The following is a 55,701-nucleotide window of genomic DNA, read 5'->3' as shown; positions in this document are numbered from 1 at the left end:
GGAGGACCGACAGCAGCCCGAGCCGGTCACCGCGCACCGTGACCGGTCGGTGGGTCAGCACCGCCCCGTCGTCGCCGACCTCCTCCAGCACCGGCCGCTGCGCGGAGAACGCCCGCCCCGGCGTGCCGCTGCGGGCCGGCACCGTCAGCTCGGGGTCGGGCTCGGGGCCGTCGCCGACCGCCTGGAGGACGGCGGCACCGTAGTCCGCGAGCCGCAGCGTGACGTCCTGGGCGCCGACCCGTTCGGCCAGCAGCGAGCGGACGGTTCTCAGCAGGGCGTGCGGCGGCGTGTCGCGCAGGGCGCTCTCCACCGTCGTCCGGGGACGGGCTTCGCTCATCGGATTGTCCTTTCGGGGCCTGCGGTGCCGTTTCCCGGCCGCCGGTGAGACGCGAGCCGTCCGCACGCCCCACCGTAGTCGTCGCTCCGCCGGGACGGAGCGCTGCTCAGCGGCCGAACCAGTCCAGGCACAGCACCAGTGCGTCGGCGTCCGGCGTGGTGATCTCCCGGTGGCCGGCCAGCACCCGCAGCACCGCGCCGGGCATCTCGGCGGCCGACAGCAGCCGCGTGGTGGTGATGGCCCGCGCCAGCGCCCGCAGCCCGTCGCGCTCGGCGTCCGGGGCCGTGGCGTGCACCCCGTCGCTGACGATCACCAGCCGGTCGCCGGGCTCCACGAAGAACTCCTGCGCCGCGTAGTCGGTCTCCTCGAACATCCCCAGCGGCAGCTGCGGTTCGAACTCGACCGGCTCGACCGCCCCGGAGCGCAGCCGCAGCAGCCGCGGCGAACCGGCGTCGACCACCTGCACCCTGCCGGTGCCGAACTCGAACTCCAGCAGCAGCACCGACAGGTGGGCGCGGCCCCGGTAGTGCGCGAAGACCGCCTGGTCGGCCAGCGCCGCCTGGTCGGCCACCCCCAGGCCGGCCCGGCGGGCGTTGCGCAGCGCGCTGATGGTCAGCCCGGTCAGCTGCGCCGCCTCCGCGCCCTCGCCCATGCCGCTGGTCACCGTCACCGTCAGGCGGTCGTCGTCGGCGGACAGGTCGAAGTTGTCGCCGTCGATGGCGTACGCCGGCACCAGGTGGGCGCCCCAGGCGTACTCGCGGTGCACCCGGGAGTTGCCGGGCAGCAGCCGCCACTGCATCTCGGCGGCCAGCGTCAGCCGGCTGCGCCGCCGGGCGCGCAGGTACAGGTCGGTGTCCCGTTCGGCGATCACCACCTCCCGGGCCAGCACCTGCGCCAGGTCGCTCCACTCGGCGACCGCGTCGGGGCCGCACCGGTCGGCCGCCGCGGTCAGCGACAGCACCCCGAGCCGGTCGCCGCGCACCGACACCGGCAGGTGGACCAGGACCCGGCCGTCGCCGGTCTCCTCCAGCAGCGGCTGCTGCGAGGCGAACGCCCGGCCCTGCGGCGTGTTGTGCAGCCCGGTCTCCGCTCCCGGCTCCCGCTCGCCGCCGACCGGACGCAGCACGGTCAGCCCGTAGTCGGCCATCAGCAGGTCGGCGCCCTCCACCGCGTAGGACTCGGTGAGTACGCGGCGTACCTCCTCCACCAGCCGGTGCGGGGCCGCGGTACGCAGGGCGCGTTCCGCCGCCAGGAATCTGTTCACGTTGGTGTTCACGCCATTCTCTGAAGACGAAGGACGACGAAGGACGGGGTGCGCGCCGGTGCCGGACGGGCTCGCGCGGGGGTGCCGGGACCCGGCGGTGCCCTCACGGACCACCGGTGAGCTGACATTCATTGGCGGGGCCTGTCAGAGTGGGACCGTGAATCCTTCCCTTCCACAGCGCCGGCGGGTGTCGGACGAGGTGTCGCGGGTGACCTCCGTAGCCGCGGAACTGCTGGAGGTGCTGTGGGGACGGGCCTCGACCGCGCCGGTGTCGTCCTCCCAGCTGCGGGTGCTGTTCATCCTCGAACACAACGAGGGCATCAACCTGCGCACCCTCGCCGACGCGCTGGGCTCCACACCGCCGTCGGTGAGCCGGCTGTGCGACCGGCTCCAGGCGGTCGGGTTCGTGGAGCGCGCGCCGAGTTCCAGCAGCCGCCGTGAGCTGCAACTGCACCTCAGCGGTCGCGGCAGCGCGTTCCTGCGGGACCTGCGCACTCGCCGGGAGAAGGAGCTGAGCGCGGTGATCGAGCAGATGCCGGCCGCCAAGCGCGCGGCGCTGCTCGACGGGCTGGAGGCGTTCTGCGACACCGCCTTCTCCCGCATGCAGTCACCGTTGCGGCCGTCCGGCACGTCCGAGGCCGAGACCGCCTGACCCGTCCCGCAGCTCCGCCGTACGCCGGCCGCCTGCCGCGCGCGGTACGGCCGCGGCTCCGCGCGCGCCACCGGGTCACCGCCGGCGCAGCCCCATGACGATCCCGCCCATGGGCTCATCCGTCACCCTCCCCAGCGGCAGCCCCCGACAGGGTAAAGATTGTTGCCATCGGGGTACTGTTGTCAAACGGCAACTGTTCGGGCGCGCCGCCCGGCCGGGGGGAGCGGGCGCCCGCGGCGCGGCGGCAGGTCGAACGGCACCGTGGCGGGCGGGTGCGTATGACGGCGACCGCGCGCCCTGCCGAGCCGTCCGGCGGACGGCGCCCTACGTCCCCGGCGACGGCGCGACGTGACGTCCCCGGCGAGGACGCGACGTGACGTTCCCGGGCGATGGCGCAACGTGATATCACCGGCGGGGGCGAACGTTGCGAAATGGCTGATTCCGTGGGATCAGGCACGCTGGAAGGATGAGCAGTCACTCCCGTACCGCCACCGCGACCGGCCCGGCCGCCGCCGAACCGGGCCGCCGCACCGGCGGTGACGACCTCCTGCCGTGGACGCGATGCCTGTGGCGGGCCGTCGACGCCGGTGACGAGCAGGCCGCGCTGGACATCGTCGGAACCGCGCTGAGCGCCGGGATCGATCCGGAGGCGGTGCTGCTCGACGTCGTCGGCGCGGTGCAGCGCCGGGTCGGCGAGGAGTGGGCCGCCAACCGGATGAGCGTCACCCGCGAGCACCTGGCCACCGCCATCAACGACCGGGCGGTCGCCGCGCTGGCCCAGCACCCCGCCGCCCGCCGCCCGGACGGCGCCCCGTCCCCGGGCCGGGCCACGGTGGCCTGCGTGGACGGCGAGTGGCACGCGCTGCCCGCGAGGATGCTGGCCGAGGTGCTGCGGCTGCGCGGCTGGCGGGTGGACTACCTCGGCGCGCAGGTCCCGGCCCGGCACCTCGTCCCGCACCTGCACCTGACCGACCCGGACGTCCTGCTGCTGTCCGGTTCGCTGGCCACCCGGCTGCCCGCCGCGCACGCCACCATCACCGCCTGCCAGGCGGCCGGCGTACCGGTGATGGCCGGCGGCGCCGCCTTCGGCCCCGGGGGCCGGTACGCCCGGCTGCTGGGCGCCGACGCCTGGGCACCGGACGCCCGCTCCGCCGCCGACCGGCTCACGGCCGACCCGCTGCTCCCCATCGGCTCCGACCGGACCGCCCTGGACGACCTGCCGCACCTGGCCGACCACGAGTACGCCCTGGTCACCCAGACCTCGACCACCCTGGTCCGCGAGATGCTGGCCGGCCTGGAGGAGCGGGTCCCCGCCGTACGGGAGTCCACCGCGACGCAGCGGCGGCACACCGCCGAGGACCTCGGCCACCTCGTCGGCTACCTGGCCGCCGCGCTCTACGTCGACGACGACGACCTGTTCGAGGCGTACCTGGCCTGGTCCGCCGACGTCCTCACCGCGCGCCGCGTCGCGGCGGACTCCCTGCCGCTCACCCTGGACCTGCTGGCCGGCCGCCTGAAGGACCTGCCCCGGGCCACCCGGATCATCGCCGCCGGCCGCAGCACGCTGGCCCCCGCTGCGGCGGCCTCCGGCGGCGGAACGCGGGGGTGACTGCCGCGTCGCGTACGTCGGTGTCCACCGCGTCCCGCTGCCGGAATCGCGGCCGGTGCCGGATCGGCGCCCCGGGGCGGCGGGCGGAAGCCCGGTGCGACCGCCGCGTTCCGGGTGCCGGTGGTCAGCCCGGGACGATGACGTCGATGGCGTAGCCGGCCACCGCCAGGCAGGCGGCGAAGCACAGCAGGGCGACGGCCCCGGCGGGGCGTCCCCGCAGGCCCTGGGCCGGTGCGGTGGCGGTGGCCCTGGACCAGGCGGCGACGCCGAGCGAGAAGAGCACGACCACGCCGACGGTGACGCCGAGCGCCGCGACCAGCACGGTACCGAGCGCACCCCAGTGGATGTCCATCGCCGGGCTCCTTCCGTCGGAGGTCGCCGGGGGTGCACCCGGCGGCGGGTATCGCGCGGCCGTCCCGGCGGAGGGCCCCGGCCCGGTCCCGGCCCCGGTCGTCCCCGTTGACCCCTGACGGCCCCGGCCCGGCCCCGTGCCGTGCCGCCCGTCCTGCTCAGGCCGCCGTCCGTTCCACCGGCTCCGGGCGTTCGCCGGGGAGGTGGTTGACGTTGTCGGCGGTGACCGGGCGGCGGCGGGAGAGCGCGTACAGACCGGCCGCGGCGGCCACCGCGACGCCGGCCACCAGGGCCACGCCGAGGTCGCCGCGGTCCGCGACCCAGGCGGCGACCCCGCCGACGGCCGCCGCGGCCGGCAGCGTCAGCAGCCAGGAGACCGCGATCCGGCCGGCGACGCCCCAGCGCACCCGGGCCAGCCGCCTGCCGAGCCCGGCGCCGAGGATGCCGCCGGTGCACACCTGCGTGGTCGACAGCGCGAAGCCCAGGTGGGAGGAGGCGAGGATGACGGCGGCCGAGCCGGTCTCCGCCGCGAAACCCTGCGGTGGCTCGATGTCGGTCAGGCCCCGGCCCATGGTGCGGATGATGCGCCAGCCGCCGACGTAGGTGCCGACCGCGATGGTCAGGCCGGCCGCCAGCACCACCCACCACGGTGGTCCGGAACCGCGGGTCAGCACGCCGCCGGAGATCAGCGCCAGGGTGATGACGCCCATCGTCTTCTGGGCGTCGTTCGTGCCGTGCGCCAGCGCCACCAGGGACGCCGAACCGATCTGCCCGGCGCGGAAACCCTTGCGGGTGGTCCGGCCGGGCAGGCGGCGGGTGAGCGTGTAGGCGAGATAGGTGGCGACCAGCGCCACCAGGCAGGCGATCAACGGTGACGCGAGCGCCGGTATGACGATCTTCTCGACGACCGCGCCGAACCGGACCGCCGAGCCGCCGGCCCCCACCCACACCGCGCCGATCAGCCCGCCGAACAGCGCGTGCGACGAGCTGGACGGCAGCCCCACCAGCCAGGTCACCAGATTCCACAGGATGGCGCCGACCAGGCCGGCGAAGATCATGACCAGCGAGACCCGGCCGTCGTCCACGATGCCGCCGGAGACCGTGCGGGCGACGGCGGTGGACAGGAAGGCGCCGCCCAGGTTGAGCACGCCGGCGATGGCCACCGCCACCCGGGGCGGCAGGGCCCCGGTGGCGATCGAGGTGGCCATCGAGTTGGCCGTGTCGTGGAAACCGTTGGTGAACTCGAAGGCCAGGGCCGTCACGATCACGACCACCATGAGGAAGGAAACGGAGCCCACGTAAGGCCTCCAGCGCCGCCCCGGGGCGGCGCGATACCGCCGCCCCTGCTTTCGTATCGACACACCCGCCAGCAGCGCACCGGTACCGTGGTCACCCCCACGCTAAGAGTGCCCGGCGGCCCGCGCGACCCGGATGCGCCCGGTGGCCGTGGCCGGCGGGGGCGTCAGCCCGCCGCCGGGTCGCTCGCGCTGTCGTGGGCCTTGTCGGAGGCCCTGTCGGAGGCCCCGCTGTCGTCGAACCGGCCCGCGCCGGCCCCGCTGCCGGCCGCCTCCCTCTCGCGGCCCGCGCCGCCCTCGCCCGTCCCGCCGTCGCCGGGTGCGGCCGCCTCGCCGTCGTCCGTCCGGCCCTCGCCGTCGCCGGGTGCGCCCGCGCCGCTTCCGCCGGTGGCGGTCTCAGCGGTGGCGGCGGTGTCCTCGCCGGAGCCGGCGGCCTCCTCGGCCGCCAGTTCGGCGGAGGCCCAGAGGGCCCAGTCGTGGGTGGTCTGCATCATGCGGATGCCGAATTCGACGGCGAGCCGGCCGTGGACGGCGAGTTCGCTGGGGTTGTGGCTGATGCGTTCGCGCAGGGCGATGAGCCGGGTGCGGCTGTCGGCGGCGGCCGTCGCGCGGTTGTCGAGGTAGGCGCGGCCCTCGGCGTTGGACAGGCGGCCGAGGAAGAAGACCCGCAGCAGGGCGTCGTTGCGTCGGGGCTGGTCGGGGGTGACCTCGGTGAGCCAGCGGCGCAGTTCGGTGCCGCCGGCCTCGGTGATCTCGTACTCCTTGCGGCCGCGGGGGCCTTCGGCGGCCACGGTGACCAGGCCGGCGTCGGTGAGCCGGCCGAGTTCGGTGTACAGCTGGCTCTGGGTGGCCGGCCACACGTGGGTCAGCGAGTTGTTGAAGACGCCCAGCAGGTCGTAACCGCTGGCGGGGCCCTGGGCCAGCAGGCCCAGCATCGCGTGCCGAAGACTCATGGCCCGAAGTCTACCTTCCTCAGTTGACATGTCGAAGAGTTACCTTTTAGCTTTGACATGTCAGTAGTGGAACGTGTAGTCGAGGAGGGAGGACCGCTTCGCTTCCGGACCGCACACCTCCGGGCGGCACGCTTCCGGGCTGCGCGCTTCGGGGCCGTACACCTCCGAGCGGCGCGTTGAAGGACCACGCGCCCCCGCCCCCGCCCCGCGCCGCCCTCCGCCGCAGCCCGCTAACGCCCTCGCAGCCCGTGCACGTCCCGCAGCCCGTGCACGCCCCGCGGCCACCCCGCCCCCCGACGGACCGCCCGCCGACCCGAGGAGCACCGCATGACCACCGCACCGCAGCCCCCGCGGACGCCGCCGGCCCCGCAGCCCCCGCACCCCCAGCAGCCGCAGCCGCAGCCGGCCCGGCGGGCGCCCAGCCTGACCGGGCACCTGGCCCCCGTGCCCGACGAGATCGACGGCACCCGGCTCGCCGTCACCGGCACGCTGCCCCCGGAGCTCACCGGCCGCTACCTGCGCAACGGCCCCAACCCGCGTCCGGGCGAGGACGTCCCGCACTGGTTCACCGGGCCCGGCATGCTGCACGGCGTCCGGCTGCGGGACGGCCGCGCCGAGTGGTACCGCAACCGCTGGGTGCGCACCCGCGCGCTGGAGGGCGTGCCGTACCTCGATCCCGCAGGCCGCCCCGACCGTTCGGCGGTCAGCGCCAACACCCACGTCATCGGGCACGCCGACAAGGTGTTCGCGCTGGTCGAGAACGGTTTCCCCTACGAGGTGACGCCCGATCTCGAAACCGTCGGCCCGTGCGACTTCGGCGGCCGGCTGACCACGTCGATGACCGCGCACCCCAAGACCGACCCGGCCACCGGCGAGCTGCTCTTCTTCGGCTACGGCGCCGTGCCGCCGTACCTGACCTACCACCGGCTGTCCGCGGCCGGCGACCTCGTCGAGAGCCGCCAGGTCGAGGTGCCGGGCGGCACGATGACGCACGACTTCGCCATCACCGGGACCTACGCGGTCTGGCTCGACCTGCCGGTGGTCGTCGACCTCGCGCTGCTCGGGCGCGGCATGCCGTACCGCTGGGACGACGGCTACGGCGCCCGGATCGGCCTGATGCGCCGCGACGACCCGCACGCCGCGGTGCGCTGGTTCCCCGTCGACCCCTGCTACGTCTTCCACGTCGGCAACGCCCACGAGGACGCCGCCGGCCGCGTGGTGCTCGACGCGGTCCGCTACACGCCGGAGGTCTTCAACCACTTCTGGGGCGGCATCGGCGGCTTCGTCCCGGGCGGCTTCGTCCCCGGCGGGTTCGGCGCTGCGCCGGGTTCGACCGTGCTGCACCGCTGGACGCTCGACCCGGTGGCCGGCACCGTCACCGGCGAGCAACTCGACGACCGCGACGTGGAGTTCCCCACCCACGACGACGAACGCACCGGCCTGCCGAGCCGTTTCCGCTACGCCGCCGCCCGCGACGCGGTCGTCAAGTACGACCTGGAGCGCGGCACGTCGGCCGGCTACGCCTGCGGCGAGGGGAACGCGCCCGGAGAGGCGGTCTTCGTCCCGGCCCCCGACGCCGGCCGGGACGAGGACGCCGGCTGGCTGCTGAGCATCGTCTCCGACCGGGCCGGCGCCGGCTCCGACCTGCTGGTGCTGGACGCCCACGACATGTCCCGCGTCGCCACCGTCCACCTGCCCCGGCGCGTCCCGGCCGGCTTCCACGGCAGCTGGGTGCCGGACGCGGACTGACGCGCCCCGCCGGACCGGTGGACGAATGCTACCTTTCGCGACATCGCGCGCCGCGCCCCCGGCGGTACCGTGCCCGGCGCGACGCCCACCGGCCCGCGCCGGGGGCGCCCGACGTCCGAAGGAGTCCCCAATGGCCGGCGAGACCACCCGGTGGAACGCGACCGCGCGGCGCTGGGAGACCACCGCCCGCGGTCGCGCCGTCCTCGCCGACCCCCGGCTCAACCGCGGCACCGCCTTCACCGCGGCCGAGCGCCGCGCCCTGGGGCTGACCGGACTGCTGCCCGGCGCCACCCTGCCGCTGGAACGCCAAGTGGTGCGCGCCTACGCCCAGTTCAGCGCCCAGCCGGGCGACCTGGCCAAGAACGTCAACCTCACCGCCCTGCGCGACCGCAACGAGGTGCTCTTCCACCGCCTGGTCGGCGACCACCTCGCGGAGACGCTGCCGATCGTCTACACGCCCACCGTCGGCGTCGCCATCCAGCGCTACAGCAACGAGTACCGGCGCCCGGCCGGGGTCTACCTGTCCGTCGACGCGCCCGAGGACGTGGAGGACGCGCTGCGGGCCGGCGCGCCGGGCGCCGGCGAGGTCGACCTGGTGGTGGCCACCGACGGCGAGGCGATCCTCGGCATCGGCGACTGGGGGGTCGGCGGCATCGACATCGCGGTCGGCAAGCTCGCCGTCTACACCGCCGCGGCCGGCCTCGATCCGGCCCGGGTGCTGCCCGTCATGCTCGACACCGGCACCAACCGCCGCGAACTCCTCGACGACCCGCTCTACCTCGGCAACCGCCACCCGCGCGCCGCCCGCGCGGCCTACGACGCCTTCATCGACACCTACGTCACCACCGCCAGCCGGCTCTTCCCCCGCGCCCTGCTGCACTGGGAGGACCTCGGCGCCGACAACGCCCGCCGGGTGCTGGAGCGTTACCGCGACCGGGTGCTGACGTTCAACGACGACATCCAGGGCACCGGCGCGGTCAACCTGGCCGCCGTACTGGCCGGCGCCCGGGCCACCGGCATCCCGCTGCGCGAGCACCGCGTCGTGGTCCTGGGCGCCGGCAGCGCCGGGGTGGGCATCGCCGACCAGCTGCGCGACGCGATGATCGCCGACGGGCTCGCGGCGGGCGAGGCGACCCGGCGCTGCTGGTGCGTCGACCGGCACGGCCTGCTCACCGACGACCAGCCGGACCTGCGCGACGTCCAGGTCCGCTACGCCCGCCCGGCCGCCGAGACCGCCGACTGGGCCCGTGACCCCGGCCCGGGCGGCGCCGGTCTCGCCGAAGTGGTGCGCCGGGTCCGGCCCCACGTGCTGATCGGCACCTCCGGCCAGGGCGGCGCGTTCACCGAGGAGGTCGTGCGGGCCATGGCGCGGGGGGTGGAGCGGCCGGTGATCCTGCCGATGTCCAACCCGACGCCGCTGGCCGAGGCCGTCCCCGCCGACCTGCTGGCCTGGACCGGCGGCCGGGCGCTGGTGGCCACCGGCAGCCCCTTCCCGCCGGTCGCCCACGACGGCGTCAGCCACCGCATCGGCCAGGCCAACAACGCGCTGGTCTTCCCCGGCCTCGGGCTCGGTGTGGTCGTCGGCGGCGCCACCCGGGTCACCGACTCCATGCTGGTCGCCGCCGCGCACGCGGTGGCCGCCGGGACCGACGCCCGGCTGCCCGGCGAACCCCTGCTCCCGCCGGTCGAACGGCTGCGGGACACCTCCGCCGCCGTCGCGGTGGCCGTGGCCCGCGCCGCCGCCGACGCCGGGGTCGCCGAGCCGGTCGGCGACGACATCGAGGACCGCGTGCGCGCCGCGATGTGGCAGCCGGTCTACGCCCCGATCGCGGCGGTCTGACACCCGGCCGGTCCGCTCGGGGCCGGGGCCGTGCCGTGACCGCCGCAACGACGTTCGGCGATCACGGCCGTACGGCGAACGACATGGTGCCGCACCGGGATAGGTAGGCTGGAAGCCTTGCCATCGGGCGATATGGCGAACTTCATTCGGTGGAGGGGCGGCATGGCCGATCTCGACGAACTGGACAGGGCGCTCCTGCGGGAGCTCCAGCGCGACGCGCGGCGCACCAACCGGGAACTGGCCGCGCTGACCGGTGTCTCGCCCTCCACCTCGCTGGAACGGGTCCGGGCGCTGCGCGAACGCGGGCTGATCCGCGGCTACCAGGTCGACCTCGACCTCGCCAGGATCGGCCGCCCGGTCCAGGCGCTCATCGCGGTCCGCGTCCGCCCGCCGTCCCGCGCCCGGATCGAGGCGTTCCGCGAATGGGCCACCGACCTGCCCGAAACCGTCGGCGTCTTCGTGGTCACCGGTGCCGAGGACTTCCTCATCCACGTCGCCGTCCCCGACAACGAGAGCCTGTACGCCTTCGTCATCGACCGCCTCACCCAGCGGCCCGAGGTCGTCGACGTGCGTACCAGCGTCGTCTACGAGCACATCCGCAGCCCGGTCGTCGAGCCGGCCGGCGCCCCGCAGACCGGCCCGCGCCGGGCCCACCGGCCGGACGCCGACCGGCCCGCGCGGTCCCCGGCCGGCCCCGACCGCGGCTGAACGGGCGCCCGTCGAACGACGAAGCCGCCGGGCGCCCGTGGGCACCCGGCGGCTCGTGGCGGAGTCCTACGCGTCGGCCAGCAGCTGGCGGCGCAGCCGGGCGAGGGTGCGGGTCAGGATGCGCGAGACGTGCATCTGGGAGACGCCCAGCTCGGCGCCGATCGCCGACTGCGTCATGTCGGCGCCGAACCGCATGGACAGGATGGCCCGTTCGCGTTCCGGCAGCCCGGCGATCAGCGGGGCGAGCGCCGTCACGTTCTCCACGCTCTCCAGCGCCGGGTCGGTGAAGCCCAGCCGGTGCGTCCAGGACGGGCCCTCATCGTCGTCGTCCCCACCGATCTGGGCGTCGATGGAGCCGGCGGTGTGGGCGTTGGCGGCGACCTGGGCCTCGATCACCTCCTCCTCCGGGACCTCCAGGCGCGCGGAGAGTTCGGCGACGGTCGGGGCGCGGTCCAGCTCGGCGGCGAGCGCCTCGGTGGTCTTCGCCAGGTCGATGCGCAGCTCCTGAAGGCGGCGCGGCACGTGGACCGCCCAGGAGGTGTCGCGGAAGAACCGCTTCATCTCGCCCAGGATCGTCGGCATGGCGAAGGTGACGAACTCGGTGCCGTAGTCCGGGTCGTAGCGGTCGACCGCCTTGATCAGGCCGATCGTGCCGACCTGGAGGATGTCCTCCATCTGGTCGGCGTGGTTGCTGAAGCGCTTCGCCGCGTACCGCACCAGCGTGGTGTTCAGCTCGATGAGGGTCGAGCGCACGTACTGGTACTCCTCGGTGCCCTCCTCCAGCGTCGCGAGTCTGCGGAACAGCGTCCGCGACATGTCGCGCACATCGGAGACGGACGCGGTACGACCGGTCGGCGCGTCGCCCGCCGCCTGGCGGACGACCCCGGTGACCGCGTGGTCAGTGAGCTGAAGGGACATGCTTCCTCCCGAGGGGCCCGCCGTGAGTGGCTTTCCGGGTATACCCGCCTGACCGGCCTCAAACATCATTGTCCGGCGCGGCCCCCCGCGACGCCACCCCCAGGCCGGATTCCGGCCCCCGCGGGCTCGCGCGCCGGGTGCCGCACGGGCCCCTTCCGGTGCGGTACGCATACGTCTCGGCGCTGTACGCATCCGTCTCCGCCGCCCCCGCACTCGTGCCCGGTGCCGTGCGGACGCCGCCGGTGCCGTACAAAGGCCCTCCGCACTCGCCCCGGCGCCGTGCGGACGCCGGGGGCGCCGCATGGATCGGGGCGGGCGGGACGGCCGGCACCGCGCGGAATTCACCGCCCGGCCCCCCGGCGTCCGGCACCGCGTTTCCGGGTAATCGCCGGAGATTCAGCGTCCCGCCGTGTGGTCGGAATGGCCGTGGGTGCGCCGGGCCGCCTTCATCCGTGCCTCGTGGGAATGCCGTGCGCCGTCCGCGAGCTGTTCGCGCACCTCGCGTTCCGCCCGCACGAACGGCTCCCAATACGTGTCGTCGTACTCCTCGACCAGTTGGAACGTCCAGTGGTCCGGGACGACGTTGCGCCCCACCAGCTCGTGCTCCAGCCGGTCCGCCACCGCGCCGTGCCCGGCGGCGCGCAGCAGTTCGACGGACCGGCCGAGCTGGAGGTCCGCACTGCCGGTGAGCTGGTGGAACGTGTACAGCTGGCCGCGGGCGCGATGCGTGGTCTCCAGTGCCTCCGACAACGCGCCCAGCGCCTCCACCGTGGCGTCGTCGAGGTCGGGCCCGCGGTGGTCCCCGCTGTCGTGCGCGTTCATCGGCCGCTCCCGTTCCCGTGCCGCCCCGGGCCGGCGCGGCCGGTTTCTCTCCGGCGCGCTTTCCCGCGGTGCGATATTCCGTTCACGTGTTCCCGGCATCCGTTGTCCCACGCGCGGAAACGGATTCCGTTTGCCCGCGCCGAAGCCGGGCAGCCGAACCTCGACGGAGAATCCGTGACAGCACGGAACAACATTTCCGGGAAAGAGGTACGGTCATGAGCGGCGAGCAGAAGGCGAAGGCAGCGGCCGAGCAGGCCAAGGGCCGGGTCAAGGAGGCCGCCGGACGTCTGACCGACGACGAGGAGCTGGCCACCGAGGGCCGCACCGACCAGGCCAAGGGCGACCTGCGCTCCGCGAAGGAGAAGGCCAAGGACGCCTTCAAGGACTGACGTCCGCACGGCTTTCCACCCGCCTCACGGATGCCGGGGTCACCGCACGGTGGCCCCGGCATTCTGGTGCGCCCGGGCCCCCGGGCTGCGGAAACGGCGGAACGCGGGCAGTGTGGAGATACGGGCGCCCCTGCGGCAACCGCCGCCGGGCGCCCGTCAGCCGCTCCACCGCCCCCGAGACGCAAGAGGGTCCGCGTGAGCATCTCACTCCTCAAGCCGCCCGGCGTCTACGCGCCGCAGCACGACACCTACCTGCTGGGGGAGGCCCTGCTGGCGGAGGACGTGACCGGAGCCCTGGTGCTGGACGTCGGCGCCGGCACCGGTGCCCTCGCGCTGACTGCCGCCCGGCGCGGCGCCGCCCGGGTCGTCGCGGTGGACCTCTCACGGCGCGCGGTGTGGGCGACCCGGCTCAACGCGCTGGCGGCCGGCCTGCCGGTGCGCGCCTGCCGCGGCGACCTGCTTGCCCCGGTCCGCGGCCACCGCTTCGACCTGGTGCTCGCCAACCCGCCCTACGTCCCGGCCCCCGCGGCCGGCGCGCCCCGCGGCGCCGCCCGCGCCTGGGACGCCGGCCGCGACGGCCGCGCGGTGCTGGACCGGCTGTGCGCCGGCGTGCCGTCGATGCTGCTGCCGGGCGGGGTCGTGCTCGTCGTCCACTCGGAACTGGGCGATCCCGACCGGACGGTGCGCCTGCTGGCGGCGGCCGGACTGCGGGCCGGGGTCTCGCGGCGCCGGGCGGTGCCGTTCGGTCCCGTGGTCCGCGAACGCGCCGCCTGGCTGCGCTCGCGGGGCCTGATCCGGCCGGGGCAGGACAGCGAGGAGCTGGTGGTGATCCGTGCCGAACGCGACGCCTGACGGCCACCGCGACGAACGCCGCGGGCCCGCCCGCCGGGTCTTCATGGAGCCGGGCGGCCCGGTGGTCGTGGAGGGACCGGTGGAGGTGGTGGCCGCCGACGGCACGACGGTGCGGTCCGACCGGCCGATGGTGGCGTTGTGCGCGTGCCGCCGCAGCCGCCGCTACCCGTTCTGCGACACCAGCCACCGCCGCCGTCCCCCGCGCGACCGGTGAGCATCAGCCACCGGTGCCGGCCCTCCGCACGACCGGTGAACGCCCGCTGGCGTCGCCCCCCGCATGCGACCGGTGAGCCGGCGCCGGGACCACCGGCCGTCCGGAGCGCAGCGGTACGCGGACCGTACGCCACGTGAGCCGGCGCTCGCGTCACAGCGGGACGCGGACCGCGGAGTGGCCGGTGCGCCAGGCGGACATCAGGTGGTCGCCGAGCCGGTCCTCCAGCCAGACGGTGGCGTCCAGCCCGAGGACGACGTCCGGTTCCAGGCCGGGTTCCTGCTCCAGCAGTCCGCCGATGACCTCGTGCCGTACGAGCTGCTCGTGCACCGCGTCGGCCTCGACGTGCTCGGTGTAGAAGCCCACCGCGGCCGGTCCCGCGCCGGTGCGCTCCATGGCCTGGGCCAGCCGCCGGGAGCCGGGGGAGGAGGCGATCTCCACCGCGGCGAAGTGGCCGACGAGGCCGCCGCGCAGCCCGCGGTGCAGCCCCAGCAGCGACATCAGGTTGACGGTGGCCAGCACGTCCGCGGTGCCGGACTCCAGGTACCGCCCGTAGTGGGCGTCGAGCCCGAGGTCGGTCATCAGCTCGGCGAACAGCTGTGAATGCGCCCGGTCGGCGTGGCCGGCGCCGAACTCGTCGTACTCCACCGCCACCATGCCCGCCTTGGCCCGGCCGGTCAGCCGGGGCAGCACCCAGGCGTGCGGATCGGCCTCCTTCAGGTGGTACAGCGAGCGCAGTGCGGCGTACTCGCGCAGCTGCCAGTGCTCGCCCTCGTCGCGCAGGTACGCGGAGACGCCGGTGCCGCCGGCCGGTTCGACGAGCAGCTCGGCCAGCGCCGAGGCCACGTCCGGGTGGCGGGGCACGTCACGGCGCAGCGCGGCGAGGAAGCGGCGTTCCAGCGCGGCCCGCGCGTCGAGCAGCCGCGGGTCCCACTCCCAGTCGTCGGCCACCCGGTCGATGCCGCGGTAGTGCAGCTCGTAGCACAGGTACAGCGCCAGCTGGAGGTCCTCACCGTAGGGGTCGGCGCGCCCGGCGGGGCCCATGGGCACCGCCCGCCGGCCGCCCGGCCGGTCGGCGAGCGCGCTGGTCAGCGCCTGCGACAGCGGCCCGCGGGCCTGCGGCATCCTCATCGGCACTTCCTCCGCTCGTCGTGCGCCCGTCGTACGGATCGCGTTCCGCGCGGGTACCGCCTCGCACGGACCGCGCCCCGCGGGGATGCCGCGTCGGGCGGATCCCCGGCCTGCCGCCCGGGTACCCGGGCCGGTGTCCGCCAACCGGCCGCCGCCCGACTGGCGCGCGGGGCCGGTACCGGTTGCGATGGACCGGGAGGTGATGCCCGGTGACCGCACCGCACGACGACGACCCCGAGCGGACCCCGGGGCCGGGACCGCAGGAGGAACTGTCGGTGCGCAGCCCGGCGGGACTGCCGGCCCGCAGCCTGAAGCCGGTGGTCAAACGCACGCTGTCGGAGTTCAAGCAGGACGAACTCACCGACCGGGCGGCCGCACTGACCTACTACGGCGTGCTGGCGGTCTTCCCCGCGCTGCTGGCCCTGGTCTCCGTGCTGGGGCTGCTGGGCCGCGGCGCCATCAAGCCGCTCGTCGACAACCTCGGCTCGCTCGCCCCCGGCGCGGTGCGCGACCTGCTGGTCAGCATGCTGGACCAGCTGGAACGCAACCGCGGCGCGGCGGGCTTCACCCTCGCCGTGGGCATCGTGCTGGCCCTGTGGTCCGCCTCCGGCTACGTGGCCGCCTTCATGCGCTCGGCCAACGTGGTCTACGACATCGGTGAGGGCCGCCCGGTGTGGAAGACGCTGCCGGTGCGGTTCGGCATCACCGCGGTCGTGGTGGTGGTGCTGGCGCTCATCGCGATCGGCGTGGTCTTCACCGGCACCCTGGCCCGCCGCGCCGGCCAGGTCCTGGGCATCGGCGACACCGGACTGACCGTCTGGAACTACGCCAAGTGGCCGGTGATCCTGGTGCTGATCGCCCTGGTCATCGGCCTGCTGTACTGGGCGGCGCCCAACGTCCGGCGCGGTTTTTCCTGGGTGACGCCCGGCGGCCTGCTGGCGGTGTTCATCTGGCTGATCGCCTCCGCGCTGTTCGGCCTGTACGTGGCGAACTTCAGTAGTTACGACAAGACGTACGGCAGCTTCGCGGCGATCATCATCTTTCTCGTCTGGCTGTGGATCTCCAACATCGCGATCCTGCTCGGCCTGGAGTTCAACGCCGAACTGGAACGTGAACGCGCCATCCACGACGGCCACCGCCCCGACGACGAGCCCTACGCGGAACCCCGCGACACCCGCAAGCTGTAGGACCGGCGCTCGGCCGGGGCCGCGGCCACGCGGACGGCGGCCCCGGGGGACCCGGTCGGCGGAACGCCGCTCAGCGGAACCGGGTCAGCCGCTTCCAGCCTCAGCGGAACCGGGTCAGCCCCTTGCGGCCTCAGCGCAACCGGGTCAGCCCCTTCCGGCCTCAGCGGAACCGGGTCAGCCCCTTGCGGCCCGCCCTCGCGCGCAGCGCCGGCAGGTCGTGCTCGGACCGGTCGGCCGCGGCACGGTGCCGGGCGTACAGCACGCCGTGGACGAAGGTGTCGCGTCCGGCGGCGTGGTCGCGTTCGGCCAGGGCGGGCAGCGTGCGAGCGGTGACCACGGCGTCCTGGTGCTCGCCCAGCGCCTGCTGCACCGCCTTCGCGCGCTTCGCCAGCCGTCGGGCCGGGCCGCCCACCACCGGCCGCGCGGTCTCCGCCGCGTACCGCAGCCGTTTCGCCGCCTTGCGGGCGGAGTGCAGCGCCCGGTCGCGTTCCGGCCCCGGGCCGGTCGCCAGCGCCCTGCCGCTGCGCCGGTCCGCCGCGCGCTGCGCCTTGCGCGCCGCGCTGCGCAGTTCGCGCCGCGCGTCACGGTCCGCCTTCGGATCCAGCGGCGGCGCGGCGAGGAAGACGTCGAGCGCGTCGAGCAGCGCGTAGTACCGGGCGCCGTCCAGCTCCCGGCACACCCGCCGCCACGCCTGCCGGTACGCGGCCGCCTCGCCGGCGGCCACCGCACCGGCAGGACCGGCCAGCGCCGGCCCGATCCGGTCGCCGTCGCGCAGTGCGGCGGCGTCGGCCGCCAGCCGCTCCGCCAGCACCTCGTGGTCGCGGGCCTCACCCAGCACCCGGCCCAGCCGGCCCAGCTCCCCGGCCAGCGGGCGGGTGCTCCCCGGCAGGAACAGCCGCCGGTAGGTCTTCAGCGCCGACCGCAGCCGCCGGACCGTCATCCGCATCCGGTGCACCGCGTCCGGTTCGCCGCCGCGTACCGCCGCGTCGGCCGCCAGCAGCTCGGCGGTCTGCGAGCGCAGCCGGGCCAGTACCGCGTCGCCCGCCGTGCCGGACGGCGGTGCGGCCGGGGCGCGCGGGGCCAGGTCGGCGGCGGCCAGCGCGTGTCCGAGCCCGGTGGCGACCGCCGGCCGCAGCCCGGCCTCGCGCAGGCGGTGCCCGGCGGCGGTCAGCAGTTTGCCGCCGCCGTGCTTCAGCTCGATCCCCACCTGCGACCACGCGGTCAGCGTGGTCCCGGTGCCGGCGTCCCGGCCGCCGGAACGCGGCGTGCGCGACGGGCCGGCCCCGGCGGGCGGGGCGGTGCGGCCGGTGCCGAGGACCTGCGCGGAGACGTCGTCGCGGACGACCTCGGCGAGCACCCGGTCGCGCTTGTCGAGCAGCGACCGCCGCTCACGGTGGGTGCGCAGCCGGGCGACCGGTACGACCTCGCGGCCCCGGGCGCGGGCGGCGAGGTGCCGGGCGATGTCCGGCGGCACCTCGTCGGGGCCGCCGGCCGCCGCGGGCCGCCGGACCTCCTGCCGGGGTCCGCCCCCGCCGGCCGGGAGCGTCAGCCGCCAGCCCGCGTCGTGCCCGCCGGACCGCCGGCGCAGCGTGCAGCCGGACGCCAGCAGGGCCAGGCCGTCGGTGTCGTAGTAGACGGTGTCGAGCTCCTCGGCGGGGACGGCCGTCACCCGCGCCACCCCCGGCAGGCCGCCGAGGTCCGGCACCGGGCCCGTGGCGGCGCCCTCGTACGTCTCTTCCCTTTCCAGGTTCTTGTGTGCCATAACGGACGCCTGCCCAGGGTCGGCGCCGGCCACACCACGCGGTCTCAGGCGGCCCCTGCGGTCACGTCCCCGTTGACCGTGCGCAGCGTCATCGTCCGGGGCGAGCCGGCCGCGGCGGTGGGCAGCGTGACGTCGGTGCGGCCGTTGGTGGTGCGGGCACCGACGGCGTAGCCGGGGCCGCCGGGCGGGACGGTGACGCCGACGGACCCGTTCGTGGTGGTCGCGTCGACCGTGCCGGGGGCGGCGGAGCAGCCGAGCACCACGTCGCCGTTGACCGTGACGGCGCCCAGGTGGGCGGCCCGCAGGCCGGTGGCCCGTACCGAACCGTTGCGCGTGGTCAGCCGCACGGTGGCGTGCGCGCTGCCGGCCTTCTCCACCGTGACGTCGCCGTTGACGGTGGTCAGGTCGAGCGAGCCGGTCAGCCCGGCGGCGTCCACCCCGGCGTTGCGCGCCGAGACGGTGACCGAGGTGCCGGCCGGCACCTCGACGGTGGGGGTGCGCGGGCAGCCGGCGCCGGCCGGCGGGTGCGCGGGGCAGGCCAGGTCGAGCACCCAGGTCGAGCCGTGCCGGGTCCAGCGGGACCGCACCGTGCGGTCGGCGGCCGCCCGCCGCCCGTCGGCCGGGCGCAGCACGACCCCGTTGTCGGTGACGATCACCAGGTGGCCGCCGGACGGCAGGGTGCCGGCGGCCGGCGCGGCGGAGGCGGTGTGGCCGCAGCCGGCCAGCAGCAGGGCGCCCGCCAGGGCGAGCGGCGCGGTCAGCGGGCGGCGCGGCCCGGCCGGCGGGGGAGGGCAGACGGTCCGCGGTTCCGCGGGGGGAGCGTTCATGCCGCACCTGTGCCCGGTCGGCGGCCGGGTAGTGCCTGACGTTTTGTCACAACCGGTCGGCAACAGGTTCGTGGCGCGATGGCGCATACGTTCGGATTGGGAGGGCAGGCGGGCTGTCAGCCGCGAACAGCACGAAAAGGACGCGGTACACCGTCAATCGACCGCACACCCCATGGACGACAGCATGGCGACGAGCACAGACAAGGACGACGACCAGGACGGGCGCGTCACGATGGCTCAGGCCATGCGTGCCGCCACCGGACAGCTCTCCGAACTGCTCCGGTGCGAACCGGGCGCAGTGTCCGCGATGAAGTCTACCGATCACGGGTGGGCCGCGGATGTGGAAATCGTGGAGATCGAGCGCGTCCCCGACACCACCAGCGTGATGGCGTCGTACCGGGTGCAGCTCGACGAACGCGGTGAGATCACCGGCTACGAGCGAGTCCGCCGCTACGCGAGGGGCCAGCTGGACCGCTAGGTCCCCGGTCCCTCAGGACGAGCCCGTCCTGCCCGAGCAGGAAAGGATGAATGAACGTGAGTGTGGTACAGCAGTCAAGCGCCTCCACCACGACCAATGGGGGCGGCGGCAACTCCGGCACCCTCTACGACGTCCTCGAACTGATCCTTGACCGCGGTCTGGTCATCGACGCCTTCGTACGGGTGTCGCTGGTCGGCATCGAGATACTCAAGATCGACGTCCGCGTCGTGGTGGCCAGCGTGGACACCTACCTGCGGTTCGCCGAGGCGTGCAACCGCCTCGACCTCGAATCCGGCCGCAAGGCCCCCAGCCAGCTCACCGACCTGGTCGGCGAGGCCACCGAGAGCGGTGCCAAGGGCAAGTCCAAGGGCGCGCTGTCCGGGGCGGTCGAGGCCATCACCGAATCGCTGCACGGCGACTCGGACGACGACGACGACAAGCAGCCGGAACGCAAGTCCTCCTCGTCCTCCTCGTCGAGCGGCAGCCGGCGCACCACGCGCCGCCGGGAGGAATGACCCATGCCGACCTACCTCTACGCCGTCACCGCCGGCGATCACCCGGCCCGGCTCACCGACGTCACCGGCGTCGGTGACCCGGCCGCCCCGGTCCGCGTCCTGTCCGCCGGACCGCTGAAGGCCGTGGTCGGCGACGCGCCCGACGGCCTGCGCGCCAAGCGCCGCGACCTGCTGGCCCACCAGCGGGTGCTGGACCGCCTGATGGAGGACGGGGCGGTACTGCCGATGCGGTTCGGGCTGATCGGCCCGGACGACGAGCGGGTGCGCGCGGTGGTCGAGGACAACGCCGCCGCCTACACCGAGCGGCTCGGCGAGCTCGGCGACTGCCGGGAGTACAACCTGAAGGTCTCCCGCGACGAGGACGACCTGCTGCGGGAGATCATCGCCACCGTCCCGGAGGCACGCCGGCTCAACGACGTGACCCGCGGCGACCCCGGCGCGCACCGCGAACGGCGTGCCCTCGGCGAGATCGTGGCCCGCGAGGTGCAGTCCCGCCAGGACCTGACCGCGCAGGACATGATCGCCCGCCTCGCGCCGAACGCGGTGCGCCAGGCGCTCGCCGAGCCGACCGGCGAGCACTTCCTGAACGTCTCCTTCCTGGTCGCGCGCGACCAGGTCGCGGCGTTCTCCGAGGCGGTGCACCAGGAGGCGGCCGACCGCGGCGACGCCTACACGCTGAGCCTCAACGGTCCGCTGCCGCCGTACAGCTTCGTGTGAGCGCCGGTGCCGCCGTGCTCCGGCGGCCCGCCAGGGAGGAACAACCCATGGGCCTCATCAGCCAGATCCTCACCCTGCCGCTCGCCCCGGTGCGCGGCACGGTGTGGGCGATCGACCAGGTGGTGCGCACCGCCGAGCGGCAGTACTACGACCCCGAGCCGGTCAAGCGTGAACTCGCCGAACTGGAACGGGCGCTGCTCGACGGACGCATCGACGAGGAGGAGTTCGACCAGCGCGAGGACGACCTCCTGGACCGGCTGGAGTGGCTGGAGTCCCAGCGGCGCCGCCTGGACGGGCAGTGCTGAGGGAGCACGGCGGCCCGCGGGCCGGCGCACCGGGCACCGCGCGACGCACGAACACCACGAGGAGAACCACGAGCACGGGGGAGAACGAGGTGCACGACAGATGATGACCAACGCGAAGGTGGGCGCCGCACTTGTCGGCGGCTACCTGCTGGGCCGCACCAAGAAGGCCAAGCTCGCCATCGGCCTGGGCATGTTCCTGGCCGGCAAGAAACTCGACCTCGATCCTCGGGCGATCAAACGTTTCGTCACCGACTCCCCGCTGATCGGCGCCCTGAACACCCAGGTGCGCGACGAACTGGTCGGCGCCACCAAGGCCGCCGCCTCCCGCGCCCTGACCCAGCGGGTCACCGGCATCGCCGACTCCCTCCAGGAGCGCACCCGCGGCCTGAGCGGCGGCTCCGGTGCGGCGGACGAGGCGGACGAGGCGGAGGAAGCCGCCGAGGACCGCGACGACGACGCCGGTGACGACGCCGCCGACGAGCACGACGAGCCGGCCGACGACAGCGGCGACGAGCCCGCGCCGCGCAAGTCCGCCCGCCGCTCCGCCTCCTCCGGCGCCCGGCGCGGTACCGCCACCCGATCCGGTGGTACCCGCAAGACGGCGGCCTCCGGGACGCGCACGGCGAAGAAGACGGCTTCCGGCGCCAAGACGGCGGCCAAGGGCGGCCGGTCCACGACCCGCAAGGCGACCTCCGGCGCCCGCCGGGGAGGCGACGATGCCTGAGTCCGTACTGCGCACCCTGAAGGACGAGGTGCTCGACAGCCCGGCCGCCGACCGCCTCAAGGAGGAGTTGCGCGAATACGTCGAGGCGCGCGCCCGCAAGGCGGTCACCGGCCTCGGCGACCGGCTCGGCCAGAGCATCAGCGGCCTGGCCGGCTCCGGTTCCGGCGCGCTGGCCGGCAGCGTGGCCAAGGGCGGCCAGGCGCTCGCCGAGGGCAAGTCCCCGGGCAAGGCACTGGCCACGGCCGGCGCCTCCCACCTCAAGGAGACGTTGAAGGACACCGTGAAGGACAAGATCAAGGGTCTGTTCGGCAAGGGCCGCAAGGGTGGCGGCGGCAAGTCCAAGAGCGTCACCATCGTGGAGGACATCGACGTCGGCGTCCCGGTGCGCGAGGCCTATGACCAGTGGACGCAGTTCCAGGAGTTCAGCACCTTCGCCAAGGGCGTCGTCAGCGTCGACAAGTCCGACGACACCACCAGCAACTGGAAGGTCAAGGTCGCCAAGTCCACCCGCAGCTGGACGGCGAACGTCACGGAACAGGTCCCGGACGAACGCATCACCTGGACCACCGAGGGCGCCAAGGGCACCGTCAAGGGCGTCGTCACCTTCCACCGGATCACCGAGGACCTGACCCGGGTGCTGCTCGTCCTGGAGTACTTCCCCAAGGGCCTGTTCGAAAAGACCGGCAACATCTGGCGCGCCCAGGGCCGCCGCGCCCGGCTCGACCTCAAGCTCTACCGCAAGTTCATCATGATGCGCGGTGAGGCCACCGACGGCTGGCGCGGCGAGATCCGCGACGGCGAGGTGGTGGTCGACCACCAGGAGGCGATGGAACGCGAGGAACGCGAGGACGCCGCCGCCGAATCCGGTGACGCCGCCGACGGTGACGACGGCGAGTTCGAGGACCGTGACGACGCCGAGGACGCCGAGGACGCCGAAGACGCCGAGGATGGCGACGACGGTGAATTCGCGGACGAGGACGAGGAGTTCGCGGACGACGGCGAATCCGGTGCCGACGACGAATTCGACGACGACCGGGCCGAGGGGGAAATCCACGAGGACGACGCCCCGCTGGACGACGCCGAGGACGGCGAGGCCGCGCGCGACGACCTGCCGGAGGACGAACTCGCCGAGGACGGCGAGGAGTTCGAGGACGACGAGCCGCAGGAAAAGCCGGCGCCGGCCCGCCGCTCGCGTCGCCGCGCCGCAGCCGCCCGCTGAGCCGGCCGCAACCCACGAAGAGGTGACGACACATGTCTGATGCACTGTCCGGCCGTCTGGGGTCGTCGCAGGCGATGTCCCCGTACGGGCAGCAGGAGTCGTCGGCCAACCTGGCCGACATCCTGGAACGCGTCCTCGACAAGGGCGTCGTCATCGCCGGAGACATCCAGATCAATCTGCTCGACATCGAGCTGCTCACGATCAAGCTCCGGCTGCTGGTCGCCTCGGTCGACAAGGCCAAGGAGATGGGCATCGACTGGTGGGAGCACGACCCGTCGCTGTCCTCCGGCGCCCGCCGGCGGGACGGCGACGGGCCCGGCCGGGTCGCCGGGCGCGACGCGGCGCAGGAGGTCGGGCCGGGCGGCGACCCGTCCGACCTCGCGGCGGAGAACGAACGGCTGCGCGCCGAGATCGAGCGGCTGCGCGAGTCCGCGCCGGCCTCCGGAACCGAGGAGGCCGGCCGGTGACCGCCCCGGACCAGGTCAGTTACGTGTACGCGATCGGACGGGCCGCCGAGGTGGCGGCCGCCGGCGCGCTGCCCGCCGGGGTCGGCGGCGCCGAGGTGCTGCCGGTCACCGGCGGCACCCTCGGCGCCCTGGTCTCGCGGGTGCCGGCCGACCGCTTCGGCGAGGCCGGCCTGCGCGAACGGCTCGACGACCTCGCGGGCCTGGAGGCGATGGCCCGCGCCCACCACGAGGTGGTCGCCGCCGCCTACCGGGCCGGCGTCGCCCTGCCGCTGCGGCTGGCCACCGTCTACGCCGACGACGACCGGGTGGCCGCCGTCCTGCGCGACCGGGAGGCCGAACTGCTCGGCCTGCTGGACCGGTTGACCGGCCACGCCGAGTACGGCGTCAAGGTCTACGCCGGCGGTCCGCAGGAGGACGTCGTGCCCGGCGCCGCCGACTCCGCGGCGGCCCCGGCCAGCAGCCCCGGCCGCGCCTACCTGCTGCGCCGGCGTGCCGAACGCGACGGCAGGCGTTCCGCCCAGCGTGCGGCCGGCGCGCTGGCCGACCGGGTCGCCGAGGCGGCCTCGGCCCTGGCCACCGACCGCGTCGTCCACCGGCCGCAGCAGGGCGCCCTCGCCACCGGCCCCGGCGAGAACATCGCCAACCTCGCCTTCCTGGTGCCCGACGACCGGGCCGGTTCGTTCGTCACCGCCGTCCAGGACGCCGGCGTCGCGCGGCCCGGCACCCGCGTCGAGGTCACCGGCCCCTGGGCGCCGTACTCCTTCGCCACCGCGCTGCCGGCCGACGCGCCGCAGCACGGGGGCGGGGCGGCGGACGGGGGCGCCGGCGTGGCGGACGGTGCCGGGCCGGACGGCGCCGTCGGGCGTCCCGGTGGCGAACGTGTCCGGTGAGGCGGGCCCGGTGCCCAGCTGGCCGACCGCCGGCGCCGACCTCGATCCGCTGGCGGACCGCCAGGTGGCCCTGGTCGACCTGCTGGACCGGCTGCTCAACGGCGGCGCCGTGCTGACCGGCGACATCGTGCTGTCGGTGGCCGACGTCGACCTGGTCCACATCAGCCTGCGCGCCGTCATCCGTTCGATCACGCCGGACAGTCCGGCGCCCTGGTGAGGGAAGCGATGCCATGACCGCCGATCAGCGCTGGAACGAGGTCGCCCAGGCGGCGGCCCGCGCCTTCGACCTGACCCCGCCGCCCGCCGGTGAGCCTCAAGCGCCGGGCGAGCAGCGGCAGTTGACCACCCGGCTGGCCACCGACCCGGACACCGTCGAGCGCGACCTGATCAAACTCGTGCTCACCATCGTGGAGTTGCTGCGCCAGCTGATGGAACGTACCGCGCTGCACCGCGTCGACCACGGCGACCTGAGCGAGGACCAGGAGGAGCGGATCGGCATGACGCTCATGGTCCTTCAGGACCGCATGGCCGAACTGTGCGACCGCTACGGCCTCACCATGGCCGACCTGAACCTCGATCTCGGCCCGCTCGGCACGCTGTTGCCGCCCGCCGACCGCTGACGCCGGTTCACCTTCCGTCGCACGGCTGCGAATTCGCGCGCCCGTGCGGCGACAACGCGTCAATTGCGGTAACCGTGCGGTAAGTCGGTGGTGCCGCGTGAAAGAAAATTGTTCGTGTGAACGAAAAACGGAGTTTTGACCGCCCCCGACGGGTTAGGCGAACACCATGAGTGAAGAAAACGCCAATTCGGAGAAGAGCAGCCGCGCTTCGACCCCCACGTCGAAGGCGCGGAAGAAGACCACGACGCGGGCCGCCGCCACCGGCAAGAAGACGCAGAGCGCCGCCCGGACCACCCGGTCGCGTACCGCCAGCTCCGGCCGCACCGCGGCCGCGGCGACCTCCACCGCCGGCAACACGGTGACCGCCACGGTCTCCTCGGCCGCCGACAAGGCCGCCGAGCACACCGGGAAGGCGGGCCGCGCGGCGGTGGACGCGATGGGCGACGGACGGCAGCTCGTCTCCTCCGCGACCCGCAAGGCCGCGCACGGCGCGGTGGCCGCCTGGACCGTGCTGCGCGCCCGCAAGCTGATCGCCGCGGGCGCCGGAGCCGGCGTCGCGGTCGCGGGTGCCTGTTTCGCCGCCGGACGGCTCTCCGCCGCCCGCAACTTCGGCCCGCTGACCCGGGCCACCGGCGGCCGGATCTGATCCGCCGTCGTGCTGTGACACCGGCGTGGTTGAACTCCCCTCCCATCGTGCGAAATCGTTGACCCGTCGCGGTAGGTCCGCACGCGCGCCGGAGACGCGTCGCATCGATGAGGGGGAGTCCGACCGATGGGGTTTTTCGGGCGCAGGCAGGAACACCGGCGTGACGCCGTACGGCCACAGGCCGGCACGGCCGGCCCGCCCGGTCCACCGGACGGCGCGGACGCGCGGCGCACCGGGCCCGCCGCCGAGACGGCCGAGACCGCCGCGTTGCGCGCCGCGGTACGCAACGGCGACCTGCGCGCGGCCGAACGCCTGGGCAAGCTGCTCGCCGCCCGCGGCCCGGCCCAGGAGAGCGCAGCGGACGCCGCAGCCGACACCGCCGCCCGTTCCGCCTCTTCCGCCGCCGAGGACGAACTCGACCGCTACCGGCGCCGGGCGGCCGGCGGTGACCGTGAGGCGGCCCACCGCGCGGCGACCGCGCTGCTGCGGTCGGGTCGGACCGACGAGGCCGAACGGCTCCTGGACCGCGCCGTCCAGGCCGGACACCCCGCGTCCGCCTACCTGCTGGCCCAGTTGCGCCGCGACCGCGGTGAACACGCCCGCGCCGTCGAGCTGATGCGGCTCGCGGACCGCGGCGGCAAGGACGGCGCCGCCCGGCTCGCCGCGCTGTGGCTGCTGGAGGACGGCGACGCCTCCGCCGCCGTGCCATTGCTGCGCAAGGTCATCTCCCGCGGCGACCGCGCCATGATCCCCGCCCTGGTCAGCGCCCTGCTGGCGGTCGGCGACCTGGACGCCGCCGAGGCCGCCGTCCGCCCCGCCGCCGACGCGGGGGACTGGCGGGCGCAGTACGACCTGCTCGCCGTCCGCCAGGAACGCGCCCGCCGCACCGGCGGCGACCTGGCCGACCAGGAGCTGTGGACGCTGCTGAAGACGGCGGCGACCGGCCTGCTGGCGGAGGTCACCCCGCTGGTCAACGACGGACGGCTCGGCGACGCCGAGGAACTGCTGCGCGGCCCCGCCGCCGCCGGCGACCCCGTCGCCATGGAGAACCTCGCCATCGTCATGATGCGCCGGGCCGGCGGCGATCCCGCGATACGCGCCGAGGCCCGCACCCACCTGGAACGCTCCGCCGCCCTCGGCAACATCACCGCCGAGGACTGCTTGACCGAACTGGACGCGATCGAGGCGAAGTTGGCGGCGGCCGAGCAGGGTCCGGGCCCGCGGTCGAAGCCGAGCAGGAGGCGCGGGGCCGCGCGGGCGACGGAGGACCCCGCAGAGACCTCGGCGGGGGCTGCCGGGGCACCGGAGGATGCGACGCCGGAGCGTGCGGCCTCTGAACGTGCGATCTCTGAACGTGCGGGGGCGGAGCGTGAAGTGGCGGAACCCGCGGGGACGGCAGGTGGGCCGGAGATACCGGCACCGGCACGGCGGGACGCCGCACCGGAGCCCCCCGCGCCGGCGCCGCGGACGGTTGCACCGGCGCCGCAGACCACCGCCGCGCCGCAGGCATCCGCACCGCAGGACGCCGCTTCCGCACCGCAGGTTCCGGCATCGGCTCCGCGAGCCGCCGATCCGCAGGTTCTCGCGCAGGCGTCGCCCGCCTCCGCCTCCGAGCCGCGCCCCACCGCACCGCTGGACGCTGCCTCCGCGCCGCAGTCCCCGGCGCCGGGGCGGCAGGTCGACGCCGCCGCACCGCAGCCCACCGGTTCGGCACCGCGAGCCGCCGATCCGCAGGTTCCCGGGCAGGCGTCGCCCGCCTCCGCCTCCGAGCCGCGCCCCACCGGTTCAGTGCCGCAGCCCGCCGCACCGGAAGCGCAGGCCCCCGCACCGCCGGCCCCCGCACCGGAAGCCCCCGCACCGCAGCCCGCCGCGCCCCAGGCCCCCGTGTCGGCACCGCAAGCCAACACCCCGCACCCCGCCGCACCACAACCCCCCGCCCCCGCGCCGCAGGCCAGCGCACCGCAACCCCCCGCCCCCGACGCCAAGCCGATGACCGTCGCGGAGGCGTTGGCCCGGGTCTATGCCGTGCTGTTGACGGAGGCGGAGCTGCCGGACGGGCACCGGATCGGGCAGGAGATCGAACTCGCCCCCGGCATCGAGGTGTTGACCGCCTTCGACGGGCCCGGGACGATGCGGCTGCTGTCGGCGCCGGGGATGGCGGCGCTCGGCGACCCGGGCGAGGTCTTCCGCCGGGCGGTGGAGAACCTGATGACGGTCACGGTCGGCGAGCACCACACGCTGGGCGCGCCGGGCGGCGCCGTCTTCCACCGGATGGCGGGCACGTCGCCGTTCACCGCCTCCACGGTGCTGGTCCTGGACCGGGTGGTGGCCGCCGCCACCGGTCGGCCGCTGCCGCCGGACGGCGCGCTGGTCGGCATACCGACCCGGTACGAACTGGTCTTCCACCCCGTGCGGGACGCCGCCGCGCGCGGGGCGCTGGAAGCGATGGCCCACCACACCGCCGGCCGATATGCCCAGGGGCCGGCCGCGCTGGCCCCGGCGGTGTACTGGTGGCGGGACGGCGCCCTGACCCCGTTGACCGCGCTGGAGAACGGGACGGCCGTCCTGACCGCCGATCCGGAGTTCGAGGCCGTGCTGGACCGCCTGCCCCCGTCCACCGCCGTCTGAAGCGCCCCGCCCGTCACCCCTGCGTCACCACCAGCCGGCGTGGTGCCTCCGCAGCCGGTGCCGGCAGCCTCAGCGGGCCGGCGCCCGGGGTGACCGAGCCCAGCAGGGTGGCGTGCCGGGCGCCGGTGCACGACGGCAGGGCGGCCGGCAGGCCGTTGACGGTGAGGAAGCCGAGGACGGCGAAGGCCAGCGCCTCCTTGGCGTCGGACGGGACGCCGAGCGCGTCGCTGGGCAGCAGCCCCACCCCGGGCAGTTCCTCGGCGAGCATCCGGACCAGCACCGGGTTGCGGGTGCCGCCGCCGGAGAGCACCAGCCGCGTCACGCCGTACGCGCGGCAGGCGGCGGCCGCGGTGACCGCGGTCAGCCGGGCCAGCGTCGCCAGCACGTCGTCGGGTCGCTCCACCGGCACCGCCGCCAGCGCGGCCAGCAGATACGGCAGGTGGAACAGTTCCTTGCCGGTGCTCTTCGGCGCCGGCCGGGCGTAGTAGGGGTCGGCCAGCAGGTGGTCCAGCAGTCCCCGGTGCGGGCGGCCCCGGGCGGCCCGCCGGCCGTCCTCGTCGAACGCCTCCCGCCCGCCGGTGAGGTGCCGCACCGCCGCGTCCAGCAGCGCGTTGGCCGGCCCGGTGTCGAAGGCGAGCGGGGCGGTGCCGGGGGCGGCCACGGTGACGTTGGCGATGCCGCCGAGGTTGAGCGCGGCCGGCACGCCGTCGAGGGCGGCGAGCAGCAGCGCGTCGACCACGCCGACCAGCGGTGCGCCCTGCCCGCCCGCCGCGATGTCGCGGTTGCGCAGGTCGCAGACGACCGGCAGCCCGGTCGCCTCGGCGATCCAGGCGGGCTGGCCGAGTTGCAGGCTGCCGCGCACCACGCCGTCGGTCACCCAGTGGTGCACCGTCTGGCCGTGCGAGACCACCAGGTCGGCCCGCCCGGGGCACAGTTCGTCCACCGCGCGGACCGCGGCCGCCGCGAACGCCCGGCCGACACCGGCGTCCAGCGCGCAGACGTCGCCGATCGTGGTGGCGGCCGGCGGCAGCACCGAGGCGATCAGCTCCCGCAGCGGCGCCGGGTACGGCACGCCGAACGCCCCCAGCGGCCGCAGGGTCAACGTGTCGCCGTCCAGCGTCAGGTCGGCCGCCGCGGCCTCGATGGCGTCGTAGGACGTGCCCGACATCAAGCCGATCACCCGCACGGGATCCTCCGGAGCGCCCGCCGGCGCGGTGGGTGGTGACGGGTCGCGTCACCGGGTGGGGCCGCCCCGGGCGCGCACCCGGGGCGGACGGACGGTCTGGCACGGCGGTGGCGGACGAACGGTCCGGGACGGCCGTGACGGGCAGCGGCGCGGCCGTCAGCTCACGTCGGCCGTGGCGGCGTCGTCGTCCTGGGAGGCGGGGGGCGACGCGGTGCCCGCGGTGACCGCGCCGGTGCGGTGGAAGAGGCTGGCCAGCGAGCCGACGGCCAGCGTCACGGCCACCCCGATCGGCACCAGCCACTGCGCCGCGATGGCGGTGGGCACCGTCGCGCCGGCCACCGTCACGCCGATCTTGACGTCCCGCACGATGTAGGTCATCACCGCCAGGGTCACCACGAAGGCGATCACCGAGTCCAGCTCGGTCGCCCGCTTCACCAGCCGGCCCAGCAGGAACGCGCCGAGCAGCGCGCCGTAGGTGTAGCCGGCGATGGCCAGGCCGGTCAGGTAGACGTTGCCCGTGCTGGTGCTGAACGCGCAGGCGAAGACCGCCATCAGCACCGCCCACACCAAGGTCATCACCCGGGCCAGCTTCAGCAGCCCGGCCTCGGAGGTCTCGCGGCGCAGCAGGGTGCGGATGATGTCGGAGACCGTGGAGTTCGACATCGAGTTCAGCGCCGACGACAGCGAGCCCATCGCGGCGCCCAGGATGCCGGCCACCAGCAGTCCGGAGACCACCACCGGCAGGCCGTGCAGGATGAACTCCGGGTAGAGGTAGTCGGAGCTGGCCAGGCCCTGCTGCGCGAAGGTCTTGCCGTGGTTGTACGACCACAGCAGCGCGCCGACCAGGGAGAAGGCGGCGAACTGCACGGTGACGAAGACCCCGGAGCCGATCATCGCCTTCTGGCCGTCGCGCAGGCTCCTGGTGGCCAGGATGCGCTGCACGATCAACTGGTCGGAGCCGTGGCTGGCCATGGCGAAGATCGCACCGCCGATGATCGCGGTCGGCAGGGCGAACGGGCTGGTCAGGATGTGGTCGAAGGAGAAGTCGGTGTCGAACAGCTTCAGCCGGCCGGCGTGCAGCGCGCCGGACAGGCCGTGCCCGCCGACGTGGCCGTAGAGCACCCCGAGCGCCAGGAGCGCGCCGCCCAGGTAGAGCCCCATCTGGATCGCGTCGGTCCAGATGACCGCCTTGATGCCGCCGAGGTAGGTGTAGACGACGGTGATCAGGGTCAGTACCACGATGATCAGCTTGTATCCCGCGGGCACGCCCAGTTCGTCCAGCAGCAGCTTGATCGGGATCGCCGAGGCGAACAGCCGCACCCCCTCGGCCAGCAGCCGGGTGAAGACGAACGTCACCGACGCCAGCCCCTGGAGCCGCAGGCCGAACCGGTCGCCCAGGTACTGGTAGGCGCTGACGAAGCCGCCGCGTTTGTACAGCGGGATCAGCACGGTGGCCACCACCACGCGCCCGACCACGTAGCCGAGCGCCAGCTCCACGTTGCCGAAGCCCTGGCCGCTGTACGCGCCGCCCGGCACGCTGATCACCGTCAGCACGCTGGTCTCGGTGGCCACCACCGAGAACGACACCGTCCACCACGGCATGTTCCCCTCGCCGACGAAGTACTCCTTCGACGACTTCTGCCGCCCCGAAAGCCGCAGCCCGATCGCCGCGATGGCGACCAGGTAGACGACGATCACCACGAGGTCGAGTTGCCGCACGTGCTCACTCCTTCGTTGGGGGCCTTCGCCGTGGGACACCGCCGGGGCGGGCCGTGCCGGCCGGGTCCGGCGCGGTACGCGGTCGGCACGGCCGGGCGCGGAAACGATCCTGCCCCGGCCGTGTGGCGAAGCCGCGACGGCACGACGGGTGCGTGCGGGTGGTCCGGTTCACGGTCCAGCGAGTATCGGAAGAGCAGCCGAGACATGTCAAGAAGTAACCAGTATTCGAGCAGCCCGTATATTTTTGACCATGCCGGGCCGGATAGGGTGCGCTGCACCCACCAGGAGGTATCCATGGCTCGTCCGGTCCCGCGGCACGATGCGGCCGATCCGGTCCCCGGCCCGTCGGCCGCCGACATCCTGGTCCGGGTGCGCGCGGCCCTGCCGTCGCTCGCGCCGGCCGAACGCCGGGTGGCCGACGCGGTGCTGGCCGACCCGGCCGCCGCCGCCCGGCTGTCGATCAGCGCGCTGAGCGAACGGGCCGCGACCTCGGTGACCACCGTCATGCGGTTCTGCCGCACCGTCGGGCTGGCCAACTACCCGCAGCTGCGGCTGGCGCTGGCCGCGGCCGCCGCCCGCGAGGACGCCCTCGGCGCCGGCCGTACCCCGGTGAGCACCGAGATCAGCGCCACCGATCCGCTGGAGCGCATCGTGGAGAAGATCGTCTACAACGAGGTGCGGGCCCTGGAGGAGTCCGGCGCCGCGCTGGACGTCGCCACCCTCGGCCTCGCGGTCGACGCGGTCGCCCGGGCCCGCCGGGTCGACATCTTCGGGGTGGGCGCCAGCGGCTTCGTCGGCCAGGACCTGCACCAGAAACTGCACCGGATCGGCCGGATCGCCTTCATCTGGACCGACGTGCACGCCGCGCTGACCGCGGCCGCGCTGCTCGGACCGGCGGACGTCGCCCTGGCCATCTCGCACTCCGGGGAGACCGCCGACACCGTCGAGGCGCTCCAGGCGGCCGCCGAACGCGGCGCCACCACCATCGCGCTGACCAACGACGCCCGCTCCACCCTCGCCGACAGCGCCGACCTGGTACTGACCACCTGCGCCCGCGAGACCCCCTACCGCTCCGGCGCCACGGTCAGCCGGATAGCCCAACTCGCCCTGGTCGACTGCCTGTTCGTGGGCGTCGCGCAACGCAGCTACGACGCCAGCGCGCTGGCCCTGCACAACACCTACGGCGCCGTCCACCGCCGCCGGGGCCGCCGCTGAGCCCGACACCCCGATCGCGCCCTCGGCTCCGCCGCCGACCCCGGTCCCGGCTCCGAGCGCGCCCCCGGTCCGCCGGTCAGGCGTCCGTGTCGGCCACCAGCACCGCGTGCAGCGTGCGCGGGCCGTGCACGCCTTCGACCCGGTCGAGTTCGATGTCGCTGGTGGCGGACGGCCCGGAGATCCAGGTCTGCGGGCGGGCCGGGTCGAGCCGGGGCAGGGCCAGCGGCACCGAGGCCACCAGCTGCTCCGGCAGCCGGACCACGCACACGTGCAGATCGGGCACCAGGCTCAGCAGCCGCCGGCCCTGCGCCGGGCCGGCGTCCAGCACGATGGTGCCGGTCTCCGCGATCGCCACCGCGCACCCGGTGACCACCGCGTCGACGCCGTCCAGCTCCCGGGCGGTCAGCGGCTGCCCGGGCCGGTCGGCGACCTGTTCGGCGCCGCAGTCCGCCAGCCACCCGGCCGGCAGCCCGTCCGGCACGGCGACCCGGCGCGCCCCGGCCGCCGCCAGCACACCGGCCACGGCCGCGGCCAGGCCCGCCGGGGTCACCCGGTGCACGACCGCCCGGTAGTCGGCGAGGTTGTCGGCCAGCAGATCGGCGACGGCCCGCGGATCACCGCTCTCGTGGACGGTCAGGTAGTCGCGCGGCGGCTCGGGCACCTCGGGGGCGTCGGCGATCGCGGCCCTGATCCGGGCCAGCACGCGGTCCCTGGACGTTTCGGCGGTCATCAGCGGTTCCTCTTCCACCAGGTGCGGAACGACTCCGCCGGCACGTCCGGCAGGTCGCGGCTGCGGGTCCAGGCGCCCGCCCCGGGGCCGGGCAGCCGGGAGGGGTGCAGGCGGCGGGTGGCCGACGCGGCCCGCTCGCCGGCCTCCAGCGCGGCGGGGTGGTTCAGCAGCCACCCGGCGGCCTTCATCGCCGCCTTCTCCAGGCGGTGGCCGGCCCCGCCCTGGTCGGCGACGCGTTCGCGCAGGTGGACCAGGACCTCGGGGATGTCGATGGCGACCGGGCAGACCTCGTAGCAGGCGCCGCACAGCGAGGAGGCGTACGGCAGCGAGGCGTCGATCTCGCTCGCGGTGCCGCGCAGCTGCGGGGTGAGGATCGCGCCGATCGGGCCCGGGTAGGCGGAGCCGTACGCGTGCCCGCCGGCCCGTTCGTAGACCGGGCAGACGTTGAGGCAGGCCGAGCAGCGGATGCAGCGCAGCGCCTGGCGGCCCACCTCGTCGGCGAGGGTGTCGGTGCGGCCGTTGTCGAGCAGGACCAGGTGGAAGGTGCCGGGCCCGTCGCCGTCGGTGGTGCCGGTCCACGTCGAGGTGTAGGGGTTCATCCGCTCGGCGGTGGAGGAACGCGGCAGCAGCTGGAGGTAGACCTCCAGGTCGCGCCATTCGGGGATGACCTTCTCGATGCCCACGACCGAGATCAGCGTCTCCGGCAGCGTCAGGCACATGCGCCCGTTGCCCTCGGACTCCAGCACCACCAGGGTGCCGGTCTCGGCGACCATGAAGTTGGCACCGGAGATGGCGACCTTGGCGCGCAGGAACTTCTCCCGCAGGTGCAGCCGGGCCGCCTCGGCCAGTTCCGCCGGGGTGTCGGTCAGCCCCTCGGGCGCCGGACGGCCCCAGCGGGCCATCTTCTCGCGGAAGATGTCGCGGATCTCGCCGCGGTTGCGGTGGATGGCCGGCACCAGGATGTGCGAGGGGCGGTCGTCGCCGAGCTGCACGATGAGTTCGGCCAGGTCGGTCTCGTAGGCGGTGATGCCCTCGGCGGCCAGCGCCTCGTTCAGGCCGATCTCCTGGGTGGCCATCGACTTGACCTTGACGACCTCCGACTCACCGGTGGCCCGCACGAGTTCGGTGACGATCCGGTTGGCCTCGTCGGCGTCGGCGGCCCAGTGCACGACACCGCCGGCCGCGGTGACCTTCTCCTCGACCTGGAGCAGGTAGTCGTCCAGGTGGCGCAGCGTGCGGTCCTTGATGTCCTTGCCGGCCTGCCGCAGCGCGGCCCAGTCGTCCAGTTCGGCGACCGCCTGGGCGCGCTTGTCGCGGATGGTGTGGGTGGCACGGGTCAGGTTGCCGCGCAGGACGGTGTCGTTGACCGCGCTCGCCGCGGCCTCGGGGAAGGCGGGCATGCCGAGGTACGTGCCGGTCATGACGGGCTCCAGGGGTCGTCCTCGGTGCTGGCGAGGATGTCGGCGAGGTGCAGGGTCCGCAGCGGGTCGTCCTGCCGCCGCAGGGTGCCGTCGAGGTGCATCAGGCACGAGTTGTCCGCGCCGCACAGCAGCTCGGCGCCGGTGGAACGGGCGTTGCGGATCTTGTCGTCGGCCATCGCGGCGGAGACGTCGGCGTTCTTCACCGCGAACGTCCCCCCGAAGCCGCAGCACTCCTGCGCGCCCGGCAGCTCCCGCAGCTCCAGGCCGCGCACCGCCTCCAGCAGCCGGCGCGGCCGGTCGCCGAGACCCAGCATCCGCAGGCCGTGGCAGGAGGGGTGGTAGGTCACCGTGTGCGGGAACCAGGCGCCGACGTCCTCCACCCCGAGGACGTCCACCAGGAACTCGGTCAGCTCCCGCACCCGCGGCACCAACGAGGCCGCCGCGTCGGCGAGTTCACCGCCCCGGCCCTCGGCGGCCGCCTTCGCCCCGATCCGCGGGTAGTTGTCGCGCACCATCGCCACGCACGATCCCGACGGCGTCACCACGTGGTCGTAGCCGGCGAACGCGGCGGCGGTGCGCCGTACCAGCGGCTCGGTCTCCCGGCGGTACCCGGTGTTGAACTGCGGCTGCCCGCAACACGTCTGCGCCGCGGGGAAGTCCACCTCCACCCCGAGCCGTTCCAGCAGCCGCACGGTGGCCCGCGCCGTCCCCGGATACAGGGCGTCGTTGACGCAGGTGACGAAGAGCGCGACACGCATGCTTGCTCCTTGGGGGCGGGCGGCGGCGGTCCCAGCCTAGAACGCCCGCCCGCGGCCCGTGCGCCCGCACCGCCGAACACGGCCCGCGGTGCCCCGCCGCGGCCGCCCCGCGGGGCCGGGGGTACCGCCTGCCGGGTTCGCACGGCACAATCTACGCGCGTCACCGTTTCACAGCCGCCTGACAGGAGCCGTGCATGCCGATCGACCGCAGGACCTTCCTCAACCGCACCGCCGCGACCGGTGCGGGTGTCGCGCTGGCCGGCGGCGTGGTCGCCGGAGCGGACACCGCCCAGGCCGACCCGCGCGACGACGGCCACGGGCACCGGCCGCACCGCACCTCGCTGCGCATCCTGGGCACCACCGACGTGCACGGCCACGTGCTCAACTGGGACTACTTCACCAACGCCGAGTACGACGACGCCACCCACAACGACGTGGGCCTGGCCAAGGTCGCCACCCTCGTCGAGCAGGCCCGCGAGGAGGCCGGCCGGCACCGCACGCTGCTGATCGACGCCGGCGACATCATCCAGGGCACCCAGTTGTCCTACTACTACGCCCGGGTCGACCCGATCACCGGCGGCGACGGCAAGCGCCCGCCGAAGCACCCGATGGCGCTGGCCATGAACCACATGAAGTACGACGCCGCCGCGCTCGGCAACCACGAGTTCAACTACGGCATCCCGGTGCTGCGCGCCTTCGAGGCCCAGTGCGACTTCCCGCTGATCGCCGCCAACGCGCTGGACGCCAAGACGCTCAAGCCCGCCTTCGAGCCCTACATCGTCAAGCACGTGCGGGTCCCCGGCGCCCCGGACATCAAGATCGGCGTCCTGGGCCTGACCAACCCCGGCATCGCCATCTGGGACAAGGCCAACGTCCAGGGGAGGATGACCTTTCCCGGCCTGGTCGAGCAGGCCAAGGTCTACGTGCCCAAGCTGCGCTCCCTCGGCTGCGACGTGGTCTTCTGCACCGACCACTCCGGCCTGGACGGCGGCACCACCTACGGCGACGGTGTGCCGTACCCGGAGAACGCCTCCTCCCTGGTGGCCGCCCAGGTCCCCGGCATCGACGCGATCCTGGTCGGCCACACGCACGTCGAACGGCCCTGCACGATCGTCGCCAACGAGCAGACCGGCAAGCAGGTCGTGCTCTCCGAGCCGCTGATGTGGGGCATGCGGCTGAGCGTCTTCGACTTCGAGCTCGAACTGACCGGCGGCCGCTGGCAGGTCGCCTCGGTCACCGCCGAGGTCCGCAACGCCAACACCGCCGCCGAGGACCCGCGCGTCGTCGAACTGGTCAAGGCCGAGCACGACGTCGTGGTGGAGTACGTCAACCAGGTGGTCGGCACCTGCACGGCGGCGATGTCGGCGACGGAGTCCACGTACAAGGACACCCCGATCATCGACTTCATCAACCTGGTGCAGGCCGACACGGTCACCAAGGCGCTGGCGGGCACGGGTTACGCCGCGCTGCCGGTGCTGTCGCAGGCGTCCTGCTTCTCGCGCACCGCCGCCATCCCGGCCGGCCAGGTCTCGCTGCGCGACGTCGCGGGGCTGTACATCTACGAGAACACCCTGGACGCCAAGATCCTCACCGGCGCCCAGGTCAAGGACTACCTGGAGTGGTCGGCCGCGTACTTCGTGCAGACCGCGCCCGGCGACCCGGTGGACCTGACGAAGATCACCAACGCCAACGGCACCGCGGACTTCAGCTACGACGTGCTCAGCGGTGTCTCCTACGACATCGACATCGCCCAGCCGGCGGGCTCGCGGATCGTCGGCCTCACGCACGGCGGCGCGCCGCTCGACCCGGCCGCGCAGTTCGTGCTGGCGGTCAACAACTACCGTTCCGGCGGCGGCAGCGGCTACCCGCACATCGCCACCGCCCAGTCGGTGTGGTCCAGCAGCGACGAGATCCGCAACACGATCATCGCCTGGGTGCAGGCCACCGGCACGATCGACCCGTCCACCTTCGGCGGCGACACCTGGCGGCTGACCCGCGCGGGCGTGCCGCTGTTCTGACGGCCGCGGGCCGCCCCCCGGCCGGTGCGGGTGCGGGCGCCGGTGCCGAGGCTCGATGCGGCGCCGGTGCCGTTGCCGGTGCAGGTGCCGAGGCCCGAACCGGCGCCGGCGCCGATGCCGTTGCCGAGGCCGGCGTCCGTACCGTCGCGGGCCGGGGGGACGGCAGACTTGCCGTATGGAGATCTGGATCAACCCGGCGTGCTCGAAGTGCCGTTCCGCCCTGTCGGTGCTGGACGCGGAGGGCGCCTCGTACACCGTGCGCCGCTACCTCGACGATCCGCCGACCGAGGCCGAACTCGGCGCGCTGCTGGAGCGGTTGGGCCTGGAACCGTGGGACATCGCACGGGTCGGTGAGCCGGTCGCGCAGCAGGCCGGCCTGCCGCGGTGGCCGCGCGGCGCGGCGGACCGGGCGCGGTGGATCGCGGCGCTCGCGCGGCACCCGGTGCTGATCCAGCGCCCGATCATCACCGCCGACGACGGTCACGCGGTGGTGGCCAGGACCGAGGAGGCCGTGCGGTCGGCGCTGCCCGGCGGCCGGAAAACCGGCTGACGCTCCCGGCGCCGCGTGACAGGCTGGCGGATTCGCCGCCCCGGCCCGCGCGGCGCCGGCGCGGCCCGCCTCCGAAAGGCCGTCATGGACCCGCTCCACCCGCTGTACGAGCCGTACGACCACGGCATGCTGGACGTCGGTGACGGCAACCTCGTGTACTGGGAGGTGTGCGGCGACCCGCGGGGCCGGCCGGCCGTCGTGCTGCACGGCGGGCCGGGGTCGGGGTGCGCGCCGGGGTACCGCCGGTACTTCGACCCGGAACGCTACCGGGTGGTGCTGTTCGACCAGCGTGGCTGCGGCCGCAGCCTGCCGCACGCGTCCGATCCGGCCACCGACATGTCGCTCAACACCACCGCCCACCTGGTCGCCGACCTGGAACGGCTGCGCGAGCACCTGGGGATCGACCGCTGGGTGGTGACCGGCACCTCCTGGGGTTCGACGCTGGCGCTGGCGTACGCCGAACGGCACACCGACCGGGTGGCGGCCGTCGTCATCGACGGTGTCACCTCCACCCGGCGGTCCGAGATCGACTGGCTGTACAACGGCGTCGGGCGCTTCCTGCCCGAGCAGTGGCAGCGGTTCCGGGCCGCCGTGCCGGGCGGCGGCGACGTGGTGGCCGACTACGCCCGCGCCCTGGAGAACCCGGACCCGGCCGTCCGGCTGGCCGCCGCCCGCGCCTTCCACACGTGGGAGGACGCGACGATCTCCCTGGAGCCGAAGGGGCCGACCACCCTCTACAGCGACCGCGACGAGACCGCGATGCTCGCCCGGGCCCGCATCTGCGCGCACTACTTCTCCCGGGGCGCGTTCCTGGAGGAGGGCGTCCTGCTGCGGGAGGCCGGCCGGCTCGCGCGGGTGCCCGGCACGCTGATCCACGGCCGGTTCGATCTCGGCTCGCCGCTGGAGACCGCCTGGCGGCTGGCGCGGGCGATGCCGTTGGCCCAACTGGTGGTGATCGAGGGCGAGGGGCACACCGGCGGCGCCACGATGAAGGAGGCCAAACGCCGCGCGCTCGACGCTCTGGTGGCGGGCTGACGCGGCGTCGGCCGGGCGGGCGGATTCCGGTACGCGCACGGTGAAACCACCGGTCGGCGGCCGGAATCCGCCGCGGTGCGACCCCCCTCGAAAGCGGCATTGGTCCGTACCTTGACGGCGTTTGGCCTGGACCACATACTGCCGGGCGGAGGCTCACTCCACCGCGCAGCCCAGTCACGCGACGGCCGTCGCTGGCCGTCCCCCGGACGCCCGGCCCCGGTCGGCGCACCTTCGGTATGGCCGTCGACTTCTCCGTGGCGGCCGCTGGATTCCCCGGGAGCCGCAAGTGAGATCGACACCCGCGAGACCGAGCGCGCCCGCGCGCCGGCGCCCGCTCCGCACGTTCCTCAGACACTGTCACCGCGAGGTGGCGGTCGTGGCGGTCGGCCTGCTGGCCGTCTTCGCCGCCTTCCCGACGGCCGCGAACGCCACCACCGTCCCGGCGCCGCCGTCCGGCTGGAGCACCGTCTTCAGCGACGGCTTCTCCGGCGGGTCGGGCGCCGCGCCGTCCGGCCAGTGGATGTACGACACCGGTCCCGGTTCGAACTTCGGGACCGGTGAGATCGAGACGATGACCAACTCGTCGAGCAACGTGCACCTCGACGGCAACGGTCACCTGGACATCACCGCCCTGAAGAGCGGCAGTGCCTGGACGTCGGGTCGTATCCAGACCACCAGCGCCAACGTCGGCGCGCCGGCCGGCGGCAAGCTGGAGGTCACCGCCTCCATCCAGCAGCCCAACGCCAGCGGCTCCGGTTACTGGCCGGCGTTCTGGATGCTGGGCCCCGGTCAGTGGCCGGAGAACGGCGAGATCGACATCATGGAGGACGTCAACTCGCTCTCCGACGTGGCCGGGACGATCCACTGCGGCACCGACCCGGGCGGCCCGTGCAACGAGAGCAACGGCATCGGCAGCGGCCTGCGTGCCTGCTCCGGCTGCCAGAGCGGCTTCCACACGTACTCGATGATCCTCGACCGGACGAACACCTCCAACGAGTCGATCACCTTCTACCTCGACGGCACGTCGTACTTCAGCGTGAGCGAGTCGCAGGTCGGCGCCTCCACCTGGCAGGCGGCCTACGACCACAACCTGTCGATCATCTTCGACCTGGCCATGGGTGGCGGCTTCCCCAACGGCCAGTGCGGCTGCACCACGCCGAGCAGCTCGACCAGCTCCGGCGGCACGATGAGCGTCGCCTACGTGGCCGCGTACACCACCGGCGGTGGCGGCACCACCCCGCCGCCGTCCGGCGGCAGCGCGGTCACCGGCCCGGGCGGTCTGTGCCTGGACGACCGGTCCGGGTCGACCGCGGACTACAACCCCGTCCAGGTCTACACCTGCAACGGCAGCACCGCGCAGCAGTGGAGCTTCGTGCAGGCCGGCACCACGCTGCACGTGCTCGGCAAGTGCCTGGACGTCTCCGGGGCCGGTACGGCGGACGGCACGCTGGTGGACCTCTACGACTGCAACAACACCGGTTCGCAGGTGTGGATCCCGCAGTCCGACGGGGCGTTGTACAACCCGCAGTCCAACAAGTGCCTGGACGATCCGAACGGTTCGACCACGCCGGGCACCCAGGTGCAGATCTGGGACTGCAACGGCTCCACCGCCCAGGTGTGGCACCTGCCCTCCTGACGTCGGCGCCGGCGCGGCGCACGTAGCGCCGCGCAGGTGAGGCCGGGTCCGGTGCGGGCGGTCCTGCGGGACCGTCCGTACCGCGGTCCGGCCTGCCCGCGTCCGGTCGCGGCCCGTCGGGCGGGGCCGACGCGGATGGCGGAAAGGCAGCGAACGGAACTCTTGACCGGAGCATGACATCGATGTCTGATGGGTCCGCGCCGCGGCGACACCACCCCACCGGGTCCCCAGCCCGGATCGCCCCGGCGCCGTACGGCATCTCATCCCCCACCGATCGAGGAGATCGACCATGAGACGAGCCACCACCGCCCGCGCCGCCGTCATCGCTTCGGCCGTCCTGCTGGGCACCGCCTTCGCCGCCCCGGCGATGGCCGCCGCTCCGGCCGCCCACCACAGCACCGTCAAGCCCGCCTACGCGTGCAGCTCCACCCCCGGCGCCGGCGACGCGGTCACGCAGTGGAACCCCGTGGTCTCCTGCGTGCTCGGCATGCTCGGCCAGCCCGCCAGCACCGAGCTGATCAACGACGTGGACATCGTCATCCTGCACGAGTCCAGCGGCGACCCCAACGCCGTGAACAACTGGGACGAGAACGCCCAGGAGGGCCACCCCTCCACCGGCCTCGTCCAGGTCATCCAGCCGACGTTCGACGCGTACAAGAGCGCCGACCTCGCCGACAACCTCTTCGACCCGGCGGCCAACATCTTCGCCGGGATGAACTACGCCATCAACCGGTACGGCTCCATCCAGAACATCCCCGGAGTCGTCGCCGTGAACAACGGTGGCACCTACGTCGGTTACGTGGTCCCGCGCTCCTGATCAGCGTCCCGCCCTCCGGCGGCCGTCCTCCCCGGGCCGCCGGAGGAAGCGCGCTCCCCGGGTGCCCGCCCCACCGCGCCGGGCACCCCGAACCCGCGGAACGGCCCGAACGGCCCCACCACTTCCGCCGGCCACCGCATCCGCCGTCGTCCGCACCGCTCCCGCGCCCGGCGTCGTCCGCACCGCTCCCGCTGAGGCCGCGGCGGTCCGCCCGGTCAGGCGCCGACCTTGTCGGGGTCCGGCGAGCCGTCGGCGGCGGCCGGATCGGCGTCCGCGGCGCCGTCCGCGGTGACCGCCCCGGCGACCGTGGGTTCCGGGGCGAACAGCCGTTCCAGGACGGCCGCCACGCCGTCCTCGCCGATGGACAGCGTGTGGCGGGGGACCGCGGCCAGCACCGCCGGGTGCGCGTTGCCCATCGCCCAGCCGGCCCCGGCCCAGGCCAGCATCGGCAGGTCGTTGGGCATGTCGCCGAAGGCCACCACCTCCTCGGCGGTGATGCCGCGGGAGGCGCACCAGGCGGCCAGCGTGCTCGCCTTCGTGACACCGGCCGCGGTGATCTCCACCAGGCCGCGCCCGCCGGAGTGCGTGCACTGCACCCGCCCGGCCGCCGCCCGGTCCGCCGCCGCCAGCAGGGTGTCCGCGTCCAGCGTCGGCGACCAGGCCAGCAGCTTCAGCACCGGCTCGCGGCAGGCCCACAGCTCCTGCGGCCCGCTCACGTCCACCTCGATCGTGCTGGGCTCCTCGAACCGCATCGTGAACCGCGGTGTGCACAGCAGCTGTTCACCGGTCTCCACCGCGAACGCCACCCCGGGGACCGCGTCCGCCAGCGCCTGCGCGACGTCCCGGGCGACCGCCGTGTCCAGCGGCCGGCTCAGTAGCGTCGCGCCGCTCCCCAGGTCGCACACCACCGCGCCGTTGCCGCAGATCGCGGTGCCGGTCAGTCCGTTGACGGCGGCCACCCGCCGCACGGACCGCGTCGGCCGGGCGCTGACGACCACCGTCCCGGTGCCGGCCGCGGCCGCCGCCCGCAGCGCGCGCAGGGTGCGTGGCGACAAGGTGCCGTCACGGAGCAGCACGGTGCCGTCGAGGTCGGTGGCGATCAGCCGGGGAGTTCTCATCCGGCGATCCTACGGACCCCGCCCCCGCCGGGCCCGGCCTTATTGCGCCCCGGGGCACCTTCCGGCCGCCGCGGCCCGCGGGCGTTCGGGCGCGGCGTCCCGTGCGGCGGTCAGGCCGCCACGCGGTCCAGCGAGCGGGGCCCGGAGGCGGAGCGGTGCGCGGTCTCGGTGAGCCGGCGGCCGGCGGTCTCCGGTGCCCAGCTGACCGCGGTGAGGCCGCCGATCAGCGAGACGGCGGCCATGAACCCCATCGACCACGACAGGCCGAGGTGGTGCAGCGACACCGGCAGCAGGAAGGTGCCGAGCGCGGCGCCGATCCGGCTGGCCGCCGACGCCAGCCCGACCCCGGAGGTGCGCACCGAGGTGGGGAAGACCTCGTCGGGGTAGATGCCGGGCAGGATGCTCATGATCCCGTAGGAGTACAGGTAGCCGAAGAAGCACACCGTGCTCAGCCAGACCGGCAGCAGGTGGCCCAGGCTCACCAGGCCCAGCGCCGCCGCGCAGCCGAACATCGGCCCCACCAGGATCTTGCGGCGGCCCACCCGGTCCACCAGGTACCAGCCGGTGCCGGCGCCGAGCAGCGCGATGACCGTGCCCAGCAGCGCCCCGGCCAGCGCGCTGCCGCCCAGGCCGATCGCCTTGAGCACCGTCGGCTGGAAGAAGGTGAGCGCGAAGTACGGCAGCACGATGCAGATCCAGAACGTGCAGGCGAACACCGTGCGGCGGATGTAGTCGGCGCAGAACAGCACCCGGTAGCGGGTGGACTGCTGCGTCTCCTCGGCGAAGTCCTCGGCGTCCGCGGAACTGCCCAGCTCACGGGTGATGACCTCCTGGGCCTCCGCCCGCCGCCCCTTGGAGATCAGCCAGCGCGGCGACTCCGGCAGACCGTGCCGGGCGATCAGGCAGACCACCGCCGGTACCACGCTGGCGGCCAGCGTGACGTGCCAGGCGCCCGGCCAGTTGGTGTTGACGAGGTAGCCGACCAGGTAGGCGACCACGTAGCCGACGTTCCACAGGATCTCCAGAATCCCCAGGTAGTGGCCGCGTCGGGCGCTCGGCGCGAACTCGGTCAGCAGCGGCGAGCCGATCGAGTAGTCGGCCCCCACCGCCAGGCCCATCACCAGGCCGAGCACGAAGACCTGCCAGGCGGCGCCGACGAAGAACATCAGCACCGAGCACAGCAGGAAGACCATCAGGTCGGCGGTGAACATCGGTTTGCGGCCGACCCGGTCGGTCAGCGGGCCCAGCAGCAGCCCGCCGAAGAAGGTGCCGACCAGCGTGGAGGAGGAGATCAGCTGGCTCCACGTCGACGTCACCCCGATGTCCCGCGACATCGCGCTGCCGGCCAGCGCGGCGGCCACTGAGGCGAAGATGAAGCCGTCGATGAACATCCCGCCGCCGGTGGCCAGGGTCAGCCGCCGCAGGAATCTGCCGGCCCGCTCGCTGTCGTCCGCCCGCGTCGTGGCGGCACTCGCGGTTGAGGTCATCGGGGTGCCTTCCTGGTGGTTCCCGCCGGGCGGGCCGTTCGCCGGGCGGCGGGCAGGTCCCGTTCCGGCGGCGGCCGCACACGGCCCGTGCGGTGCCCCGGGCCCCCGGGACGCTCCGCGTCGTGCGGCTTCCCAGTCAACGGCGCTCCATGCGCGATCGCCCGCACGACCCGCCGTCCGCGCAGCTCAGGCCGGTACGGTGGCGCAACGGCGCGGGTTTCGCACGGCCGGGTTGCATCGCCGTGGCCCGGCGAAGCGGGCGGACCGGCCCACCGACGCGGACCGCCGGGCGCCAGGCGCCGCCGACGCCCCCGGCACCGGGGCCCCCGGGAACGACCGGAATCCTCCGTCGCCGTCGGCTGCCGGCACCGCGGGCAGCCGACGGACGTGCCCCGGACGGGGAACGGTCGTCCTCGTCCGGGGCACGGGCGGATCACCGCGCGGCGTGCGCCGCGGCTACTTCTTGAAGGCGTAGTCCATGAGCTTCTTCGCGTCCGACGTGCGGGCGCTCACCGAGGTGGACGCGAGGACCGTGCCGATGACCGTTTTGCCGCCACGGGTGGCCGCGAAGACCAGGCAGTAACCCGCCTGCGGGCCCGAGCCGGTCTTCACTCCGATGGTGCCGGAGTACGTACCGAGCAGGGTGTTGGTGTTGGTCCACGACATGTAGCGGTAGCCGCCGCTCTTCGTCGTGACCTTCTGCTTGGTGGACCTGGTCCCGACGACGGCACGGAACGTCGCGTTCTTCATCGCGCTGCTCGCCAGCTTCGTCAGGTCGCGCGGTGTCGAGTAGTTGCTGCCGTTCCCTATTCCGTCGAAGGAGTCGAAGTGGGTGTTCTTCAGCCCCAGGCTCTTGGCGGAGCTGTTCATCTGGCCGATGAACGACTTCACCCGGGCGGCCCGCGTCGACCCGCTGCCGTACGTGTCCGCCAGCGCGTAGGCCGCGTCGCAGCCGGACGGCAGCAGCAGACCGTAGAGCAGCTGGCGGACGGTGACCTTGTCGCCGACGATCAGGTGCGCGGACGACGCGCCCTTGGCGACGATGTAGTCGCTGTACGCCTTCTGGACGGTGACCTTGGAGTCGAGGTTGAGCTTCTTCTCGCCGAGGACCACCCGCGCCGTCATGATCTTGGTGGTGGAACCGGTCGAGCGGCGGGTGTCCGCGGCCTTGGTGTACAGGGTCGTCCCCGTACCGTTGTTCATCACGTAGCCGCCCTTGGCCACGATCGTGGGCGCCTTGGGCGCTGCGGCCTGCGCCGGAACGGCCAGCGCCGTGCTGGTGAGGACGGCTCCGGCGGTGACGACCACCGCGGAGACGCGTCGCGTGCGTGTGGTGCGATTCTTCAAGTGAGTTCCCCAAATGCCCTCAGCGGGCAGCGAGACGACAGTGCCGTGGTGCAAGACTCACCCATACCCCGAACGGATGCACGCTGTCGCGCCCGGACTCCGCAAACCGGCCAGGGAGTTGACCCGGTGGAGCGAACTGCGCTGTTCGACGACCATGAGGTGGCCCGGATTGCGTTCGTGTGTGTGACGGCGTGGCCCGGATGCGTCCGTGTGCCCGGCAACCGCGTTCGCAACGATCACCGGACACCGTCTGGGCCCGGCGCATGACGCGGACGTGGGAGCCGGGTGCCGACGGTGTGCTGGTGTTGCCGTCGGGGCGGCTGGTGCGGGGGCGGGGGCTCGGCCGTCCGCTGCCCGCCGGACCGGTGCCGGACGTCGGCGTCCACCTGCTGGGCGAGCGTCCGGCCGACCTGCCGTGGGAGTCGGTCTGGCTGCCGTGGCCGGACTTCCGGCTGCCCCGCGACCGGACGCAGGCCCGCACGGTGCTGACCGCCGCCTGGGAACGCGCCGCCGGTGAGCGCGTCGAAGTGGCCTGCCGGGGCGGCCGGGGCCGCACCGGCACCGCGCTGGCCTGCCTCGCCGTCCTGGACGGAGTCCCGGCCGCCGACGCCGTCGCCTGGGTCCGCGAGCACTACAGCCCGCACGCGGTCGAAACCCCCTGGCAGCGCCGCTACGTCCGCCGCTTCACGGCCTGACGGTACCGTCCGCGTTCCGGTGCGCGCCGGCGGTTTTGCTGACGCTCCGTCAACTCCCCTCGCCCGCCACGATCTTGTCCGCCCGGCCGGCTGTCGCGGCGACGGTGTCCGCGTTCGGTCCGTCGTTGGCGGCGACCCACGCCTCGGCGGCGGAGGGGGTGCGGCCGTGGTGGACGTGCCGCTGGAACAGGCGTTCCCGGCGCAGGGGTTCCGGCGGGCGCAGGTACCAGATCTCGTCGAAGAGGGCCGAAGTGCCGTGCCAGGGACCGTCGTCGAGCAGGAGGTAGTTGCCCTCGACGACGACGAGCGGGACGCCGCGCGGCACGCCGAGGGCGCCGGCGACGGGTTCCTCCAGCTCGCGCAGGAACTCCGGCGCGTAGACGACCTCCTCGGTGCCGGCGCGCAGCCGGCGCAGCAGGGACTGGAAGCCGCCGGCGTCGAAGGTGGCGGGGGAGCCCTTGCGGTCGGCGAGGCCGAGGCGGTCGAGCACCCGGTTGGCCAGGTGGAAGCCGTCCATCGGCACCCGGGCGGCGACCGCGGGCCCGAGCGTGTCGCACAGCGCGGCGGCCAGCGTGCTCTTGCCGGCGCCCGGCGGCCCGGCCAGCCCCAGCAGCCGGCGTTCCCCCGGCACGACCAGCCGGCGCGCGTGCCCGGCGAGCACCGGCACGGACCACGGCAGCACCGGCTGCGGCCCGGCGCTCACGACGTGCTGCCCGGCACCGGGCAACCGCACGACTGGCGGTGCTGGAACGTCGGTGCCAGGGTGCGGTGTTCGGGTGGCCCGGCGTAGCCGCCGATCCGTTTGATCAGCGTCTTCGCCGCCAAGTTGCCCATTTCCGCGATGGGTTGGGCCACCGCGGTCAACGAGGGGTTCATCAGGTCCGCCCAGGCGATGTCGTCGAAGGAGACCACCGCCACGTCGGCCGGCACCTGCACCCCCAACTCCCGCAGCCCGCGCAGCACTCCGACCGTCATCGCGTTGTTCGCCGAGACGATCGCGGTGGGCGGGTCGGCCGATGCCATCAGGGCCTTGACCGCCTCGGTGGCCGGTGCGACGCGCGACGAACCGGACCGCACCAGCGCCCGGTCGAACGGCAGCCCGGCGCGTTCCAGGCCCTCGCGGTACCCGGTCAGCCGCTCGGCGGTGGTCGACAGGCCCGCGCGGCCGGAGACGAGGCCGACGCGGGTGTGGCCGATCCCCGTCAGGTGGGTCACCAGCCCGGCGGTGGCCTCGACGTTCTCCACGCACACCTCGTCGAACCGGTGGTCGGCGAACCGGTCCACCAGCACGGTCGGGGTGCCGCGCCGGGTCAGCAGGTCGAGCACCGGTTCGGCGTGCGCGGCGGCCGGGGCGAGGATGACGCCGTCGACCCGGCGGTCGAGCATGATGCCGACCTGCGTGGTCTCGTCGGCGGCGTTCTCGTGGTTGTCGGTCAGCAGCAGCGTGTAGCCGTTGCGGCGCGCGGTCTTCTCGATCGCGGAGACCAGCGGCGCGAAGAACGGGTTGGACAGGAACGACATCACCACGCCGATCAGCATGGTGTTGCGGGTGGCCAGCGCCCGGGCCACCCCGTTGGTGGTGTAGCCGGACTCCTCGACCGCGGCCAGCACCCGCCGCCGCAACTCGTCGCTGACCGGGCGGGTGTTGTTCAGCACGTGCGAGACGGTGGTGATCGACACCCCCGCCGCGGCAGCGACATCCGCCATTTTGACCACCGAAGGCGCCCCATCCCGTCCTGAAACGTACCCCTGGACGACGCCGCCCGGCGGGCCCGTCGCGCGTTCACACAACTTGTATAGCCAACGCAAGTGAGGGCTCGCAAGCGGTTGCCAAAGCGGTTGCGCGGCCCCTAGGGTCCTGGGCAACTCACAGGACGGACAAGGAGGCCCGGTCATGTACGGAGTCGGTGGGCGAGGAGGTTCGCGCCGGATCACGCTGACTCGCGCGGCGGGCGCCGTAGCGGTGGCGACCGCGCTGCTGGCGCTGAGCGCCTGTGGGGGCAGCGGGTCGGGGTCGTCGGCGGACGGCAAGGGCGCCAAGGTCGCGCTGATCCTGAAGGAGTTCACCAACCCCTACTGGATCTCGATGGAGAAGTCCGCGAAGGCCGAGGCCGCCAAGCGCGGCGTCAGCCTCCAGGTCTCGGCCGGCAAGAGCGACGACGACACCACCTCGCAGATCAACCAGATCGACGAGGCCATCGCGGCCGGCGACAAGGGCATCATCATCGCGCTCAACGGCGACGCGGTGAACAGCGCGCTCCAGCAGGCGAAGTCGGCCGGCCTGGTCGTGGTCGCCCTCGACACCCCGCCGATCCCCAGCAGCGTCGCCAACGTCACGTACGCGACCGACAACACCCAGGCCGGCACGCTCGACGGCAGGTGGATGGCGTCGAAGCTCGGCGGCGGCAAAGCCGACATCGCGATGCTCGACGACCTCGCCAACCAGGTCATCACCGTCGACATCGACCGCGACCACGGCTTCCTGAACGGCATGGGGATACCCGTCGGCAACAAGAACCTCAACGGCGCCGAACCCAAGTCCGGCCACTACACCGGCGGCAAGGGCGGCAGTTACAAGATCGCCTGCCAGCTGGCCACCAACGGGTCCGAGACCGGCGGCCAGTCCGCGATGGAGACCTGCCTGTCGAAGGACTCCTCGATCAACGTGGTCTACGCCATCAACGAACCGGCCGCCGAAGGCGCCGCCAAGGCGCTGAAGGCCGCCGGCCGCAAGGACGTCACCGTGGTCGCCATCGACGGCGGGTGCAGCAACCTGCCGTTCGTCTCCAGCGGCGAGATCGGCGCCAGCGCGGGCCAGGCGCCCGGCACCATGGCCAAGGACGGGGTGGACGCCATCGCCACGTTCGCCAGGAGCGGTACCAAGCCGACCAACCAGCAGGGCCAGGACTTCTACAACACCGGCACCAAGCTGTACACCGACAGCCCGCAGACCGGGGTGCCCAGCATCACCAGCGCCGCCGCCTCCAAGGTCTGCTGGGGCTGAGCGATGGCACCGCGAGACGATGTGAGGGCCCGGGCCGGCGGTCCGGCCGACCCGGTGCCCGGCGGTTCCGCCGCCGACCCCGGGCCGGCCGGCGCCGCGCGGTTCGGCAACCCGGTCCAGTCCCTGCTGCACTCCTACCCCTCGCTCGGCCCGTTCGCCGTGCTGGTCCTGGCGTGCGTGGTCTTCGACCTGTTCAACAGCCGCTTCCTGGGCATGGCGAACCTGTCGATCATGCTCCAACAGGTCGCGGTGGTCGGCCTGCTGGCCCTCGGTCAGACCGTCATCATCCTCACCGCCGGCATCGACCTGTCCGTCGGCGCCGCGATGATCCTGGCGCAGATGGTGATGGCCGGCCTCGCCGTCACCAACGGCTGCCCGGTGGTCCTCGCCCTCGCCGTCGGCCTGCTGGTCGCCCTGCTGACCGGCCTCGTCAACGGTTTCCTGGTCACCCGGTTCCACGTACCACCGTTCATCGGCACGCTGGGCACCCTCGGTGTCTTCACCGCGGTGGGCCTGAAGTACGCCAACGGCCAGACGCTGTCGCCCAAACCGGGCAGCTTCCTGCTGTGGACCGGCAAGATCGTCACCCTCGGCTCGTTCCACATCACCGTCGGCGTGCTCATGATGATCGCGCTCTACCTGATCGTCGGCTACGCGCTGGGCCGCACCGCCTGGGGCAAGCACGTCTACGCGGTCGGCGACGAACCGGAGGCCGCCCGGCTGACCGGCATCAACACCGCCCGGCTGCTGCTCAGCGTCTACCTGGTGGCCGGCCTGGTCTACGGCGTGGCCGCCTGGGTGCAGATCGGCCGGGTCGGCGACGCCAGCACCGACATCTCCTCCACCTTGAACCTGGACAGCATCACCGCCGTCGTCATCGGCGGCGTCAGCCTCTTCGGCGGCCGCGGCATGGTGCTCGGCACGCTGTTCGGCGCCCTGATCGTGCAGGTCTTCCAGAACGGCCTGGCCCTCGCCGGCGTACAGGACCTCTACCAGCAACTGGCGGAGGGGCTGCTGGTCATCGCCGCGGTCAGCCTCGACCGATGGATCCGAAAAGTGCGCTCATGAACACGACGACGAACCCACCCCGCCCCCCGGCCCCCGACGCCGCCGGCCGCACCCCGGTCCTGGCGGCGCGCGACCTGGTCAAGTCCTACGGACGCGTCGAGGCGCTGCGCGGCGCCGACTTCGAGCTGTTCCCCGGCGAAGTGCTCGCGGTCATCGGCGACAACGGCGCCGGCAAGTCCACCCTCATCAAGTGCCTGTCCGGCGCGGCCGTCCCGGACTCCGGAACGCTGCTGCTCGACGGCGCGCCCGCCGACTTCCGCACCCCGGCCCAGGCCAAGGCGGCCGGCATCGAGACCGTCTACCAGACGCTCGCGGTCACCCCCGCCCTCGACATCGCCAGCAACCTCTACCTGGGCCGGGAGATCCGCCGCAAGGGCCCGCTCGGCACGCTGCTGCGCATGCTGGACACCGCCGCGATGCGCAAGCAGGCCGAGGAGCACATCAAGCGCCTCGGCATCGCCACCCTCCAGGACATCACCCAGCCGGTCGAGACGCTCTCCGGCGGCCAGCGCCAGGCGGTCGCGGTCGCCCGCGCCGCCGCGTTCGGCAGCAAGGTCGTCATCCTCGACGAGCCGACCGCCGCCCTGGGCGTCCGCGAATCCGGCCAGGTCGCCGAGCTGATCAAACGACTGCGCGACCACGGCATGCCCATCGTGCTCATCAGCCACGACATGCCCGTGGTCTTCGAACTCGCCGACCGCATCCACGTCCAGCGCCTCGGCCGCCGCGCCGCGGTCATCTCCCCGGCCACCCACTCCATGGAGGACGCGGTCGCCATCATGACCGGCGCCCGCACGGCCTGACCCCGCACGGCCCGACCCCGCACCGCCCGACCCGCGGCCAACGGCACGCGCCGCACCGTCACACCGGACGGCGCACCGCACGCCGCACCGCCACGCCGTACGCCGGACCCCGCGCCCACCCGGGCTCGGGGTCCGCGCCGTGCCCGGCCCCGGCGACGACCGCGCGATCACCACTCGTTGCGTTTCTCCCGCCGGGCTATCTCCCGGTAGGCGGCGGCGTGTTCGTGCCGGCGGAACGCCCGCCGGCGCCGGCGGACCGTGCGGCGCGACGGCGGGGTGTCCAGGTGCCGGACCAGATAACGCGACGGTCCGATGCCCTCCGGAAGCACACTGCTGCGCACCAGGGGCGTCGAGCCCAGCACCAGCACCGAGTTGATGACCGCGGCCCGGCGGTATTCCGCCCAGCCCGGCTCGCCCCGGTCCCGCAGGTGCCGGACCAGTTGGCGGTGCACCGGGAAACCCGACGTGCTCACCCCGACCGCGTACGCCAGGTCGATACCGCTCTGGAAACGGAACTCGTGCAGCTCCGCGTAGGCGAAGTCGTCCGGCGGCGTGCCCGGCGCCCGGTCGCCGCCCAGCACCTCGCCGAACCCGTAGCCGTCCTGCGGCACCTCGAACGACCCGATCCGGGTGGACCCCAGCCGGATCGAGCGCGCCCGGGGGAAACCGGCCGGGCCGATGTCCAGCCGCGGCCGGAACCAGCGGCTGCGGGTCGTCACCGAGTACATCCACACCGAGTCGTCGGTCGACCAGGTCGTCAGGTAGCCCATCCTGCCCAGCGCCCAGGTGCGCCGGATCAGCGAGCCCGCCGCCTCGTAGGGACCGGTGAACACCTCGCTGCCGCCCTCGGCCACCAGCCGCACCGGCACCGTCTCCTGCCAGGCGTGCTCCCCGAACAGCCCGGTCACGTACTCCGGGCGCACGAACGGCGCCAGCCGCCGCAGGTTGACCGCCAGGTAACGGCCCCGCCCGACCCCCGCGCGCCAGCTGCTGCGGATCAGCACGAACAGGCCGGCCGACGCCAGGACCAGCGGAACGAACCTCATCGCCGAGACCAGACCGCTCAACCACTCCACCGGCCGATGATGGCCCACCGCGCGGCGCCCGCGTAAGGTCGCGCGCCGCACGTCCGGCGGCACCGCGGGCAGTCGGAGCACGCGCCGGGGCGCACCCCCGGCGTGCGGTGCGCGCCGACGCCCGCGGGCCACCCGGCGGGACGGCAGGTTTGCCGGACGGCTCCACGGCCGAGGAATACCGCCATGCGCCACCGCCCCCACCAGCGGCGTCCCGGCGCGTCCCGGCCGTAACGACCCCAAGGCGGCGCGATGACCGACAACAACCCCACCGACCGCACCGGCCCGCCCGCGCCCGGCGGGGGCCGCCTGCGTTCCGCCGCGCTCGGCCCGCTGAACATCCTGGCCATCGCGGTCGCCGCGATCTCCCCGACCACGTCGGTCTTCCTCGTCTACGGCTCCGGCCTGTCGTCGGCCGGCACCGGTGTGGTCGCGGCGTTCGCCATCGGCGGCGTCATCGCGCTGGGCATGGCGTTGTGCTACGCCGAGGTCGGCTCGGTCTTCCCGTCGGCCGGCGGCGCGTACACCGTCGTGCGCCGGGCGCTGGGGCCGGTGGCCGGCGGGGTGGCCGCCGCCCTGTTCCTGGTGCTCGGCCTGGTCTCCACCGCCTCCATCCTGGTGGCCGGCGCCACCTACCTGTCCTCGCTGGTGCCCGGCGGACTGCCGGTGAACTGGACGGCGCTCGCCATGATGGCGCTGGTCACCGCGCTGTCCATGGGCAAGGTCGCGCCGGCCAGCCGGGTCGCCGCGGTGATGCTCGCCCTGGAGGTCACGGTGATCCTGGTCTTCACCGGCGCCGCCTTCGCCCACTGGTCCGGGCAGACCCACCCCTTCACCCACCCGCAGGCCGCCGCCGCGCCCGGCGCGGCACCGCACGGCGTCGGCACGGGCATGACGCTGGCCGCCGTCGTCCCCGCGCTGTTCGCCTTCAACGGCTACGACTGGCCGCTGTACTTCGCCGAGGAGACCCGCGGCCCGCGCCGCACCGGCCCGCGCGCGGTCGTGGTCGCCGCCGCCCTCGCCGTCGTGCTGGAACTGCTCGCGGTCATCGCCGCCACCGGCGCCATCCACGGCCTGGGCGCCACCACCGCCGACGCCTCGCCGCTGTCGCTGATCGCCCGCCAGGTCATGGGCCCCACCGGTGCGAAGATCCTCATCGGCGGTGTGGTGATCGCCATGTTCGACACCGGCCTGGCCGCCAACCTCGGCTACGCCCGCGTCTACTACGCCGCCGCCCGCGACGGCATGCTCCCCGGCCCGGCCGCCCGCTTCTTCGGCCACGTCTCCGCGCGCTCCGGCGTCCCGGTCCTCGGCTTCGCCTTCCTCCTCGCGGGCAACGGCGTGCTGTGCCTGTTCTCCTCCCTCGACGACCTCATCACCTTCACCGGCGTCATGATCGTCGCCGTCTACCTGCTGGTCGCCGTCTCCGCCCTGGTCTGCCGGGTCCGCGACCGCGCCGCGCCCCGCCCGTTCCGCATGCCCCTGTGGCCGTTCCCGCCGCTCGTCGCCATCGCCGGCGCCGTGATCGCCCTCACCCAGCAGCACGCCCGCGATCTGCTCGTCGCCCTCGGCGTCGTGCTGGTGGCCCTGCTGGCCTACGGACTGCTGCGGCGCCGGCTGCCGGACCGGGGGAGCGCGGGGTGAGCGCCGGGCGGTCACGGGGTGGGCGCCGGACGCCGGACGGTGACGGGGTGAGCGCGATGCGGTCGCGGGGGGACGGCCGATGCCGGACGGTGACGGGGTGAGCGCCGGGTGCCGGCCCCGCGAGCGTGCCGGTCCGCCGCCGGTCATGCGTGTGCGTTCGGTGAACAACCCTCCCCGGAGCGCCCGCCGCCCGCGCCGCACTGCTTGGATACCTCTCGCCGCGGACCTGCGGCGGGCCGCCGCCGGTGCCCCGGGCGTCCGGCGCGCGCACGGACCCCGGCCCGCGCACGACGCACCGCACGCACGCAACGGAAGGACGCAGGGATGCCGGAGCCAACGACCCGACCACGCCGCGCGCGAGCCGTCCTGGCGGTCGTCGCCGGGATGGGTGTCCTGGCGGCCTGCTCCGGCGGCCACACCTCCACCGCGCCGAAATCCACCGCCGGCCAGGCCACGGTCATCGCGCGGCTGAGCGGCTCCACACCGGTCGGCAAGGCCGTCACCACCGCGCCGTTCACTCCCGGGCTGCTGTCGATGTCGTCCGGTTCGGACGGCTCACTGCTGATGGCGGTGCCCGGCTGGGTCGCCCGGCTCGGGCCGAAGGGCGACCTGACGCCGGCCGCCACCGGCTCCAAGGCCACCTCGCCCAGCGGCGTGGTCGGCCTGCCCGACGGCAGCTTCGTCACCGGCGCCGGCGACCAGCTCATGCGGATCATGCCCGGCCAGCAGCCCGCGCCGATCGCCGGTGCCCGGGGCGCCGCCCGCTCGCTGGCCACCGCGCCGCCCTCCGGGGGGACCGCGAGCGCCGTGCACTTCACCCGCTACCTGACCCCGGTCGGCCCGGTCGCCGACGGCTCGCTGATCCTCGCCGACGGCGACGCCGCCTGGCGGATGCGGGCCGGCAAGCTGACCCGGATCTACCGCGGCTCGCTGCTCGGCCACAGCTACGCCGTCACCCCCGACGGCACGCTCTACCTGGTGCCCGAGGGCAGCGAGGCGGCACTCCGCGACACGGTCGTCATCACCCCGTCCGGCACCGCAAAACGTCTCAAGCTGCCGGCCTCGGTGCCGGGCGTCTCCGGCGACCCCGGCACCCTCACCCCGCTGTCGGAGAGCAGCGACGGCAAGAACGGCCTGTACGTCCACGCCATCCGCCGCGGCGGCCTGGGCACGCTGAGCTCGGCCATCGGCGACTACGTCCTCCATCTGCACGGCGGCACGGCCGACTTGACGGTCTCCTCCGCAGCCCCCGGCCCCGCCAGGAACTGCACCCCCACCGGCTCCGCCCCCGCGCTGAAGTTCCCCTGCCCACTGCCGCAGGCGGTCACCAGCCAACCCGGCCTGCTGGTACTGGCCGGAGGAACGACCTACGCGGTCGGCGTCCACATGCCGAAGGCCTGACCGGCGGTTCCGGGGCGGGCGCGGTGGCGGCGGCGCGGAGTTGATTGCGGGGGAGGAGCCGGCGGTGGGGAGCTGATCGCGGGGGAGTAGCCGGCGGTGCCGGGCTGATGGCGGTGGGGCGCTGATCGCGGCGGCGCCGGCCGTGCTGGTGCCGGCCGTGGCGTTGGCGGCGGGCGCGGTGCGGATGCCGGTGCTCAACTCCGTGCGGCGGAGCGCCGGAGCGCCGTCGGCCGCCTCCGCCACGCGCGACGCGGCCGGCGCCGGCCGGACTTCGTGCGCCGGCCCGTGACGACGTCGTGCGGGGGCGTCAGATGCCGGGCAACGGGTCCTGTTCGACGGGCTGTTCCGGTGGCCGGGGCGCGGTGCGTTCGTGCAGCTTGGCGAGGCAGCCGTCGCCGACGCCGCGCAGCCGGGCGGCCCGGCCGGTGAGCGGCCGTCCGCAGAGCCGGCAGGTGACCAGCGCGCGCTGGCCGGGCGGCGGGCCGGGCAGGAGTGACGGGTCGTCGGGGAACGCGTCGTCGGGAGATGGATCGCCTGGAGAGTCCTGCCGCATGCCACCCACCCTAAGGCCGACCTCGGACGGACCGGTGCCGTCGAGATGCCGTGCGTACCGGCTGACGGCCCGGGGCCCACCCGTGACCGACGGCGACCGTTCCCTCACGCACCCCTCGGCCTCCGCAGCCCGCAACCGCGCATGGAGTCCGCTCCGACCCGTCGCGTGCCCGTCCCGACGGCGACCGGCCACCCGGTCGGCGGCACGCTCCGAGCAACTGGCGGACCGCCCCGGCCACTTGACGATCCCCCCGTCCGCGGCCCGCTTCCCCGCCCGCCCCCTCCGGCGCCCGCTGCCCCAGCCGCGCCCGCCGCCCCCCTCGCGCCGCCTTCGCTCCGGCCCGCTCGCCGCCCTGCG

The 55,701-nt window shown here is 74.2% G+C and carries 55 protein-coding genes (1 of these 55 only partly in view); 33 read left to right on the top strand and 22 right to left on the bottom strand.

Features of this window, described 5'->3' with window-relative positions; all coding sequences use genetic code 11:
• Positions 1-337, bottom strand: partial view of a PP2C family protein-serine/threonine phosphatase gene (locus POF43_RS17005; RefSeq protein WP_271315226.1) — the start only. Its footprint begins 851 nt before the window's first position; 337 of the gene's 1,188 nt are visible here — the first part of the coding sequence; the start codon lies at positions 335-337; its stop codon lies off the left edge, out of view.
• Positions 338-443: 106 nt separating this feature from the next.
• A complete protein-coding gene (locus tag POF43_RS17000; protein WP_372516052.1) occupies positions 444-1,601 on the bottom strand; it encodes a PP2C family protein-serine/threonine phosphatase in 1,158 nt (385 codons plus the stop codon).
• A 208-nt stretch (positions 1,602-1,809) separates the two neighbouring features.
• Between POF43_RS17000 and POF43_RS16995 the strand changes: the two genes are divergently transcribed.
• Both POF43_RS16995 and POF43_RS16990 read left to right on the top strand, forming a co-directional pair.
• Positions 1,810-2,253, top strand: coding sequence for a MarR family winged helix-turn-helix transcriptional regulator (locus POF43_RS16995; protein ID WP_271315228.1), 444 nt, complete (start codon positions 1,810-1,812; stop codon positions 2,251-2,253).
• 466 nt (positions 2,254-2,719) lie between these two features.
• Positions 2,720-3,862, top strand: coding sequence for a cobalamin B12-binding domain-containing protein (locus POF43_RS16990; protein ID WP_271315229.1), 1,143 nt, complete (start codon positions 2,720-2,722; stop codon positions 3,860-3,862).
• Positions 3,863-3,986: 124 nt separating this feature from the next.
• Here the strand turns inward: POF43_RS16990 and POF43_RS16985 are convergent, their stop codons facing one another.
• From POF43_RS16985 to POF43_RS16975, 3 genes are all read right to left on the bottom strand, one after another.
• Positions 3,987-4,214 (bottom strand): hypothetical protein, encoded by a 228-nt coding sequence (locus POF43_RS16985; protein WP_271315230.1) that lies wholly within the window; start codon positions 4,212-4,214, stop codon positions 3,987-3,989.
• Between the two features lie 157 nt (positions 4,215-4,371).
• The gene (locus POF43_RS16980) at positions 4,372-5,490 is read right to left on the bottom strand and encodes an inorganic phosphate transporter (protein WP_303657865.1); all 1,119 of its coding nucleotides are present in this window, start codon (positions 5,488-5,490) and stop codon (positions 4,372-4,374) included.
• A gap of 185 nt (positions 5,491-5,675) precedes the next feature.
• Positions 5,676-6,461, bottom strand: coding sequence for a PadR family transcriptional regulator (locus tag POF43_RS16975; protein WP_271324042.1), 786 nt, complete (start codon positions 6,459-6,461; stop codon positions 5,676-5,678).
• Between the two features lie 327 nt (positions 6,462-6,788).
• Between POF43_RS16975 and POF43_RS16970 the strand changes: the two genes are divergently transcribed.
• From POF43_RS16970 to POF43_RS16960, 3 genes are all read left to right on the top strand, one after another.
• Positions 6,789-8,210 carry a carotenoid oxygenase family protein gene (locus tag POF43_RS16970; protein WP_282704620.1) on the top strand — a complete coding sequence of 474 codons (1,422 nt, stop codon included), beginning with the start codon at positions 6,789-6,791 and terminating at the stop codon, positions 8,208-8,210.
• 130 nt (positions 8,211-8,340) lie between these two features.
• Positions 8,341-10,050: an NAD-dependent malic enzyme gene (locus POF43_RS16965; RefSeq protein ID WP_282704619.1), complete on the top strand. Its 1,710-nt coding sequence runs from the start codon at positions 8,341-8,343 to the stop codon at positions 10,048-10,050.
• Positions 10,051-10,212: 162 nt separating this feature from the next.
• A complete protein-coding gene (locus POF43_RS16960) occupies positions 10,213-10,758 on the top strand; it encodes an Lrp/AsnC family transcriptional regulator (RefSeq protein WP_271313620.1) in 546 nt (181 codons plus the stop codon).
• Between the two features lie 66 nt (positions 10,759-10,824).
• On the opposite strand, the gene POF43_RS16955 is transcribed toward POF43_RS16960, so the two are convergent.
• Both POF43_RS16955 and POF43_RS16950 read right to left on the bottom strand, forming a co-directional pair.
• Positions 10,825-11,676 (bottom strand): RNA polymerase sigma factor SigF, encoded by an 852-nt coding sequence (locus POF43_RS16955; protein WP_271313621.1) that lies wholly within the window; start codon positions 11,674-11,676, stop codon positions 10,825-10,827.
• Positions 11,677-12,072: 396 nt separating this feature from the next.
• A complete protein-coding gene (locus tag POF43_RS16950; RefSeq protein WP_271322719.1) occupies positions 12,073-12,498 on the bottom strand; it encodes a hypothetical protein in 426 nt (141 codons plus the stop codon).
• Between the two features lie 215 nt (positions 12,499-12,713).
• Between POF43_RS16950 and POF43_RS16945 the strand changes: the two genes are divergently transcribed.
• The 3 genes from POF43_RS16945 to POF43_RS16935 all read left to right on the top strand — a co-directional run bounded on the left by POF43_RS16945 (position 12,714) and on the right by POF43_RS16935 (position 13,953).
• Positions 12,714-12,887 (top strand): CsbD family protein, encoded by a 174-nt coding sequence (locus POF43_RS16945; RefSeq protein ID WP_271313623.1) that lies wholly within the window; start codon positions 12,714-12,716, stop codon positions 12,885-12,887.
• Positions 12,888-13,082: 195 nt separating this feature from the next.
• Positions 13,083-13,739 (top strand): HemK2/MTQ2 family protein methyltransferase, encoded by a 657-nt coding sequence (locus tag POF43_RS16940; RefSeq protein WP_372516047.1) that lies wholly within the window; start codon positions 13,083-13,085, stop codon positions 13,737-13,739.
• A 43-nt stretch (positions 13,740-13,782) separates the two neighbouring features.
• Positions 13,783-13,953: a CDGSH iron-sulfur domain-containing protein gene (locus tag POF43_RS16935; protein WP_271313641.1), complete on the top strand. Its 171-nt coding sequence runs from the start codon at positions 13,783-13,785 to the stop codon at positions 13,951-13,953.
• Between the two features lie 150 nt (positions 13,954-14,103).
• On the opposite strand, the gene POF43_RS16930 is transcribed toward POF43_RS16935, so the two are convergent.
• Positions 14,104-15,081, bottom strand: coding sequence for an iron-containing redox enzyme family protein (locus POF43_RS16930; protein ID WP_271322720.1), 978 nt, complete (start codon positions 15,079-15,081; stop codon positions 14,104-14,106).
• Positions 15,082-15,290: 209 nt separating this feature from the next.
• Between POF43_RS16930 and POF43_RS16925 the strand changes: the two genes are divergently transcribed.
• Positions 15,291-16,268: a YihY/virulence factor BrkB family protein gene (locus POF43_RS16925; RefSeq protein ID WP_271322721.1), complete on the top strand. Its 978-nt coding sequence runs from the start codon at positions 15,291-15,293 to the stop codon at positions 16,266-16,268.
• Between the two features lie 160 nt (positions 16,269-16,428).
• Here POF43_RS16925 and POF43_RS16920 read toward each other — a convergent pair whose 3' ends face one another.
• Positions 16,429-18,030 (bottom strand): CYTH and CHAD domain-containing protein, encoded by a 1,602-nt coding sequence (locus tag POF43_RS16920; protein ID WP_271322722.1) that lies wholly within the window; start codon positions 18,028-18,030, stop codon positions 16,429-16,431.
• 44 nt (positions 18,031-18,074) lie between these two features.
• Entirely contained in the window at positions 18,075-18,857 is a 783-nt protein-coding gene (locus tag POF43_RS16915; protein ID WP_271322723.1) for a DUF4097 family beta strand repeat-containing protein, read from the bottom strand.
• Between the two features lie 184 nt (positions 18,858-19,041).
• On the opposite strand from POF43_RS16915, the gene POF43_RS16910 reads away from it, so the two are divergent.
• The 12 genes from POF43_RS16910 (at position 19,042) to POF43_RS16855 (ending at position 28,066) form a co-directional block, all read left to right on the top strand.
• A complete protein-coding gene (locus POF43_RS16910; RefSeq protein WP_271322724.1) occupies positions 19,042-19,335 on the top strand; it encodes a gas vesicle protein GvpO in 294 nt (97 codons plus the stop codon).
• Positions 19,336-19,391: 56 nt separating this feature from the next.
• On the top strand, positions 19,392-19,850 hold the full coding sequence (locus tag POF43_RS16905; protein WP_271313629.1) for a gas vesicle structural protein GvpA: 459 nt from the start codon (positions 19,392-19,394) through the stop codon (positions 19,848-19,850).
• A gap of 3 nt (positions 19,851-19,853) precedes the next feature.
• On the top strand, positions 19,854-20,567 hold the full coding sequence (locus POF43_RS16900; protein ID WP_271322725.1) for a GvpL/GvpF family gas vesicle protein: 714 nt from the start codon (positions 19,854-19,856) through the stop codon (positions 20,565-20,567).
• A gap of 47 nt (positions 20,568-20,614) precedes the next feature.
• The gene (locus POF43_RS16895) at positions 20,615-20,872 is read left to right on the top strand and encodes a gas vesicle protein GvpG (RefSeq protein ID WP_271313631.1); all 258 of its coding nucleotides are present in this window, start codon (positions 20,615-20,617) and stop codon (positions 20,870-20,872) included.
• A 100-nt stretch (positions 20,873-20,972) separates the two neighbouring features.
• Positions 20,973-21,596 (top strand): hypothetical protein, encoded by a 624-nt coding sequence (locus tag POF43_RS16890; protein ID WP_271322726.1) that lies wholly within the window; start codon positions 20,973-20,975, stop codon positions 21,594-21,596.
• Positions 21,589-22,815: an SRPBCC family protein gene (locus tag POF43_RS16885; protein WP_271313633.1), complete on the top strand. Its 1,227-nt coding sequence runs from the start codon at positions 21,589-21,591 to the stop codon at positions 22,813-22,815. Before POF43_RS16890 ends, POF43_RS16885 begins: the two co-directional genes overlap by 8 nt.
• Positions 22,816-22,847: 32 nt before the next feature.
• Positions 22,848-23,282 (top strand): gas vesicle protein, encoded by a 435-nt coding sequence (locus POF43_RS16880; RefSeq protein WP_271313634.1) that lies wholly within the window; start codon positions 22,848-22,850, stop codon positions 23,280-23,282.
• Positions 23,279-24,172 (top strand): GvpL/GvpF family gas vesicle protein, encoded by an 894-nt coding sequence (locus POF43_RS16875; RefSeq protein ID WP_271322727.1) that lies wholly within the window; start codon positions 23,279-23,281, stop codon positions 24,170-24,172. Before POF43_RS16880 ends, POF43_RS16875 begins: the two co-directional genes overlap by 4 nt.
• A 10-nt stretch (positions 24,173-24,182) precedes the next feature.
• The gene (locus POF43_RS16870) at positions 24,183-24,389 is read left to right on the top strand and encodes a gas vesicle protein (protein ID WP_271313636.1); all 207 of its coding nucleotides are present in this window, start codon (positions 24,183-24,185) and stop codon (positions 24,387-24,389) included.
• 13 nt (positions 24,390-24,402) lie between these two features.
• Positions 24,403-24,792 (top strand): gas vesicle protein K, encoded by a 390-nt coding sequence (locus POF43_RS16865; protein WP_271313637.1) that lies wholly within the window; start codon positions 24,403-24,405, stop codon positions 24,790-24,792.
• 166 nt (positions 24,793-24,958) lie between these two features.
• Complete coding sequence (locus POF43_RS16860; RefSeq protein ID WP_271322728.1) at positions 24,959-25,438, top strand: hypothetical protein; 480 nt, start codon at positions 24,959-24,961, stop codon at positions 25,436-25,438.
• A gap of 126 nt (positions 25,439-25,564) precedes the next feature.
• Positions 25,565-28,066 carry a hypothetical protein gene (locus tag POF43_RS16855; RefSeq protein ID WP_282704618.1) on the top strand — a complete coding sequence of 834 codons (2,502 nt, stop codon included), beginning with the start codon at positions 25,565-25,567 and terminating at the stop codon, positions 28,064-28,066.
• Positions 28,067-28,079: 13 nt separating this feature from the next.
• On the opposite strand, the gene POF43_RS16850 is transcribed toward POF43_RS16855, so the two are convergent.
• Positions 28,080-29,252 (bottom strand): anhydro-N-acetylmuramic acid kinase, encoded by a 1,173-nt coding sequence (locus tag POF43_RS16850; protein ID WP_271322595.1) that lies wholly within the window; start codon positions 29,250-29,252, stop codon positions 28,080-28,082.
• A gap of 156 nt (positions 29,253-29,408) precedes the next feature.
• Positions 29,409-30,971: a sodium:solute symporter gene (locus tag POF43_RS16845; protein ID WP_271313181.1), complete on the bottom strand. Its 1,563-nt coding sequence runs from the start codon at positions 30,969-30,971 to the stop codon at positions 29,409-29,411.
• 294 nt (positions 30,972-31,265) lie between these two features.
• Here POF43_RS16845 and POF43_RS16840 point away from each other — a divergent pair, with 294 nt between their 5' ends.
• Positions 31,266-32,186 carry a MurR/RpiR family transcriptional regulator gene (locus tag POF43_RS16840; RefSeq protein ID WP_271313182.1) on the top strand — a complete coding sequence of 307 codons (921 nt, stop codon included), beginning with the start codon at positions 31,266-31,268 and terminating at the stop codon, positions 32,184-32,186.
• 76 nt (positions 32,187-32,262) lie between these two features.
• Here the strand turns inward: POF43_RS16840 and POF43_RS16835 are convergent, their stop codons facing one another.
• From POF43_RS16835 to POF43_RS16825, 3 genes are read right to left on the bottom strand one after another with little or no spacing between them, the layout of a single operon-like run.
• Entirely contained in the window at positions 32,263-32,916 is a 654-nt protein-coding gene (locus POF43_RS16835; RefSeq protein WP_271322594.1) for a LutC/YkgG family protein, read from the bottom strand.
• Positions 32,916-34,337: a lactate utilization protein B gene (locus POF43_RS16830; protein ID WP_271322593.1), complete on the bottom strand. Its 1,422-nt coding sequence runs from the start codon at positions 34,335-34,337 to the stop codon at positions 32,916-32,918. The genes POF43_RS16835 and POF43_RS16830 overlap by 1 nt, the downstream gene beginning before the upstream one ends.
• Positions 34,334-35,095, bottom strand: a complete 762-nt coding sequence (locus POF43_RS16825; RefSeq protein ID WP_271313185.1) for a (Fe-S)-binding protein — start codon at positions 35,093-35,095, stop codon at positions 34,334-34,336. Before POF43_RS16825 ends, POF43_RS16830 begins: the two co-directional genes overlap by 4 nt.
• Positions 35,096-35,289: 194 nt before the next feature.
• On the opposite strand from POF43_RS16825, the gene POF43_RS16820 reads away from it, so the two are divergent.
• The 5 genes from POF43_RS16820 (at position 35,290) to POF43_RS16800 (ending at position 41,151) form a co-directional block, all read left to right on the top strand.
• Positions 35,290-37,113 carry a 5'-nucleotidase C-terminal domain-containing protein gene (locus POF43_RS16820; protein WP_271322592.1) on the top strand — a complete coding sequence of 608 codons (1,824 nt, stop codon included), beginning with the start codon at positions 35,290-35,292 and terminating at the stop codon, positions 37,111-37,113.
• Positions 37,114-37,288: 175 nt separating this feature from the next.
• Positions 37,289-37,663, top strand: coding sequence for an ArsC/Spx/MgsR family protein (locus POF43_RS16815; RefSeq protein ID WP_271313187.1), 375 nt, complete (start codon positions 37,289-37,291; stop codon positions 37,661-37,663).
• Positions 37,664-37,747: 84 nt separating this feature from the next.
• On the top strand, positions 37,748-38,698 hold the full coding sequence (pip, locus tag POF43_RS16810; RefSeq protein ID WP_271322591.1) for a prolyl aminopeptidase: 951 nt from the start codon (positions 37,748-37,750) through the stop codon (positions 38,696-38,698).
• 376 nt (positions 38,699-39,074) lie between these two features.
• Entirely contained in the window at positions 39,075-40,334 is a 1,260-nt protein-coding gene (locus tag POF43_RS16805; protein WP_271313189.1) for a ricin-type beta-trefoil lectin domain protein, read from the top strand.
• 289 nt (positions 40,335-40,623) lie between these two features.
• Positions 40,624-41,151, top strand: coding sequence for a transglycosylase SLT domain-containing protein (locus POF43_RS16800; protein WP_271322590.1), 528 nt, complete (start codon positions 40,624-40,626; stop codon positions 41,149-41,151).
• 215 nt (positions 41,152-41,366) lie between these two features.
• Here POF43_RS16800 and POF43_RS16795 read toward each other — a convergent pair whose 3' ends face one another.
• The 3 genes from POF43_RS16795 to POF43_RS16785 all read right to left on the bottom strand — a co-directional run bounded on the left by POF43_RS16795 (position 41,367) and on the right by POF43_RS16785 (position 45,064).
• A complete protein-coding gene (locus tag POF43_RS16795) occupies positions 41,367-42,269 on the bottom strand; it encodes an HAD family hydrolase (RefSeq protein ID WP_271322589.1) in 903 nt (300 codons plus the stop codon).
• Positions 42,270-42,379: 110 nt separating this feature from the next.
• A complete protein-coding gene (locus POF43_RS16790) occupies positions 42,380-43,756 on the bottom strand; it encodes an MFS transporter (RefSeq protein ID WP_271322588.1) in 1,377 nt (458 codons plus the stop codon).
• 456 nt (positions 43,757-44,212) lie between these two features.
• Positions 44,213-45,064 carry a D-alanyl-D-alanine carboxypeptidase family protein gene (locus POF43_RS16785; RefSeq protein ID WP_372516051.1) on the bottom strand — a complete coding sequence of 284 codons (852 nt, stop codon included), beginning with the start codon at positions 45,062-45,064 and terminating at the stop codon, positions 44,213-44,215.
• Positions 45,065-45,366: 302 nt separating this feature from the next.
• Between POF43_RS16785 and POF43_RS16780 the strand changes: the two genes are divergently transcribed.
• On the top strand, positions 45,367-45,798 hold the full coding sequence (locus tag POF43_RS16780) for a protein-tyrosine phosphatase family protein (protein ID WP_271313194.1): 432 nt from the start codon (positions 45,367-45,369) through the stop codon (positions 45,796-45,798).
• Between the two features lie 49 nt (positions 45,799-45,847).
• Here POF43_RS16780 and POF43_RS16775 read toward each other — a convergent pair whose 3' ends face one another.
• Positions 45,848-46,501: a nucleoside/nucleotide kinase family protein gene (locus POF43_RS16775; protein WP_372516045.1), complete on the bottom strand. Its 654-nt coding sequence runs from the start codon at positions 46,499-46,501 to the stop codon at positions 45,848-45,850.
• On the bottom strand, positions 46,498-47,505 hold the full coding sequence (locus tag POF43_RS16770; RefSeq protein ID WP_271322587.1) for a LacI family DNA-binding transcriptional regulator: 1,008 nt from the start codon (positions 47,503-47,505) through the stop codon (positions 46,498-46,500). Before POF43_RS16770 ends, POF43_RS16775 begins: the two co-directional genes overlap by 4 nt.
• 187 nt (positions 47,506-47,692) lie before the next feature.
• On the opposite strand from POF43_RS16770, the gene POF43_RS16765 reads away from it, so the two are divergent.
• The 3 genes from POF43_RS16765 to POF43_RS16755 are packed head-to-tail and all read left to right on the top strand — an operon-like array spanning position 47,693 to position 50,673.
• On the top strand, positions 47,693-48,802 hold the full coding sequence (locus tag POF43_RS16765) for a substrate-binding domain-containing protein (protein ID WP_271322586.1): 1,110 nt from the start codon (positions 47,693-47,695) through the stop codon (positions 48,800-48,802).
• Between the two features lie 3 nt (positions 48,803-48,805).
• Positions 48,806-49,870 (top strand): ABC transporter permease, encoded by a 1,065-nt coding sequence (locus POF43_RS16760; protein ID WP_271322585.1) that lies wholly within the window; start codon positions 48,806-48,808, stop codon positions 49,868-49,870.
• On the top strand, positions 49,867-50,673 hold the full coding sequence (locus tag POF43_RS16755; RefSeq protein ID WP_282698549.1) for an ATP-binding cassette domain-containing protein: 807 nt from the start codon (positions 49,867-49,869) through the stop codon (positions 50,671-50,673). Before POF43_RS16760 ends, POF43_RS16755 begins: the two co-directional genes overlap by 4 nt.
• Positions 50,674-50,840: 167 nt before the next feature.
• Here the strand turns inward: POF43_RS16755 and POF43_RS16750 are convergent, their stop codons facing one another.
• Positions 50,841-51,749: an ETEC_3214 domain-containing protein gene (locus tag POF43_RS16750; protein WP_271317402.1), complete on the bottom strand. Its 909-nt coding sequence runs from the start codon at positions 51,747-51,749 to the stop codon at positions 50,841-50,843.
• A 249-nt stretch (positions 51,750-51,998) separates the two neighbouring features.
• Between POF43_RS16750 and POF43_RS16745 the strand changes: the two genes are divergently transcribed.
• Positions 51,999-53,390 carry an APC family permease gene (locus POF43_RS16745; protein ID WP_271317401.1) on the top strand — a complete coding sequence of 464 codons (1,392 nt, stop codon included), beginning with the start codon at positions 51,999-52,001 and terminating at the stop codon, positions 53,388-53,390.
• Between the two features lie 324 nt (positions 53,391-53,714).
• Positions 53,715-54,791: a hypothetical protein gene (locus POF43_RS16740; protein ID WP_282704617.1), complete on the top strand. Its 1,077-nt coding sequence runs from the start codon at positions 53,715-53,717 to the stop codon at positions 54,789-54,791.
• 307 nt (positions 54,792-55,098) lie between these two features.
• On the opposite strand, the gene POF43_RS16735 is transcribed toward POF43_RS16740, so the two are convergent.
• Positions 55,099-55,344: a DUF6011 domain-containing protein gene (locus tag POF43_RS16735; protein WP_271318890.1), complete on the bottom strand. Its 246-nt coding sequence runs from the start codon at positions 55,342-55,344 to the stop codon at positions 55,099-55,101.
• Between the last annotated feature and the right edge of the window lie 357 nt (positions 55,345-55,701).

This window comes from Streptantibioticus silvisoli (assembly GCF_027947535.2).
Classification (GTDB): domain Bacteria; phylum Actinomycetota; class Actinomycetes; order Streptomycetales; family Streptomycetaceae; genus Streptantibioticus_C; species Streptantibioticus_C silvisoli.
The sequence above is the reverse complement of the archived record's forward strand: the minus strand, read 5'-3'. Positions and strand labels throughout refer to the sequence as shown.

Coding starts and splice junctions, on each gene's coding strand:
- POF43_RS16990 (WP_271315229.1), top strand. CDS start 2,720: ATGAGCAGTCACTCCCGTACCGCCACCGCGACCGGCCCGGCCGCCGCC.
- POF43_RS16985 (WP_271315230.1), bottom strand. CDS start 4,214: ATGGACATCCACTGGGGTGCGCTCGGTACCGTGCTGGTCGCGGCGCTC.
- POF43_RS16980 (WP_303657865.1), bottom strand. CDS start 5,490: ATGGTGGTCGTGATCGTGACGGCCCTGGCCTTCGAGTTCACCAACGGT.
- POF43_RS16975 (WP_271324042.1), bottom strand. CDS start 6,461: ATGAGTCTTCGGCACGCGATGCTGGGCCTGCTGGCCCAGGGCCCCGCC.
- POF43_RS16970 (WP_282704620.1), top strand. CDS start 6,789: ATGACCACCGCACCGCAGCCCCCGCGGACGCCGCCGGCCCCGCAGCCC.
- POF43_RS16965 (WP_282704619.1), top strand. CDS start 8,341: ATGGCCGGCGAGACCACCCGGTGGAACGCGACCGCGCGGCGCTGGGAG.
- POF43_RS16960 (WP_271313620.1), top strand. CDS start 10,213: ATGGCCGATCTCGACGAACTGGACAGGGCGCTCCTGCGGGAGCTCCAG.
- POF43_RS16955 (WP_271313621.1), bottom strand. CDS start 11,676: ATGTCCCTTCAGCTCACTGACCACGCGGTCACCGGGGTCGTCCGCCAG.
- POF43_RS16950 (WP_271322719.1), bottom strand. CDS start 12,498: ATGAACGCGCACGACAGCGGGGACCACCGCGGGCCCGACCTCGACGAC.
- POF43_RS16945 (WP_271313623.1), top strand. CDS start 12,714: ATGAGCGGCGAGCAGAAGGCGAAGGCAGCGGCCGAGCAGGCCAAGGGC.
- POF43_RS16935 (WP_271313641.1), top strand. CDS start 13,783: ATGGAGCCGGGCGGCCCGGTGGTCGTGGAGGGACCGGTGGAGGTGGTG.
- POF43_RS16930 (WP_271322720.1), bottom strand. CDS start 15,081: ATGAGGATGCCGCAGGCCCGCGGGCCGCTGTCGCAGGCGCTGACCAGC.
- POF43_RS16920 (WP_271322722.1), bottom strand. CDS start 18,030: ATGGCACACAAGAACCTGGAAAGGGAAGAGACGTACGAGGGCGCCGCC.
- POF43_RS16915 (WP_271322723.1), bottom strand. CDS start 18,857: ATGAACGCTCCCCCCGCGGAACCGCGGACCGTCTGCCCTCCCCCGCCG.
- POF43_RS16910 (WP_271322724.1), top strand. CDS start 19,042: ATGGCGACGAGCACAGACAAGGACGACGACCAGGACGGGCGCGTCACG.
- POF43_RS16900 (WP_271322725.1), top strand. CDS start 19,854: ATGCCGACCTACCTCTACGCCGTCACCGCCGGCGATCACCCGGCCCGG.
- POF43_RS16895 (WP_271313631.1), top strand. CDS start 20,615: ATGGGCCTCATCAGCCAGATCCTCACCCTGCCGCTCGCCCCGGTGCGC.
- POF43_RS16890 (WP_271322726.1), top strand. CDS start 20,973: ATGATGACCAACGCGAAGGTGGGCGCCGCACTTGTCGGCGGCTACCTG.
- POF43_RS16885 (WP_271313633.1), top strand. CDS start 21,589: ATGCCTGAGTCCGTACTGCGCACCCTGAAGGACGAGGTGCTCGACAGC.
- POF43_RS16880 (WP_271313634.1), top strand. CDS start 22,848: ATGTCTGATGCACTGTCCGGCCGTCTGGGGTCGTCGCAGGCGATGTCC.
- POF43_RS16865 (WP_271313637.1), top strand. CDS start 24,403: ATGACCGCCGATCAGCGCTGGAACGAGGTCGCCCAGGCGGCGGCCCGC.
- POF43_RS16860 (WP_271322728.1), top strand. CDS start 24,959: ATGAGTGAAGAAAACGCCAATTCGGAGAAGAGCAGCCGCGCTTCGACC.
- POF43_RS16855 (WP_282704618.1), top strand. CDS start 25,565: ATGGGGTTTTTCGGGCGCAGGCAGGAACACCGGCGTGACGCCGTACGG.
- POF43_RS16840 (WP_271313182.1), top strand. CDS start 31,266: ATGGCTCGTCCGGTCCCGCGGCACGATGCGGCCGATCCGGTCCCCGGC.
- POF43_RS16835 (WP_271322594.1), bottom strand. CDS start 32,916: ATGACCGCCGAAACGTCCAGGGACCGCGTGCTGGCCCGGATCAGGGCC.
- POF43_RS16830 (WP_271322593.1), bottom strand. CDS start 34,337: ATGACCGGCACGTACCTCGGCATGCCCGCCTTCCCCGAGGCCGCGGCG.
- POF43_RS16825 (WP_271313185.1), bottom strand. CDS start 35,095: ATGCGTGTCGCGCTCTTCGTCACCTGCGTCAACGACGCCCTGTATCCG.
- POF43_RS16820 (WP_271322592.1), top strand. CDS start 35,290: ATGCCGATCGACCGCAGGACCTTCCTCAACCGCACCGCCGCGACCGGT.
- POF43_RS16815 (WP_271313187.1), top strand. CDS start 37,289: ATGGAGATCTGGATCAACCCGGCGTGCTCGAAGTGCCGTTCCGCCCTG.
- pip (WP_271322591.1), top strand. CDS start 37,748: ATGGACCCGCTCCACCCGCTGTACGAGCCGTACGACCACGGCATGCTG.
- POF43_RS16800 (WP_271322590.1), top strand. CDS start 40,624: ATGAGACGAGCCACCACCGCCCGCGCCGCCGTCATCGCTTCGGCCGTC.
- POF43_RS16795 (WP_271322589.1), bottom strand. CDS start 42,269: ATGAGAACTCCCCGGCTGATCGCCACCGACCTCGACGGCACCGTGCTG.
- POF43_RS16790 (WP_271322588.1), bottom strand. CDS start 43,756: ATGACCTCAACCGCGAGTGCCGCCACGACGCGGGCGGACGACAGCGAG.
- POF43_RS16780 (WP_271313194.1), top strand. CDS start 45,367: ATGACGCGGACGTGGGAGCCGGGTGCCGACGGTGTGCTGGTGTTGCCG.
- POF43_RS16770 (WP_271322587.1), bottom strand. CDS start 47,505: ATGGCGGATGTCGCTGCCGCGGCGGGGGTGTCGATCACCACCGTCTCG.
- POF43_RS16765 (WP_271322586.1), top strand. CDS start 47,693: ATGTACGGAGTCGGTGGGCGAGGAGGTTCGCGCCGGATCACGCTGACT.
- POF43_RS16760 (WP_271322585.1), top strand. CDS start 48,806: ATGGCACCGCGAGACGATGTGAGGGCCCGGGCCGGCGGTCCGGCCGAC.
- POF43_RS16755 (WP_282698549.1), top strand. CDS start 49,867: ATGAACACGACGACGAACCCACCCCGCCCCCCGGCCCCCGACGCCGCC.
- POF43_RS16745 (WP_271317401.1), top strand. CDS start 51,999: ATGACCGACAACAACCCCACCGACCGCACCGGCCCGCCCGCGCCCGGC.
- POF43_RS16740 (WP_282704617.1), top strand. CDS start 53,715: ATGCCGGAGCCAACGACCCGACCACGCCGCGCGCGAGCCGTCCTGGCG.
- POF43_RS16735 (WP_271318890.1), bottom strand. CDS start 55,344: ATGCGGCAGGACTCTCCAGGCGATCCATCTCCCGACGACGCGTTCCCC.